Here is a 43201-nt window from a genome sequence, read left to right as displayed (position 1 = left end):
TCGGCGGCCATAGCGTGAGGGAAACGCCCGGTCACATTCCGAACCCGGAAGCTAAGCCTCACAGCGCCGATGGTACTGCAGGGGGGACCCTGTGGGAGAGTAGGACACCGCCGGACTCCTTTTAGTCGAAATGGCCACCCATCGTTGGGTGGCCATTTTGCGTTTACAGCACGAAGAGAACAGGGAGCACCATGCCGGAAGAGGAAGAGCGCCGTCCACGTCGCAACGACGACAGGAACCAGCGCAACGATCGTCCTTCCGGAGGTCGCCCCGTCTACCGCGACGGCGCATCTCGCTCCGGCGACCGCGGCCCGCGTCGTGAGGGTGGCTACAACCGTGACGGTGCCCCGCGTCGCGAAGGTGGCTACAGCCGTGATGGTGGTGCGCCGCGTCGTGAGGGCGGCTACAACCGCGATGGTGGTGCGCCTCGTCGCGAGGGCGGCTACAACAACCGTGACGGTGCTGCCCCCCGCCGTGAAGGCAGCTACAACCGCGATGGTGGTGCGCCTCGTCGCGAAGGCGGCTACAACAACCGTGACGGCGCCCCGCGTCGCGAAGGCGGTTACAACCGCGATGGTGCTCCGCGTCGTGAGGGCGGTTACAACCGCGATGGTGCTCCGCGTCGTGAGGGTGGCTACAACCGTGACGGTGGTGCTCCTCGTCGCGAAGGCGGCTACAACCGTGACGGTGGTGCGCCTCGTCGCGAAGGCGGCTACAACAACCGTGACGGCGCCCCGCGTCGCGAAGGTGGTTACAACCGCGATGGTGCGCCCCGTCGTGAGGGCGGCTACAACCGTGACGGTGGTGCCCCTCGTCGCGAGGGTGGCTATAACCGTAACGGTGGTGCCCCTCGTCGCGAGGGTGGCTACAACCGTGACGGTGGTGCCCCTCGTCGTGAGGGCGGCTACAACCGTGACGGTGGTGCGCCCCGTCGTGAGGGTGGCTACAACCGTGACGGTGGTGCCCCTCGCCGCGAGGGTGGTTACAACCGCGACGGTGGTGCGCCCCGTCGCGAGGGTGGCTACAACCGGGACAGCGCTCCGCGTCGCGAAGGCGGCTACAACCGTGACTCCGGTCCTCGTCGCGAGGGCGGCTACAACCGTGACTCCGCTCCGCGTCGCGAGGGCGGGTTCGAGCGTGAGCGGGGGAGTGACCGGTCGCGGCCCTTCCCGCAGCGCGGCGGGGCTGGGCGGGAGCGTCCGGCCAACGCGGCGAACGAGCGTCCGCGCTTCGACGAGCCCCGCGTCCCGGACGAGGTCACCGCGCGCGACCTGCACCCGTCCGCGCGCAACGAGCTGAAGACGCTGAGCAAAGAGAACGCCGAGTTCGTCGCTCGTCACCTGGCGATGGCCTCCCGGCTGATCGACGAGGACCCCGCTCTGGCGCACGAGCATGCGCTGGCGGCGTCGCGTCGTGCCGGCCGGATCGCGATCGTCCGCGAGACCCTCGGCATCACCGCCTATGCGACCGGCGACTTCGCCTTGGCGCTGCGCGAGCTGCGTACCTACCGCCGGATCTCCGGCAAGGATGACCAGATCGCCCTCATGGTCGACAGCGAGCGCGGTATCGGGCGCCCCGACCGCGCCCTCGAGACCGGTCGGGCGGTGGACCGATCAGCTCTGACCACGCCCGTGCGAGTCGCCCTGGCTATCGCGATGTCGGGTGCCCGGCTCGACCAGGGAGACCTCGAGCTGGCGCTCGGAGAGCTCGAGATCCCGGAGCTGGACCCGGACCGCGCATTCGAGTGGAGCCCCGCGCTGTTCGCCGCGCGCGCCGCCGTCCTGGAGGACCTCGGGCGTACGGACGAAGCCGAGTTCTGGGCGCGTCGTGCCGAGGTCGCCGCCGAGGCTCTCGGTGTCGACGAGGCCGGCGACGAAGAGCTCTACGTGGAGGACGGCCTCATCGAGGACGGGTTCTCCGACGACGAGTTCTCCGACGTTGATGTCGCTTCTGTCGAGGACGAGGACGCGACCGAAGCCGACGACGCGACCGAAGCCGAGGACGCGACCGAAGCCGACGACGCGGCCGAAGCTCCCGACACGACCGAGGCCCCCGAGCCCGCGGAGCCGTCCATCGAGGACGAGGTGCGCGAGCTGCTCGGCGAGGACGACGAAACGGACGACGACGAGACGGAGGACGACTCGCCCTCCGCGTCCGAGAAGCCGGAGGCGTAGTGGGGCTCTTCACAGCGAAGGCGCGGAAGCGGCCGGCGGGTCGCACGCCGCTCGAAGGCGTTGACACCGTCCTCGCCGACCTCGACGGCGTGGTCTATGCCGGTCCCGGCGCTCTGCCGCATGCGGTGGAGAGCCTGAACGCGGCGGCGCACGCGGTGCGTCTCGGCTACATCACGAACAACGCCTCGCGCACCGACGCCTCGGTGGCCGCGCACCTCACGAGTCTCGGGCTCGACGTGGCTCCGCAGGACGTCGTCACGAGCCCGCAGGCGGCGATGCGTCTGCTGTCCGGGATCGTGCCGGCGCCGGCGACGATCCTCGTGGTGGGCGGCGACGGCCTCGTCGACGAGGTGCAGAAGGCCGGGTACACGGTCACGCGCAGCGCCGAGGACGCGCCGCAGGCCGTGGTCCAGGGCTTCGCGCCCGAGGTCGCCTGGACCGACCTCGCCGAAGCGGCGTTCGCCCTCAAGGTCCCCGAGGACGAGGGCGGCATCCCGTGGATCGCCACGAACACCGACTGGACGATCCCGCGCGAGCGGGGCGTCGCCCCGGGGAACGGCACTCTCGTGTCCGCCGTGCACACCGCGATCGGTCGGCTGGCGACGGTGGCGGGCAAGCCGGAGACCCCGATCTTCGAGGAGGCGCTCGCCCGTTTCGGCGCGGCGAAAGCGCTCTTCATCGGTGACCGCCTCGACACCGACATCATGGGTGCCAGCCGTGCGGGCATCGAGTCCGCCCTGGTGCTGACCGGTATCGACCGTCCCAAGCACGTCCTCGCCGCGCCCGAAGGATCGCGCCCGACCTATATCCTCGGCGACCTGCGCGGTCTGCACGAGCCGTACCCCGAGCCCACCGTGACCGACGGCGTGTTCGACGTGAACGGTGCCGCCGTCCGCGTCCGGGGCGCAGACGTCGAGATCGTCGCCGAGTCCGGCGACCAGCTCGACCTGCTCCGTGCGGGCGCCGCCGCGATCTGGGCGTCCGGGACGCCGGTGTTCGTCCTCCGGGTTCCGGAACGGCTGTACGCGGACCCGTTCCACCGCCCCTGAGCCACGCGTGGCGCCGCCGCCCGTCGGCGGTGCCGCGTACAGTGGAAGCGTGAGCGATGAGACGACGACCAGCGCGCCGACGGACGGCCTGTGGAGTCGTCTGCGCCTGATCGAAGGGCAGCCGCTCGCCGCACGCGCGGACGCGTACTCGGCCCTGCACGACGATCTCTCGCGACGACTCGAGAGCGGATCCCGGCACGACCTGCGGGAGACCCCGGGACCACGATGACGCGACTCGACGCCGCCCTCGCCGCCCGAGGACTCGCCCGTTCGCGCACGCATGCCGCCACCCTCATCGCCGACGGCCTCGTGAGCGTCGACGGCCGTCCGGTCGTGAAGGCCTCGACCGCGGTCAGCGACGACAACACCATCACGGTCGCCGGCGCCGACCACTACGTCAGCCGCGCGGCGCACAAGCTCGTCGCCGGGCTCGACGGCTTCGGCATCCCGGTGCAGGGACGCCTCGCGCTCGACATGGGGGCCTCGACCGGCGGTTTCACGCAGGTGCTGCGGGAACGCGGCGCGCGCCGTGTCCTCGCCGTGGATGTCGGCCACGGTCAGCTCGCCCCCGCGGTCGCCGCCGACCCCGGCGTCATCGCCGTCGAGGGCTTCAACGTGCGGCACATGACGCGTGACAGCCTCACCGCAGCGACGGGGGAGTCCACGTCGCCCGACCTGGTGGTGGGCGACCTCTCCTTCATCTCGCTCGAGCTCGTGCTGCCCGCGGTGGTCGCCGTGGCCGCGCCGGGCGCCGACGTGCTGCTGCTGGTCAAGCCGCAGTTCGAGGTCGGGAGGACCGCGGTGCGCGGCGGCCTCGTCACCGACCCCGCCACCCGGGCCGATGCCGTCGCCCGCGTGGTGTGGAGCGCGTGGGACGCCGGGATGGGGATGGCGGGGCTCGTCTCCTCCCCGATCCTCGGGACCCACGGCAATGCGGAGTATCTCGTGCACCTCGTGCCGGGCGGCGGCAGCAATCCGACAGAATGGATGGACACCATCAACCGGCTGGCAGGGGGACGATGAACGAGCGCAGGATCCTGGTCGTCGCCCACGCGGGTCGCGTCGACACCGTCGCGGCCGCCCGTCGGGTGATCGACGCCCTCCGCGGTGCGGGGGTCCGTCCCGTCCTGGCAGCCGACGACCATGCCGAGCTCGCCGCAGTCGATGCGTTCTTCGCGGACGTCGAGGTGCTGGACGCCTCCGGACCGGTGACGCTCGAGCTCGCGATCGTCCTCGGGGGCGATGGCACGATCCTCCGCGCGGCAGAGCTCGTCCGTGACAGCGGCGCTCCGGTGCTCGGCATCAACATGGGTCACGTCGGCTTCCTCGCGGAGATCGACCGGGACGACATGGACGACGCGATGCGCCGCGTCATCGCCCGCGACTACGAGGTCGAGGAGCGCCTGGCACTGTCGGTGCGCGTGAAGGACGCCTCGGGCGACGTCGTCTTCGAGACCTGGGCCCTGAACGAGGCGACCGTCGAGAAGGCGAGCCGCGAGCGCATGATCGAGGTGGTGCTCGAGATCGACGGGCGCCCGCTGTCGAGCTTCGGCTGCGACGGCATGGTCATCTCCACCCCGACCGGCTCGACCGCCTACAACTTCTCCGCCGGCGGCCCGGTCATCTGGCCGACGGTCGAGGCCATCGCGGTGGTCCCGCTGTCGGCGCACGCGCTCTTCGCGAAGCCGCTCGTGGTGAGCCCCGAGGCGGCCGTGGCGATCGAGATGCTGGAGCGGACGGATGGCTCCGGCATCCTCTGGTGCGACGGCCGTCGTTCCCACGACCTTCCGCCGGGAGCCCGCGTCGTGGTGCGTCGCTCGTCGCGCCCGGTCCGCCTCGCGCGTCTGCACCCCACGGCGTTCACGAACCGTCTCGTGCGGAAGTTCCAGCTGCCCGTCGAAGGATGGCGCGGACAGGAGCGGAGGAGCGACGCATGATCGAGGAGATGCGCATGCAGGGGCTCGGCGTGATCGCCGACGCCGTCCTGCCGCTCGGGCCCGGCTTCACGGCCATCACCGGAGAGACGGGCGCGGGTAAGACCATGGTCGTCACCGGGCTCGGGCTGCTCCTCGGCCAGCGCGCCGACTCGGGCGCCGTGCGCAAGGGAGCCGCGCAGGCCTCGGTGGCCGGGGTGTGGATCGTGCCCGAGAAGGGCGAGGTCGCCGACATCGTGGCCGAGGCCGGGGGAGAGCTGGAGCCGGCCGGTGCCGGCACCGCTGAGCTCTATGTCTCGCGCACCCTCAGTGCCGAGGGCCGCAGTCGCGCGAGCGTCGGTGGGCGGGCCGCGCCGGCAGGGGTGCTGTCCTCGCTCGCGGACGAGCTCATCGTCGTGCACGGACAGTCCGAGCAGCTGCGGCTGCGCTCGGCCGCCGCGCAGCGCGACGCCCTCGACCGCTTCGGCGGCGAACCGATCGCCCGGGCGCTGGAGGAGTACCAGGCCGCGTTCGAGCGCTGGCGAACGCTCGACGCCGAGATCATCGACATCACCGCGAACCGTGACCGGCGTGCCGAGGAGGCCGCCCGGCTGCGGGAGGACCTCGCCCTGATCGAGGCGACCGCCCCCGAGGAGGGCGAGGACGAGGAGCTGACGGCTCGTGCCGAGCGCCTCGCGAACGCGGAGGAACTCCGCGTCGCCGCCGCCCTGGCCCACGGAGCCCTCTCGAACGAGGAGGGCGAGCCCGATGCCTCGGCGCTGGTCGCGGAAGCGCGCCGAGCGATCGAGCGCGTGTCCGACCCGAAGCTCGCGGAAGTCGCGGAGACCCTGGCCGACATCGGCTACCGCATTGCCGACGCCGCCGGTGTGCTCTCCGGCTTCCTCGCCGACCTCGACGAGTCCGGTCCGCACGAGCTGGCCGCCGTCGAGGAGCGCCGGGCCGCGCTCGGCGTCCTCATCCGTCAGCACGGCTCGCTGGCCGAGGCCCTGGCGCTGTGGCAGACCGGATCCGCGCGGCTGGCCGAACTCGACGACGACGGAGAGCGCCTGGAACGCCTCACCGCTGAGCGCGACGCGGCCAGGACGGAACTCGACGCCCGGGCCGACGCTCTCACCGCGGCCCGGAGCGAGGCAGCCGGCCGACTCGGCGAGGCCGTGACCGCCGAGCTGCACGCGCTGGCGATGCCGGACGCGCGCCTGGAGGTCTCTGTGGCCCCGGGGGCCGAGAGCACCCACGGCCGCGACGACGTCGCCATCCTGCTCGCCCCGCATCCCGGCGCCGAACCCCGCTCGGTCGCCAAGGGCGCCTCCGGCGGCGAGCTGTCGCGGGTGATGCTCGCGATCGAGGTCGTCATCGCGGCGACCGATCCCGTGCCCACCTTCGTGTTCGACGAGGTCGACGCGGGCATCGGCGGCGCGGCGGCGATCGAGGTGGGTCGGCGACTCGCCCGACTCGCCGAGAAGTCGCAGGTGATCGCCGTCACCCATCTCGCGCAGGTCGCCGCCTTCGCGAACAACCATCTCACCGTCGTGAAATCGCACGACGGCGCCGTCACCGCGTCCAGCGTGCGGCGGCTCGACGGGGAGGAGCGCGAGGCCGAGATGGCCCGTCTGCTCTCCGGACTCGCGGATTCCGATGCCGCACTCACCCACGCCCGCGAGCTTCTCAGCCTCGGCGTCTGAATGAACTGTTAGGATAGAAGCCCGTGATGAACTCTTCTTCTGCGGGGCCCAAGAACGACACGACCAAGCACATCTTCGTGACTGGTGGTGTCGTTTCGTCTTTGGGCAAGGGGCTCACCGCGGCCAGCCTGGGCAACCTCCTGACCGCTCGCGGACTCCGCGTGGTCATGCAGAAGCTCGACCCGTATCTGAACGTCGATCCGGGCACCATGAACCCGTTCCAGCACGGCGAGGTGTTCGTCACCGACGACGGTGCGGAGACCGACCTCGACATCGGCCACTACGAGCGCTTCCTCGACATCAACCTGTCCGAGGCGGCCAACGTCACGACCGGTCAGATCTACTCGCAGGTGATCGCCCGCGAGCGTCGCGGCGAGTATCTCGGCGACACCGTGCAGGTCATCCCGCACATCACCGACGAGATCAAGCGCCGCATGCGGCTGCAGGCCACCGAGGACCCGCGTCCCGACGTGATCATCACCGAGGTCGGCGGCACCGTCGGCGACATCGAGTCGCAGCCGTTCCTCGAGTCGGCCCGCCAGCTGCGTCACGAGCTCGGCCGCGACAGCGTGTTCTTCGTGCACGTCTCGCTCGTGCCGTTCATGGGCGCGTCCGGCGAGCAGAAGACCAAGCCGACCCAGCACTCGGTCGCCGCGCTCCGTCAGGTCGGCATCCAGCCCGACGCCCTCGTGCTCCGCAGCGACCGCCCGGTGAGCGCGAGCAACCGCAACAAGATCGCTCTGATGTGCGACGTCGACGTCGAAGGCGTCATCAACACCGTCGACCTGCCGAGCATCTACGACATCCCGTCGACCCTCAACGAGCAGGGCCTCGACTCCTACATCGTGCGCCGCCTCGGCCTCGACCAGAAGGCGGACGACGTCGACTGGACGCGCTGGAACAAGGTGCTGCACGCGGTGCACAACCCGAAGCACGAGGTCACGATCGGCCTCGTCGGCAAGTACATCGACCTTCCGGACGCCTACCTGTCCGTGACGGAGGCCCTCAAGGCGGGCGGCTTCGCGCAGGAGACCAAGGTCAACATCCGCTGGATCCCGTCCGACCTCTGCGAGACGCCGGAGGGCGCGCAGGAGCAGCTGGCCGAGCTGGACGGCATCTGCGTCCCCGGAGGCTTCGGCATCCGCGGCATCGAGGGCAAGCTGGGTGCGCTGAAGTTCGCCCGCGAGCAGGGCATCCCGACCCTCGGCCTCTGCCTCGGTCTGCAGTGCATGGTCATCGAGTACGCCCGCGACGTGGCCGGGATCGCCGGAGCCTCGTCCAGCGAGTTCGACCCGGACACCGCGGAGCCCGTCATCGCGACCATGGCCGAGCAGATCGAGATCCTCGACGGCGGCGACCTGGGCGGCACCATGCGCCTCGGCCTCTACCAGGCGGCCCTCGCGGAGGGCTCGCTGGCGCGCGAGGTCTACGGCGCCGCCGAGGTGTCCGAGCGTCACCGTCACCGCTACGAGGTCAACAACGCCTACCGCGATCGCCTGTCCGAGGCCGGTCTGGTGTTCTCGGGCCTCAACCCGGAACTCGACCTCGTCGAGTACGTCGAGCTGCCGCGCGACGTGCACCCGTATTACATCGCCACCCAGGCGCACCCGGAGCTGCGCTCGCGTCCGACCGACCCGCACCCGCTGTTCCGCGGGCTCGTCGGCGCGGCCATCGCCCGCCACCGCGCGAGCGAGCTGTTCGACGTGCCCGTCGATGAGTGAGTCGGAGGCGACGGCCGTCGCGGAGCCGCTGCGCGACGAGCCCTTCGAGCCGGAGGTCGTGAGCAGCGACCTCGTCTACGAGGGGCGCGTCTGGGACGTGCGCTCCGACCGGGTCCGCTACGGCGAGGGCGAGATCGTGCGACAGTACGTCGCCCACCCCGGGGCCGTCGCGATCCTCGCGCTGGACGACGAGGGACGGGTGCTGCTCATCCAGCAATACCGTCACCCGATCCGCCACCGCGACTGGGAGCTGCCGGCCGGCCTCCTCGATATCGCGGGGGAGGAGCCGTTGGCGGCCGCCCGACGCGAGCTCGCGGAGGAGGCCGACCTCGTCGCCGCGCACTGGGAGCCCCTGGTGTCGTCGTGGACCACGCCGGGAGGCAACGACGAGCTCATCCAGGTGTTCCTCGCGACGGGGCTCACCGCCGCCGCGGCCGCGCACGCCCGCGAAGACGAGGAGGCGGACATCCGCCTCGCCTGGCTTCCCCTCGAGGAGGCGATCGCCGGAGTCCTGGCGGGACGCCTGCGCAACGGCATCCTCGCGCTCGGCGTGCTGGCGACCGCGCAGAGGCTGCGCGACCGGAGCTGAGCATGCAGCTCGATCGCGCCCTCGACGCGTATCTGCGTCACGTCACGATCGAGCGCGGGCTCAGCGCGCACACGGTCGGCGCCTACCGGCGGGACCTCGAGGGCTACCGGGACTGGCTCACGGCGGAGGGGATCGACGACACGGCGGACATCACGCCCGCCGTCATCGACCGCTTCGTCGCCGACCGCGCCTCGGCGGAGCCGCCCCCGGCCGCGACGAGTCTGGCGCGCCTGCAGTCCTCGGTGCGCGGCTGGCACCGGTTCCTCGCCCGTGAGGGCATCGAGGCGGACGATCCGACCGGACGGCTCCGCCCGCCGAAGACCCCGCGGCGGCTGCCGAAAGCCCTCACGATCGACCAGGTGGAGCGGCTGCTCGCCGCGCCGTCGGCCGAGGAGCCGCTCGGTATCCGCGACCGGGCGCTGCTGGAGCTCCTCTACGCCACGGGCGCCCGGGTGTCGGAGGCGGTCGGGCTCGACGTCGACGACATGGCGCACGGCGAGGTGCTGCGCCTGCGGGGCAAGGGCTCGAAGGAGCGCATCGTCCCGGTGGGGTCGTACGCCCGTGCCGCCGTCGACGCCTACCTCACCCGGGTCCGCCCGGAGCTCGCCGCGAAGGGCCGCGCATCGGCCCGGCTCTTCCTCGGCGCACGCGGTGCCCCGCTCTCGCGACAGAGCGCCTGGCTGGTGATCCGTTCCGCCGCGGAGCGCGCACAGCTCACGACCGAGGTCTCCCCGCACACGCTGCGCCACTCGTTCGCGACGCACCTCCTGCAGGGCGGTGCCGACGTGCGGGTGGTGCAGGAGCTGCTGGGGCACTCCTCGGTCGCGACGACGCAGATCTACACGCATGTGTCGGTGGATGCTCTCCGTGACATCTACGCGACCTCTCATCCCCGGGCGCGCTGACCGCGCAGGCCGCGGCCGGTACCGGGACCGCCGCGCGCCGAGCCGGCTGGGGAACGCTGGGCGGCTACAATCGAGCAAGCACGAAGGAGCAGGAGAACCGGTGGCTGAGAAAGTGGCGAAGTCCAGGGCGAAGGCGCAGAAGGCCGACGACACCCCCATGGGACCCACCGGCCGTCCGTACCAGGGCTTCCCGATCCCGGCGCCTCTGAAGTCTCACGGCCCGGCCCGCATCATCGCGCTCTGCAACCAGAAGGGCGGCGTCGGCAAGACGACCACCTCCATCAACCTCGCCGCCGCGCTCGCGGAGTACGGCCGCAAGGTGCTCGCCGTGGACTTCGACCCGCAGGGCGCGCTGTCCGCCGGTCTCGGCATTCAGACGCACGACGTCCCGACGGTCTACGACCTCCTGCTCGACACGAAGCGCGACGCGCACGACGCGATCGTGCACTCGAACGTGCCCGGTCTCGACGTCCTTCCCGCGAACATCGACCTCTCCGCCGCGGAGGTGCACCTCGTCAACGAGGTCGCCCGCGAGACGATCCTCGCCCGCGTGCTGCGCCAGGTGGCGGGGGAGTACGACGTCATCCTCATCGACTGCCAGCCGTCGCTCGGTCTGCTGACCGTGAACGCGCTGACGGCGGCGCACGGCGTCATCATCCCGCTCGAGTGCGAGTTCTTCGCGCTCCGCGGTGTCGCGCTCCTCATCGAGACCATCGACAAGGTCCGCGACCGGCTCAACCCCTCCATCGAGATGGACGGCCTGCTGGCGACGATGTACGACCCGCGCACGCTGCACTCGCGCGAGGTGCTGGAGCGCGTCGTGGAGGCGTTCGGCGACGACGTGCTGGAGACCGTCATCGGCCGCACCGTGAAGTTCCCGGACGCGTCGGTCTCGGGGGTCCCGATCACCGAGTTCGCTCCGGAGCACGCGGCCGCACAGGCATACCTGCGGCTGGCCAGGGAGCTGGTCGCCCGTGGCGCCGTCGCCTGACGAGCTCGGTACCGCTGAGGTCCCGGCACCCGCCGAGGCGATCGACACCGCGGAGCCGTCCTCCGCCGACGATGCCGCTGGGTTCCGCGTCTCGCTGTCCAACTTCGACGGCCCCTTCGACCTCCTGCTGAACCTCATCTCGAAGCACGAGATGGACATCACCGAGGTGTCGCTGAGCGCCGTCACCAACGAGTTCATCGCGTACCTCGCCGACCTGGAGGACGAGGAGGAGCTCGACCAGGCGTCGGAGTTCCTCGTCGTCGCCGCGACCCTGCTCGACATGAAGGTGGCGGGCCTGCTGCCGCAGGGCGAGCTCGTCGACGCCGAGGCCGTCGCCCTGCTCGAAGCGCGCGACCTGCTCTTCGCCCGTCTCCTGCAGTACCGCGCGTTCAAAGAGGTCTCCGCATGGTTCTCGCGGTGCCTGCAGCGGGAGGACCGCCGTCATGTGCGTGCGGTACCGCTGGAGGAGAAGCACCGGAAGCAGACACCAGAGCTCGTCTGGTCGCTCACGCCCGACGACTTCGCGGCGCTGGCGCTGCTGGCCTTCGCGCCGAAGGAGATCCCGCACGTCGGACTCGACCACTTGCATGCGCCCTTGGTCAGCATCCGCGAGCAGGCCGCGATCGTCGTCACGCTGCTGCGCGGCACCGAGTCGCTGAGCTTCCGCGAGCTGGTCGCGGGCGTCTCGGAGCCGGGTATCGTCGTGGCCCGCTTCATCTCGGTGTTGGAGCTGTACCGCCACGCGGCGCTCTCCTTCGAACAACTGGAACCGCTCGGGGAGCTCACCCTCCGCTGGGCCGCCGACTCCTGGTCGGACGAGACACTCGCGACCCTGGGGGCCGACTATGACCGATGACGTGACTGCGGCAGAGACCGGCCTCCCCGACGAGCCCGACGCCGCGACGGGTTCCGAGCTGCCGCTCAGCGAGCGTGTGGAGGCGATCCTCTTCATCGTCGACGAGCCGATCGGCCTGGTGGCCCTCGCCGCCGCGGTCGGCGCGCCGGTGCCCGCCGTCCGGCAGACGGTCGAGTCGCTGGTCGAGGACTACGACGGTCGAGGCGCGGGTCCGCGGCGCGGCTTCGAGCTGCGGGAGGTCGGCGGTGGATGGCGGCTCTACGTCCGCGAGGACCTCGATCCGGTCGTGGCGGAGTTCGTCGGCGGTCAGGCGCCGGCCCGGCTCTCCCAGGCGGCGCTGGAGACGCTCGCGGTGATCGCGTACAAGCAGCCGGTGACCCGGAGCCAGGTGGCCTCGATCCGCGCGGTCAACGTCGACTCCGTGGTCCGCACCCTCCTCGCGCGGGGGCTGATCACCGAACTGTTCGCCGATTCCGAGACCGGCGCGATCAACTACGGCACAACCGATGCGCTCCTCCAGCATCTCGGCATCAACTCTCTGGATGAGCTTCCGCCGATCTCGCCGCTCCTCGACGACGGCGCCGACGGCTTCGACGAAGGGACGGTCCGATGACCACCGACGCCCACGATTCCAGCGCCCCCGAGGGCGTGCGACTGCAGAAGGTGCTCGCCGCGGCTGGTGTCGCCTCCCGTCGGGTCGTCGAGCAGTACATCGTCGAGGGACGCATCCGGGTGAACGGCCAGGTGGTCACCGAGCTCGGCCGCCGCATCGACCCGGAGCGGGACCTCGTGGACGTGGACGGCACCGCGGTGCAGCTCGACGTGTCCAAGCGGTACGTGATGCTGAACAAGCCGACGGGTGTGGTCAGCAGCATGCGCGACGAGAGCGGACGCCCCGATCTCCGACGCTTCACGAAGGACTACGAGGAGCGGCTGTACAACGTCGGGCGTCTGGACGCCGAGACCAGCGGACTGCTGCTGCTCACCAACGACGGCGAGCTCGCGCACGTCCTCGCGCATCCCTCCTTCGGCGTCACCAAGGTCTACATCGCGAAGGTCGAGGGGAGCGTGACGGCGCAGACTATCTCGAAGCTCACGAAGGGCATCGAGCTGGAGGACGGCCCCATCGCCGCCGACAAGGCTCGGCTGCTGGACACGTCGCGCGGCTCGAGCCTCGTGGAGCTCACGCTGCACTCCGGCCGCAACCGGATCGTGCGCCGGATGATGGCCGCGGTCGGCCATCCGGTCACGGAACTCGTGCGGCGGCAGTTCGGTCCGTTGCACCTGGGAACCCTCCCGGCGGGCCGGACGCGGGAACTGAGTAAAATCGAACTCGGCGCGCTGCTGACTCTCGCGCGCCGGGAATCCGGTGTCGCCGAGGCGCCAGGCGAGCAGGAGAGCGAATGACCCAGACGACGAGTGCGCCCGCGGCGCGGAAGAGCGGTGCCGTGGCGCCGCGTCTGTCCGGCACCGTGCGCATCGTCGGCGCCGGGCTGCTCGGTGCCAGCGTCGGCCATGCCCTGCGTGCGAAGGGCATCGACGTCGTCCTCACCGACGCGTCCCCTGCGCAGCTGCGCCTCGCCGTCGACTACGGCGCCGGACGCCTTCCGCAGGATGACGACGCCCCGGTGCTCGTCGTCGTGGCCGTGCCGCCGGACGTGACCGCCGACGTGATCCAGGCCGAGCTCGAGCGGTACCCCGACGCCGTCGTGACCGATGTCGCGAGCGTGAAGCTCGAGCCGTTCCGCACACTCCGGGAGCGGGGCGTGAACCTCGCCCGCTACATCGGCTCGCACCCGCTCGCCGGTCGGGAGCGCGGCGGGGCGATCTCGGCGAGAGCCGATCTCTTCATCGGCCGGCCGTGGGTCGTGTGCCGCGACGAGGACACCACCGCGCGCGACCTCGCGCTGGTCGAGGCGCTGGCCCTCGACGTCGGCGCGATGCCGCTGGAGATGACTCCGGAGGAGCACGACCGCTCCGTCGCCCTCACCTCGCACGTGCCGCAGGTCGTCGCGAGCCTCCTCGCCGGTCGTCTGGCCGGGGCCGAGGAGGGCGCTCTCCGCCTGGCCGGGCAGGGCGTGCGAGACACGACGCGCATCGCCGCGTCCGCTCCGGAACTGTGGGTGCAGATCCTCGGGGCCAACGCCGGTCCCGTCGTCGAGATCCTCGACGCGCTCGCGACCGACCTGAGCGAGGTCGCCGACGCGCTGCGCGCTCCCGGGGCCCCGGGTGCCCGACGCGTGCTCGCCGAGACCATCCGCCAGGGCAACGACGGCGTCGAGCGCCTTCCCGGCAAGCACGGGCAGAACCGACGCTTCGAGACACTGGTCGTCATGGTCGACGACACCGCCGGTCAGCTGGGTCGCCTGTTCGGCGAGCTCGGCGAGCTGGGCGTCAACGTCGAGGACCTGCGACTGGAGCACTCTCCGGGCGCGCAGTTCGGCCTCGCCGAGATCAGTGTCGACCCCGCGGCGCTGCACGGCGCGATCACCGGGCTCCAGGAACGCGGCTGGCGCATCGCAGGGAACACCAATGACTGACACCTCCACCATCTCCGCCACGAAGTTCATCGCCATCGACGGGCCCGCCGGGTCCGGGAAGTCGAGCGTCTCCAAGGCGATCGCGCGTCGCGAGGGCTTCGGCTACCTCGACACCGGGTCGGCCTACCGGGCTCTCGCCTGGCATGTGCTCGATCGCGGTGCAGACACCGACGACGCTGAGGCCGTGCGCGCCGCGGCCGCCGACTTCCCCGTCCGCCTCGGGCTCGATCCGGACGACCGCACGGTGCGCGTCGGCGACGTCGACGTGACGGACGCGATCCGCGAACCCCGCGTGTCCGGTGCCGTGAGCGGCGTGGCCCGCGTGCCGGAGGTGCGCGCCCAGGTCAACGAGCTCTTCCGGGCGCTGGTCGCCGAGGCGCCGTACCCGGCCGTCGTCGTCGAAGGACGCGACATCACGACCGTCGTGGCACCGGATGCCCCCGTGCGCATCCTGCTGACCGCGGCACCGGAGGTGCGGGCCGCCCGTCGCGCGGGCGAACTCGCGGGCGAGAACGCCGCCGCCGTGGCGGATGCCCTGCACAAGCGCGACGCCTCCGACAGTGCGGTCGTCGACTTCCTCAACGCCGCGGAGGGCGTGGAGGTCGTCGACTCGACCGCACTCGATTTCCCCCAGACCATCGACGCCGTCCTCTCGGTGATCGAACGACTCCGAGGAGCAGACCGTGGCTGACGACGAATATGAAGGCGGTCCCGATCAGCTCGCCGAGAAGCTCGAGCAGATCGATGACCAGCTCGCCGAGCAGCGCGCGGAGACCCTGCGCGCCGGGCTCGCCGACTACGAACTCGACGACGAGGACGCCGCGCTCCTCGCCGGCGTGGCGCTGGGCGAGGACGGCATCGAGTTCCTGCCTGCGCTCCCCGTGGTGGCGATCGTCGGGCGGCCGAACGTGGGCAAGTCCGCGCTCGTGAACCGGATCCTCGGCCGTCGCGAGGCGGTCGTGGAGGACACCCCCGGCGTCACCCGCGACCGCGTCACGTACAAGGCCGAGTGGAACGACCGCCGCTTCACGGTCGTCGACACCGGCGGCTGGGAGCCCGACGCCCGCGGCATCGACCGTTCGGTCGCGGCGCAGGCCGAGGTCGCGATCGACCTCTCCGATGTCGTGCTGTTCGTCGTGGACGCCATGGTGGGCGCCACCTCGACCGACGAGCACGTCGTGAAGCTGCTGCGCAAGAGCGGCAAGCCGGTCTTCCTCGTCGCCAACAAGATCGACGACGCGCGTCAGGAGCCGGAAGCGGCCGCCCTGTGGAACCTCGGTCTCGGGGAGCCGCACCCGGTCTCCGCGATCCACGGTCGTGGTGTCGCCGACCTCCTCGACGCCGTGCTGACGAAGCTGCCGGAGATCTCCGCGGTGGCGAAGCAGGAGATCGGCGGCCCGCGCCGCGTCGCGATCCTCGGACGCCCGAACGTCGGCAAGTCCTCGCTGCTGAACAAGGCCGCGGGGGAGGAGCGTGTGGTCGTCAACGATCTCGCCGGCACGACGCGCGACCCCGTGGACGAGGTCGTGGAGCTCGGCGGCAAGATGTGGCGCCTCGTCGACACGGCCGGTATCCGTCGCCGCGTGCACATGGCGCAGGGCGCCGACTTCTATGCGTCGCTGCGCACGTCTGCCGCGCTGGAGAAGGCCGAGGTCGCCATCGTCGTCCTCGACGTGTCGGAGTCGATCAGCGAGCAGGACGTGCGGATCATCGACCTCGTGCTCGAGTCCGGTCGCGCGCTCGTCCTGGCGTTCAACAAGTGGGATCGCCTCAACGACGACGACCTGGAGAACGCCGACCGCCGCCGCTACCTGGAGCGCGAGATCGAGCAGGACCTCGCCCATGTGGCCTGGGCCCCGCGGGTCAACATCTCGGCGAAGACGGGTCGTCACCTCGACAAGCTCGTCCCCGCGCTCGAGATGGCGCTGGAGAACTGGGACCGCCGCATCCCGACCGGGAAGTTCAACGCGTTCCTCGCCGAGCTCGTCGCCGAGCACCCGCACCCGGTGCGCGGCGGGAAGCAGCCGCGCATCCTCTTCGGGACGCAGGCCTCGACCCGTCCGCCGACGTTCGTGCTGTTCACGACCGGTTTCCTCGACCCGGGCTACCGCCGGTTCATCCAGCGCCGCCTGCGCGAGCTCTACCCGTTCGAGGGCACGCCGATCGTCATCAACATGCGCGTGCGGGAGCGCCGACAGCGCTGACTCGTTGCCGCGCATGTCGCGGCGGTGGCGCCGGAGCCCCGATGCTGTGAAAAGCTGAGGGGGTGACTGTCGTACCTCCCGCCGCCGGTGAACCGCGTCGCCCCGAGGGGCCGCGCGATCCCGGCGATGCCTGGGTGGTCGCGGACACCGGTGAGCGGTACTGGGGGCGCTTCGGTGCGGCCGGTCTCCTCGCCGTCGATCCGGAGCGCGGCATCCTGCTGCAGCACCGCGTGGCGTGGAGCCACTTCGGCGGCACCTGGGGCCTGCCCGGCGGCGCGCTGCACGAGGGCGAGGCGGCCATCGTGGGCGCCGTGCGCGAGGCGCAGGAGGAGGCGGGAGTGCCGGATGGTGCGGTGCGGCCGCGCTTCACGAGCGTGCTCGACCTCGGCATCTGGTCGTACACCACCGTCGTCGCCGATGTCCGGACGCCGTTCGACCCGGTGATCAGCGACCCCGAGAGCGTCGCGTTGTCGTGGGTGCCCGTCGAGGACGTGGACGGGCTGCCCCTGCACCCCGGCTTCGGTGCGGCGTGGCCGATGCTGCGGGCTCAGCTCTCGGCGCACCCGGTGGTCGTGGTCGACACCGCCAATGTCGTGGGCTCGGTGCCGGACGGCTGGTGGAAGGATCGCGCCGGAGCCGCCGCACGACTGCGCGATCGTCTGACCGGGCTGGCCGTGCCCGCGGACGACCTCGGCCTCGCGGGGGACGCCTGGTTCCCGGAGGTCTCGCTCGTCGTGGAAGGTCGCGCGCGGGACATCGCGGAGGCCGCTGCGGGGGGATCGCCGGCAGATGCGGCTGCCGCAGAAGCCGGAGTCGCGAGCTCGGCCCTGGACGTCGTGCGCGCGGAGGGCGCCGGTGACGACGCGATCGTGGCCGAGGTCGCACGCCGAGTCGCGAGCGCGTCGCCGGTTCTCGCGGTGACCAGTGACCGCGAGCTGCAGTCCCGCGTCGAGGCCGCCGGGGCGCAGGTGCGCTCGAGTGGCTGGCTCCTTCGTCTGCTCGACGCCTAGAGCGAGACGCGGGCGCCACGCTCCGCGGATCCCGGTACTCGTACAGTGGCGTGGCGTGGTCTGACTTCGCGCGGCACGGCGTGGTCTGACGTCGCGCGGTACGGCGTGGTCTGGCCTGGCGCGGATCGACGTGGCCTGCGCCACTGCGCTCGAAGGACCCGTCATCGTGATGGCGGCGCGCTTCAGGCGAAGGCGACCCGACGTGGGGCGCGATCGGCGTGGACCGCGCCGAGGGGACTTCGCCATTCGAGGACCCCACCGGGTCGCTGTCGCACTGTCCAGCGCTGAGGCTCCGGGATATCGGGGTGTTTCAGCACATGGTGTCCGCGGCAGAGATGCGCGAGGTTGTCGACGCGGGTCGGGCCGCCCTTCGCGTGATCCCAGGTGTGGTCGATGTCGCAGCGGTGTACCGGCTGGCGGCATCCGGGGAACCGGCAGTGCTGATCGCGAGCCCGAAGCAAACGGCGCATGCTCTCGGTCGGGCTGTAGGCGTCCGTTTCGATGACCTGCCCGTGCGGATCGAGGAACAACCGCGTCCAGCCCCCGTCGCGACCGGCCAGAGCCCGCGCGATGTCCGGGTGCAGAGCGCCGTGTCCGTCCAGTTCGGCCGGACGGTCGTCGAGCCCCGCGAGGGTCGTCGCCGCCACGGTCACCTGCAGGCGGCCGCGCACCCCGATGAGACCGTCGCCCTCGACGGCGCTCGGATCGGCGGTGAGGAGCAGATCGGTCAGAAGGTCGGCCTGCACCTGGCTCCAGGTGCGGGTGTCTGCGGGGAGCGATTCCGCCTCGGGATCGAGGGCGAAGGTGTCGCCGTCGACGCTGGAGATCTTTGTGTCCGACCGAGTCTCGCCGCACGGGCGATCCGTCGCGAAGCGGTCGGCGGTCAGCACTTCGTGGTGCGCAGGTGCCAGACGCGGCGTCGCTTCATCCGACCCCGATGCCGCATCGCGCGCAGTTTCCGCATCACGCGCAGTCCCCGCATCACGCGCGGGACCCGCATCGCGGGCCTGGATCACCGTGCGGGTGAGCTGGCTCAACCGGTCGGCGATCGCCACCGCCGCCCATTCCGGGAGTATGGCCGTCAGGACCGCGAGGCCGTCGTCGACCGATCGCACCGTGACGCAGCGCTCGTCTGCGGCGCGGCGGTGTCGCTCCGTGATCGTCTCGCCGACGAGCGCGGAGGCGACGCGGCGGGCATGCCCCCGCGTGCGCGCCGCGGTCTCGGCTTCGGCGACGACGAGCACCGCCGTCTCGAACAGTGCCATCGTCTCTGGCGCGACGACACGGTTGCGGATGGCCTCGGCCACCACGGCGCTCGCCCGTGCGACCTCGCGGACGTGTGCGGAGCTCAGAGCCCCCGTGTGGAAGGCCTCTCGCACGCGGGGGAGTGCGGTACTCAGGGCGAGAGCGTCGGCGAACGCGAACTCCATGGTGCCGGTGGATAGATGCGCCGCTGTCGCGAACTCGGCGACCATCGAGCGGTGGATGGCATCACGGTGGTGCGGGGCCGCGGCCACGTCTTCGTCATGGAAAGCGATCTGCGCCACCAGCAGCTCCGCAGCCTCTGCCTCCAGCGCTGCGATGCGTCGACGGGTCGCCGTCCAGGCGTCTCGCACGCGCCTCCGCTCCTCCAGGTCGAGGGGTGCGGTCGGCTGGTTAGTCATACCTCGATTTTAGAACGTATGTTCGAATCGAGGAAGGGTTCAGTCGTGTTGTATATCGCCTCGTCCGCGGAGGCGGTCGATGTCTCGACGCTCCCGCTTCGTCGGTCGTCCGGCGCCGCGGTCCCGGACGCCGAGGGCTGCCTGCGGCTCGCGTTCCGGCGTCCTGTCCTCGTAGGCGAGGGCGGCCAGCGGTGCGCCGACGCGCTTGGCGAGGATCTGGCGCACGATCAGGATCCGATCGAAGCCCGCGATGCGGATGCGGAGCTCATCGCCCACGCGGATCGCCTGTGCAGCCTTCGCCTTGTCGCCGTTGACGCGCACATGCCCCGCACGGCATGCGGTGGTCGCCGCCGACCGGGTCTTGTAGACGCGCACCGCCCAGAGCCAGCTATCCACCCGCGCACTGTCGACCATCAGGCGGCCCTCCGCTGCAGGGAGACGAGGGCGCCGGCGATGATCAGCCCCTGGCCGAGTGTGTACGTGAGCATCACGGCGGGGCTGCTCCAGGCCGGGAGCGCGTCGGGCAGGAAGAGTCGGAAAGCGAGGATCGTGTCGCTCGCCAGGAAGAACGCGCCGCCCGTCGCGACCAGCGGATGGCATCGTGCGGCGAACGCGGCGGTGCCCGCGAGGAGCAGGCCATACAGGGCGACGCCGACGAGGAGAGGGCCCGTGTGCGGGCCGAGGACGAGGATCATCGCGAGCCACCAGACGGCGTAGATCGCGGTCCACCACGGCGGGCGGCGGCGCGCGAGGTGGCGGGCGAAGAGGACGATGTAGGCGATGTGCGCGAGGCCGAAGAAGGCGAGCATGAGCGGAAGCTCGGGTGCTGCGGGGAAAAGCGCGCCCGCGCCGTCACCCAGCCAGGAGAAGAGCAGGGCGACGAGGAGCAGAGCCACCGTCACGGGTGGGCGGATCCGTCGCGCCGCCACCAGGACCGGTACCGCGAGCAGCGGCATGAGCAGCAGCTTCGTCGGACCCGCGAGATCGTGGCCGAGCGCCAGAAGCACGACGTGCAGGGCGGAGACCGCGGCGTAGGGGACGAACGCACACACGATCGCGGAAGGGAGGGTGCGGCGCTGCATCCCTCCATCGTATGACCGGAGGGGCATGTCGTCCCGAAGGCGGTCGATCGAACCGGTCCGCCTCAGGACTCGACGGTGACCGTCGCGACGGCACCCTCGGCGTCGAGGTGGACGGCGGGCCAGTAGCCCTCCGGGAAGTGCTCGCCGCAGGAGTCCGTGAAGTGAAGGACGACGGTGCCGTCGCCGGAGGCTTCGATGGTCTCGAGATCCAGGTCGTCCGCCGCCTCGTCGAGCTCGGTGGGGTCTGGGTTTCCGGTGCTGAACGTCGTGACCACGGCGTCCGAGGCGACGCGGCGGAGGCCCGGGAGGGCGGCGACGACCGTACGCAGACGGGGGAGCAGCGGAGCGACCTCGTCCGGCGACGCGCCCTCGACCATCAACTCGTAGGTGCGGCCGTCGACCTCGACGCTGCCGACGAACCAGTCGTGGGTGAGGGCGGAGCCGTCGTCGAGCTCGGAGGTCGCCCGGTGGAGCGGTCCGAGGTCGGGATCATCGACAGAGGAGTTCGCGGCACTCATGCCTTCACGCTATCGCTCTCGTTCGGTGCGATTTCCAGGGCGACGAGCACGCGCCCCGGCTTCATCACCGCCTTCTCCGTGAAACCCGCGCGGAGGAACGTCCCGAGTGTGCCGTGGTACAGATCGTTCGCGCGCTGCTTCTCGCCGCGGGTGTCGACGGGATACCCCTCGACGACGCGGGCGCCGGACTCCCGCGCAAAGGCGATCGCGGCGTCGAGCAGCTCCGCGTTGAGCCCGGTGCCCCGATGGTCCCTGCGGACGACGAAGCAGGTGACGGCCCACACGGACTCGTCGTCGAACGGCTCGGTGCTCGACGCGGCGATCATTCGGGTGCGGGGGATCCGGGCCTGACGGGTGCGCGGGCCGATGCGGATCCAGCCCGCGGCCTCGCCGTCGACGTACGAGACCAGCCCGGGAGGGGGACCCTCGTCGATCTCGGCGCGGAACATCTCCGTGCGCTGAGGTGTGGTCGTCTGATTCCAGTCCTTGTTCGGCAGCACCGGCCAGATGCACTGGCAGCTCGCCCCATCGCCCCCGCCGGTGAGTGCGTGCTGCACGTCATCCCAGCGGGCGGTCGTCGCCAGCGCGGTCGTGATCGTCGACATGCAGGCGACCGTACAAGCAGCTTCCGACACCCCGCAACGCCTCGGTTCGCGAGAGGGCCTCCGGTGCGGCTAAGATAGGGGAGTTGCCTGCGCGAGAGTGCAGAACAACGGGCTGTGGCGCAGCTTGGTAGCGCACTTGACTGGGGGTTAAGTGGGTTTACCCCGCTCTGGTCGGCCCGAACAACTGAAAATCCATGCCACGGGCTGTGGCGCAGCTTGGTAGCGCACCTGACTGGGGGTCAGGGGGTCGCAGGTTCAAATCCTGTCAGCCCGACGTAAAAGCCCAGGTGAGAGTAGGTTTCTCGCCTGGGCTTCATCATGTCCGGGGGTCGTTCTCTGTGGTCCCCCTCTGGTCCCCCGGCGCTCTCGCCGGTGGTCGCCTGTGGACGAACTGATCGCCCAGAACCCGCGTCCTGTGGATAAGGGGACCAAAAGGGGACCAGAACGCTTCCGGGAGCACTCCCGCGGGCGTCGGAGCGCATCACAGGCCCCTGGTCGCGGGGCTGCTGCGCCGGGCGTTCTTGCGTTGTCCGGCGGTGGAGAGGAAGGCGTTGGCCTGCTCGGCGGCGGAGGCTAGGTGGCGGTCGTCGGGGTGGAGATAGCCGCGCGTGGTCTCCATCGAGGCGTGCCCGAGGATGTCTTGCAGTACGTGCAGCGGGATGCCCGCGTCGGCCATCCAGGTTGCCCCGGTGTGGCGTAGGCCGTGCCGGGTGAGGTCGGGCAGTCCGAGCTTCGCGACGATGCCGTCCCAGTTGGTGGCGTCGCGGACGGTCGCGGTGGTGAGATAGCCGCCCTTCGGGCCGACCAGCAACGAGTCCTCGGGCTCCTTCCCGTCGGTGAGGCGTTCGAGCACTGGCCGGAGTGGTTCGAGGATCGGCACGCGGCGTTCTTTGCGGCTCTTGGTCGGTTTTGTAACCAGGCCGCCTTTGCCGGGGAAAACCTGCCGGCGGATCACGACGAGGTTCTTGCCGTAGTCCACGTCCCCGACCTGCAACCCGGAGACCTCCGAGGACCGTGCGGCGAGTAGCGCGGCGAGCATCACGAAGTCGCTGTAGGACTGATGCACCTTGCCGCACGCCCTGGCGAGGCGGTTGAGGGTCTTCATGTCCGGGATTGCGTGCGCCCGTGGGGAGGTGTGTTCGGCGGACTGGCCGCGGAAGGCGTTGCGGTTCAGGCTCCGCTTGGCGCGGTTCTTCGCAGGATTGATCTGGATCAGCCCGTCCCGCACGGCCTCATCGAGCACCCGCACGAGCGGGGCGATGGTGTTCTTGATGGTCGACGCGCCGTGACGCTGCTCCCACTCATCAATGGTGCGGTCGATGATCCCGGCGGTGATCTGGGTGACCGGCAGGTGCCCGAGCGCGGGCAGCACGCGCAGTTTCAGCCCGTACCCGTAGGTCTCGCCGGTGGAGGTCGGGTCCAGGCCCCGCGCCCACCGGTCGCCGATGGAGGTGACGAACTCCAGCAGCGTCATGGACACGTCCATGCCCTTGGTCGATGAGTTGCGGAGCTGGTCGAAGAACGCGTGCGCGGCCGCTTCGTCTCGCACGATTTCCGAGCGGATGACACGCCGCTTGGTGGTCGGGTCGGTCCACCGGGCTCGGGCGCGGATGCCGTAGGAGCGGCGCTCCATGTCTGTGGAGACCTTCACGCCGATCGGCGGGACCGGCTTGGGCTCGGCGGTCGGCTGCGGTTCAGCTCTGCGGGGCACGGTCGTGTTCCAGCTCGCTCAGCCAGCGGTCCACGGCGTCGAGCCGGTACCGGGCGATCCCGCCAAGCCGCAGGAACGGCGGCCCCGTGCCGGCCGAGCGCCACCGCGACAGGGTGGACTCCGAGACCTTCAAGTACGCGGCGACCTCACGGCTGTCCAGCAGGGGCGAGACGAGTGCCTCGGTCTTGTCGCTCACGACACTTCTCCGGTGTCCGGGTCGAGGTCGCGGTAGAACGCTTCCTCTGCCTCGCGGCGGGCCTGGACGTCGGCCATGACGAACTCCACGAACTCGGCGTCGCGGTCGGTGATCGGGATGTCCTCGATCGGGTCGCCGGGTTCCTCGCCGGGCCAGACAGTCTGCCGGGTGGGACGGTCGTGGTCGAGCCGGGTGCCGCAGGCGGCGACCCATTCGCGGAGCCGCTGGCGGGCGTCGGCGAAGTCGCGGTGCCAGCCGAGCGGTGCGCTGCCGTTCTGGTCCGGGTCGTAGGCGCAGAGCCAGTGAAGGTGCAGCGCGCTCAGCTCCCACAGCAGCTCCGGGTGCATGTGCCAGGCGGGCGGGATCACGGAGGCGGGGAGCCCGTAGGTGTGGCGTAGCCAGTCCACCCAGCGGTTGAGCTCCAACCACTCGGCCTCGGCGTCCTCGGCACTCAGCAGGTTCCAGTTGATCGGGTGCGGCGGCTCGGCGATCAGCGGCTCGTCGTAGCCGTCGTCGTCCATCTGGTCCACATCCGAGTCGGGAACATCGTTCGTCGTGGCGTCGCCACCGGGTTCGTCGGACATGCTGGGCTCCTGTCTGCTCTCCGGCGCCGGTTCGTGCCGGGCCGTTGTGGCGGGCAGGTGCTCCGTGCCGCGACCGGCGTTCAGGTGCCGGAACGACGGAGCAGGGCTTCGATCTCGGCACGGTCGGCGGCGAGCTGGCCGGCGTCGGGACGCTTGGGCCAGGGGTGCAGGTCGGTGACGATCGGGGCCGCGGAGCGCAGCAGCACGATCCCGGTCCCGAACGGGAGCCGGCGGATGCGGTCGGGCGGGAAGATCGGCACCCGGCGCACGGACCGCTGGTTGGAGCGGGTGCCGTGGTCGCCCAGCGTCACGGAGTCGGTGTATTCGTCGCGTTCGCCGACCAAGGCGCTCAGGTCTTGCAGGTCCCGGCTGTTGGAAGCCCCGCCGAGGATGACCTTGACGATCGAGGCGTCCCAGATCGCGTTCGCCTGGTGCTCGTTTCACTTGTCCCGCGCCTGCGCGAGCGATTGGAGCACCGGCATGGTCGTGATCCCCGACCCGCCGCCTTCGGCCATCAGCGTCGGCAGCGACGGCAACGGCGAGAGGTTGGCTATCTCATCCAAGGCCAGCAGCATCGGCGGATCGAGCCGGGCACCGGCCGACCGTGCGGCCAGGCGGCGGGCGGTCTCGATGAGGTCTTCCACGAGCGCGGCGACCAGCGCGGCGCTGGCTCCCGCACCGGACCCGGTTGCCAGCAGGAACAACGTGCCGCGGTCGCGGATGAACGCTTCGGGATCGAAGCCCTCACCGGGGCCGGGCGATACGGCGTCGAGCACGCGCGGGTCCGCGAGGGAGCCGAGAGCCAAGGAGACGCCCTGCCAGATCGAGTCGCGGGTGCGGGGGTCGGAGTCGATCATCGCTTCCAGAGACTCGGCCCACCCGGTCGCAGCCTGCGTGGAGCCGGTCAGGATCGCCACCGCGTCAGCGGCCGCGGTCGGATCGAGAGTCCACCTGAACAGCTCGGCGGGCGGCCGATGGTCGATCGCTGCCGCGTGCAGCAGGGCTTGGAGCGCGGCCCGTGTCTTGCCCTCCCAGAAGCCTCCGCCGTCGACGCCGCCTGCGGACAGGCCGGTGCCGGCGGCGAGCCCGGTGGCGCGGATCATCGCCGTCTGCGGCGACTCGCAGCCCCGGATCGGTGACCAGCGCAGACCGGCGGGCAGACCCTCGGCCAAGTGTTGCGGGTCGAAGATCGCGACGGGGCCGATCCTGCGACGGGCGCGCATGGTCGCGGTGAGGTTGTCCGGCCTGGTCGAGGTGACGACGACGGCGCCGGGCGCGTCGAGGATCGCCGGGATCACCAGATGCAGGCCCTTCCCGGAGCGGGGCGGCCCGATCACCATGATCGAGTCCTCGACCGACGCCCACACGCCGGTGCCCTTGGAGGTGCCGAGCCGGTAGCCCACGTCCGCCGGCTTCGGGTCAGCCAGGCCGGGGCGCAGGTTTCCCGCGCGGCGCAGCAGCGCCTTCTCAGACGCAGCGGCGGCGACTTCGTGCCGTGTGGCGATCCCGGCCATGCGGCGCGGGTCGGTCTCGATCCGGTGGGTGTGGCGGCGCAACCGCAGCCACGCCCATAGCCCGCCGGTCACGAGGCCGGCGAGCAGCAGCCCGGCGACGATCCAGTAGACGACCGGGTTCAGGCCGTCCGCGTCGAGCGCCGCGCCGGGATCACCAGGGCGGAACAGCACACCGACCCCGGAAGCGGGATCGCCGGCCGGCTGGGGCGTGCCGGTCAGGAACGCGGCCACCGATCCCGCGGCGCGCAGGATCAGCGCGACGCCGAACAGGACGACCAGCCCGATCATCGCGGCGTTGGTCAGCTCGTCCCCGAACGAGCCGGTCTGCCGGCCCTGCTCGTTCACGGCACTCGCCGGATGATCGTGGTGCCGGAGACCCGGCCGAACAGGATGACCTCGATGACCTCGCCGGTCCGGTCGGCGCCGTTCCCGGCTGGGTCGATGAGGGCGCGCGCGGTGCCGGAGTGGGCGGCGTCGGTGTGCCCGGTGACGACTGCGACCGCCACGTCCTCGCCCGGAACGAACCCCTTGCCCTCGACGGTGTGAAACACCGGCCCGGCCTGCGCCGCCGGTTCCGGTTCGGGCTCGGGGCGGGAACGCCGGCGGCGGGCGGCGACGATGTCGGTGAACGTCGTGCCGTCCGCTTCGCGGACCTCGACCCTCGCCGGTGTCGTCCGGTCGTTCGTGGCGCGGTCGATGATCTGCCCGAACGAGGAGCGCCGCCACGGCGGCGCGAAAGGGTCAGGGTCCAACCGTTTCCCGTCGACGGTGACGGTCACGGTGCCGTCCTCGCGCACATCGAGCACGACGAGCGGAATGGACACCGGGACGGGCTCAGGCTCGGGCTTCCTCATAGCGTCGAGGTGAGCCAACGCCGCCATGAGAGCATGCGTGGCGCTCCTGGGCGTCCGCGCGCACGTACGAGCCGTGCAGGTCGAACCTCTGCCGCGTACGGAGGAATGTCGGACGTCTCTGGCAGGCTCTTCGTATGAGTGATGAAACTTGGGACGGCCGCCGGGCGGTCAGTGCGAGTTCGGGTGATAACACGGTTTCGCGTGCGCGGCAACCGGATGGTTGACGCGCACACTGGGGAGACATCATTCCGTGTCCGCGACGACGGCAGAGTGGTGGATGCCAGTTCCGGCGAGACACGGTTTCGCGTGCGCGATGACGGCCGTGTGGTCGATGTCAACACGGGTGAGACGGTCTACAGACTCAGAGGTTGAGTCACTTAGCCCTGGTTTGGCCATCGTTGCTCAAGGTTGCCGCGATGGCCCCTTGGCCGCGTTTATGGTTCGTGCTTGGGCATCGATATCCGGGCCAGTGAAGAGTCGGTGGAACGCCTCGTCGAGCACTCTGGCTCCGTCCAGCACCTCCATAGTGGTTAAGTCCGAGTCCTCGTGGGTTCCGACGTTTCCGAGCCATTTGACGGCGAAGAAGAGATCGGCCACCGCTGGACGGTCTGGGTCAGTATCACGCCACTCTTTGATACGTTCGTGCGCGTTCCGAAATTGCCCAGATGGTCGAGTTGCAGAGATTCCTTCTGAAGTCAAGAACCGTTCCACCGTGGCACGCAGCGCAGTTGCGGCCACACCAGGATCAGCGAAAAGCACGCGAGAAGCGCGCAGCACACCCTCTCTTACTTCGTCGGGTGCCTATCTCGGGATCGGCATTATCAGCATCGGCGGATGCAGGTGCGTCACAGTGTAGTACGAGGAATAGGCGATGCCTTGGTACTCGAAATCATCGCGGTTCGACCTGTGGGAGTAGTCCACGCGATAGTCGCCGTGCCGTGCACAGCCTGTCGACACTCGGGATTCTCGCACTGACCGCGGACGACAAACGTGCCGGAAATCCACTCCGGCTCGAACGCAGGGTGGTTGCGCGCGGAAGCTGAATCGTGTCCTTCATCCTCGGTGGGCGCTGAGAATCCGATGTATCCGGTCTGGCACTTGGGGCACGCAGGCCGCGGCCACGGCTGTCCGTCCTCAATCGGGCGAGCGAGCTCGGAAAGTGCGGGGTCCACAGCCATGCTTCCAGCGTAAGCGGGACGCTATGCGGACAGGCGTAGAACGGGAATCGATCGCGGGCGACGGCTCTAGCCTTTTGTCTCTATTCCCGCGTCTTCGTGAGTTGCTTCCATGTGATTCAGGTGCGTCCTGCCCGCTGTATCAACGAAGCCACGCCGGATCAAGATTCCTGACAAACCATCACGATTCCTGACGATTCGGGCGTATTCTTGATGCATGGTCAGGATTGCTGAAGTAGCGGGCTGATGAGCCTCGCTGTCGTTCGGAGTATCGGGACCGCTCGCGGGTGGCGGTCCGAGGAAGATGCTGCGGACTTTGAGCAGGAGATCATCGACCAGTACGCGCTCGCGATGGCCGCAGCTGGGCTCAGCGACGCTTACATCTCGCACTCACGAACAGCGATCTTCGAGCTCCGTTCGCACGTGAATATCCCGCTGTGGCAGGTCAAGCCCGCCGACGCGGACGCGTTTCTTGCCGGGCTTCGCCGAGCGGGTCTTGCGGCTTCGACGCGTGCGGGCAAAGCGGGCGTGATCGCCCAGTTCTTCGACTTTGCGATCAGTCGGTATCAGGCCGACATCAACGCGCTTACCGGGTGGGTGATCGAGCAGCCCATCGATGAGTACAACCGGCAATCGGGTTCGTCGCTCGGCAAAGTCCGCGTCCCGCCCTCGGACGCGGAGGTCGACCGACTCTTCGGCGGCTGGGCGGCTTCGTTGCAGGATGAGCGGCGATTTCTCCCGGCGGCGCGGAACTACTTCGCGGCGTCGTTGTGGCGGCGAGTCGGGCTGCGGATCACGGAGAGCACGAAACTCGATCTTCGCGACTGGCGGCCCGATCTCGGCACGCTCGGGAAACTGCATGTCCGATTTGGGAAAGGCTCGCGCGGGCGCGGCTCGAAGCAGCGCCTGGTTCCCGCGATCAACGGTGCCGACAAGCTCATGGATTGGTGGCTCGGCGACGTGCGGCACAGGTTCGGCCCGGATTGGGATGACCCGGATGCGCCGCTGATCCCGTCGGAACGGTTCGATCATGAGCTCGGCCGCACGGGGAGGGCCAGCGACGATGTGCTCCGGCGCGGGCTGGTGCGTGCGACCGAGCGGTTTCTGCCTGCGTGGTCGGGTGATCTGACTCCGCACGTGCTGCGGCACTATTGCGCGTCGTCGCTGTATCTGGCGGGTATGGACTTGAAAGCCCTCCAAGAACTGCTCGGGCATCAGTGGCTGTCGACGACGACGCAGTACATCCACGTCTCGAGCCAGCACATCGAGGATGCGTGGGCGCACGCGAACAAGAGCGTTGAGGAACGATTCGAAGGGATGGCGTGACTGATGAAGTGGAACCTGAGAGTCCAGGCCGCTGAGCGCGGCATCTGGAAGTCTGCGGAGTTGCGGCGCATGCTCGCCGCCGCTGGGTTGGAGATGAGCCAGGGCAAGATGTCGGGGCTGTGGACGGGCACTCCGACGACGATCCGCCTCGATGATCTCGACGTGATCTGCCACGTCCTGGACTGCCAGCCGACAGACCTCCTCGTGCCCGAACCGGAAAAGGTCAGCGCGCGCACGCGACGGCTCGAGCAGCACAGCGAGGCCAACGGTTCGACACCGCGAGTGACGCCACGGTTGGGCGCGAAGGATGACCGGCCCGCCCCGCCGCTATGAGTCCGGCACGCGGTCCGAACGGGCCGCTGAGCCCGCCGCTGCCCTGCACGGGGTGCGGCGTGAAACCGGCCGCGTGGCTCCAGCCTCGCGTCGACTACTGCTACGACTGCATCCCCGGCGGCCCCTTCGCTCCGCCGCTATGCCGCAGATGCGGATCGAGCGAGTACTACAGCCAAGGATTGTGCGCGCATTGCCATCCGGGAAGTCCCGGCTTCATAGGGTCCTGTCGTGATTGCCTGGCCTGGGGCGTCTACCGGAATCGCAACTGGCGGTGCCCGAAGTGCCGCTGGTGGTTCAAGCACTACCCGCAAGGCGAATGCGTCTCGTGCCATCGCGACGTCACCATCGGTGAGCAGGGCTACTGCCGCCTCTGCCTGGAGACCGCCCGGATGCTGCAAGTACTCGGCGAACCGCTCGACCTCGACGCACCGCGAAAGTTCGGGGCGCAACTGTTCTTCGCCGTGATGAACGATCCCCGCAGGCCTGCCGAGAAGCACCGGCCGATGGCGATGAGCCTGCGCGAAGCGATCCGGCTCGTCGCCGCGCCGCCGCCGGTCGCCGAGAGCACCCAGCCGGTGCTGTTCGATCTGGATCCCGACCCGGAACGGGTGCGGCAGCGCTCGAACGAGATCCGGCGGCGCGACATCACCTCCCGCACCGATCACTTCCTGTACGCCCGCGCCGCCGAGTATGCGTGGAGCAAACGGCAGACGAACCAGGTGCGGCGCACGTTGAAGATTCTCCAGCTCGTGTTCCCCGGCGCGAATCTGCACTTCCGTGCTTCCGACATTCTCGCGATGCGCCGCTACGACGATGACGGCAACATCCGCTCCACGATCGAAGTCCTGGGCGACGCCGACCTCCTCATCGACGACCGAGTGCCGACGTTCGAGCAGCTCTTCGACCGTAAGACCAGGCATCTGCCCGAGCCGATGCGCTCCCAGCTCGAACTCTGGCGCGACATCATGGCCGACGGATCGAAGACCACGCCGCGCCGTCAACCCCGCGACACGATGACCGTGAAAGGGCAGATGTACGGCATCCTCCCCGCGATCACCCGCTGGGTCGAGGAAGGCCGCACCAGCCTGACCGGGATCAGCACTGAAGACATCCTCGACGCGCTCCCGGATGATCCGAGCCGCCAGCACACGATGATGCTCGGCTTCCGCACCCTGTTCACGATCCTGCGCGGCCGCAAGATCGTCTTCGCCGACCCGACGAAACCGATTCCGCTGCGCGGCCCCAAACGCACGATCCCGCTCCCGATGGAGAAGTCCGCGATCCGTGACGCGCTCACCAGCCCTGACCCCGCAATCGCTCTGGCCGTCGCCCTCGTCGCTTTCCACGCCCTCACCACACAACAGGTGCAGCACGTCCAGCTCACCGATATCATCGACGGCAGACTCCGCATGCCCGACGGCCGTACGATCCCGCTCGCCGAACCCGTGCGGGTGCGCCTGGCCGCCTGGCTCGACCATCGCGCCACGCGTTGGCCCGAGACGAAGAACCCGTACCTGCTCGTCACGATCCAGACCGCGCCGCGCCTGTCGCCACCGGGCCGGAACTTCCCCTGGAAGAAGGCCGGAGTCACCGCTCAGGCGCTGCGCACTGACCGCATCCTCTACGAGGTCGAACAGACCGGCGGCGATGTGCGACGCATCTGCGACCTGTTCGGCATCGGCATCGACACCGCCCTCCGCTATGCGCATCCCGCCCGAGTCGACCGTCCTGTAGATGACGGCGGCGACTCCGCCGGGTGAACACTCGGCGAACAACCTCCCGAACGCACCTACCCGACTTGCCGCTTGGTTCGATGAATGTCAATATAGAGACATGTCGATGCAACAGGTGGTGATCGTCGGGTCTGGTCCGGCGGGGTATACGGCCGCGGTCTACGCGGCCAGGGCGGGACTTTCTCCCGTCGTGGTCGCTGGCTCGGTGACCGCCGGCGGTTCGCTCATGACGACCACCGAGGTCGAGAACTTCCCGGGCTTCACCGACGGGGTGCAGGGCCCGGACCTGATGGACGCGATGCGTGCGCAGGCCGAGCGCTTCGGGGCGCGTATCGTCTACGACGACGCGACCCGGCTCGACCTCGCAGGCGAGGTCAAGACGATCGAGACCGGCTCGGGCGAAACGTTCGAGGCGCGTAGCGTGATCCTCACCACCGGTTCCGCTTACCGCAAGCTCGGCCTCGCCGAGGAAGCTCGGCTCTCCGGTCACGGCCTGTCATGGTGCGCGACCTGCGACGGCTTCTTCTTCCGCGAGAAGGAGATCGCCGTCGTCGGCGGCGGGGACTCCGCGATGGAAGAGGCACTGTTCCTCACGCGCTTCGCGTCGAAGGTCACGATCGTGCACCGGCGTGATGACTTCCGGGCGTCGAAGATCATGGCCGAGCGGGTGCGCGCCGATCCGAAGATCGAGGTCGCCTGGAACAGTGAAGTCGCCGAGCTCGTCGGTGAGAACGCCGTCGAAGCGCTCCGCCTGCGCGACACCGTCACCGGTGACGAGCGTGCCCTTCCGATCTCTGGCGTGTTCGTTGCGATCGGGCACGACCCGCGCTCGGAGCTGCTGACCGGGCAGGTCGATCTCGACGACGACGGCTACGTGCTCGTCGACCATCCGTCGACCGCGACGAACCTGCCTGGCGTGTTCGCCGCGGGTGATCTCGTCGACCGCCGTTACCGGCAGGCGATCACGGCATCGGGCACGGGCTGTGCCGCGGCCCTTGACGCGCAGCATTTCCTCGCCGGCCTGCCTGCCGACGAGACCGAGACCGAACTTCTGGAGGTGTCCGCATGAGCGCGACCATCACCGTCACCGATGCCACGTTCGAGGCCGAGGTGCTGCAGTCCGACATCCCCGTCGTGGTCGACATCTGGGCGACCTGGTGCGGGCCGTGCAAGGCGATCGCACCGATCCTCGACGATCTCGCCGGCGAGTACGACGGCCGCGTGAAGATCGTGAAGCTCGACGCGGATGCCAACCCGCAGACCGCGATGGCTGCTGATGTCACGTCGATCCCGACTCTCGGGTTCTACCGGGGCGGTGAGCGCGTCGACGTGCTCATCGGCGCACACCCGAAGCCGATCATCGCGGGCAAGATTGACGAGCTGATCGTATGAGCACCGCAACCCAGACCCGCGCGATGCCGGCGAAGCTGTCCACCCTTGACCGGTGGCTGCCGCTGTGGATCGGGCTCGCCATGGTCGCGGGCCTCCTCCTCGGCCGCTTCATCCCCGCACTGTCCGACCTGCTCGCGCATATGGAGGTCGGTGGTATCTCGGTGCCGATCGGTCTCGGACTGCTGGTGATGATGTATCCGGTGCTGGCGAAGGTCCGCTACGACAAGGTCGCCGCTGTCACGGGAGACAAAAAGCTCCTCGTCTCATCGCTGATCCTGAACTGGATCGCAGGGCCTGCCGTGATGTTCGCCCTCGCGTGGCTCTTCCTGCCCGATCTGCCCGAGTACCGCACCGGTCTCATCATCGTGGGGCTCGCGCGTTGCATCGCGATGGTGGTGATCTGGAACGACCTCGCTTGCGGCGACCGTGAAGCGACCGCGGTGCTGGTGTTCATCAACTCCGTGTTCCAGGTCGTCGCGTTCTCGCTGCTCGGCTGGTTCTACCTCACCGTGCTGCCGGGCTGGCTCGGCCTCGACTCCCAAGGCCTGGATGTCTCGATCGGGCAGATCGCGATCAACGTGCTCGTATTCCTTGGCGTCCCGCTCGCGGCTGGGTTCCTCACTCGCTTCTTCGGTGAGAAGGCGAAGGGCCGCGACTGGTACGAGGCGAAGTTCATCCCCTTTATCGGCCCGTTCGCGCTCTACGGCCTCCTGTTCACGATCGTGCTGCTATTCGCGCTGCAGGGTGAGGCGATCACGTCGCAGCCGTGGGACGTCGCCCGGATCGCGCTGCCGCTGTTGGCGTACTTCGCGATCATGTGGTTCGCAGGCCTCCTGCTCGGGAAGGGCATCGGCCTCAACTACGCCCGCTCGACGACCCTCGCGTTCACGGCGGCAGGCAACAACTTCGAGCTCGCCATCGCCGTCGCGATCGGCACCTTCGGCGCGACCAGCGGCCAGGCCCTCGCAGGCGTCGTCGGCCCGCTCATCGAGGTGCCCGTGCTCGTGGGTCTGGTCTATGTCTCGCTCTGGGCCGCCCGCACGTGGTTCCACACCGACCCGTATGCGGTTCCCGCCGTCACCAAATCGAGGGCATCATGACCACCACCGAGCTCTGCACGCCGACCCCGACGCACGTCATCGGCGAAGACGCCGCCGATGCTGTCGCTTCAACGCTCAAGGCGCTGGCCGATCCGTTCCGGCTGCGGATGCTGTCGGCGATCGCGACGGACCCGCGCGGCGAGGCCTGCGTGTGCGACCTCGCCGAGCTCGCCGACGTCTCCCAGCCCACCGTCTCGCATCACTTGAAGAAGCTCAAGGACACCGGGCTGCTGGCCTCCGAGCGGCGCGGCACCTGGGTGTACTACAGCATCCTGCCGGCGCGGAAGCAGGCCGTGACCGCGCTGCTGGACGCGTTCGCGCCCGCCGCGATCGCCGACGCGCAGGCCGAGCAGGAAGACCGCGCGACGGCACTGGCCGCCCTCGACGCGAAGGTCGAGCACCTCGCCGCCGAGCTCGCCGACGAGATGACGCACCTGAACCGCAACCTCGTCGTCACGATCGTGCGCGAGTCGTTCGCGGGTCTCGTCCGCTCGGCGAAGCTCACCCAGCATATGATCCCGCTCACCGAACGTTTCGCCCGTCAGCGTCTCGCCGACCTCACACGGGATCGCGAAACGGGGATGCCGCAGGTGCTGTTCGTGTGCGTCGCAAACGCGGGCCGTTCTCAGCTCGCCGCCGCCCTCGTCAATCAGCTCTCCGGCGGTGCGGTTGTTGCCCGGTCGGCCGGGTCGACGCCAGCGGCCGAGGTGCACCCGCACGTGCGCTCGATCCTCGCCGACATCGAAGGCGAGCAGGACGCCGCGGCCGCGTTCCCGAAGCCGCTCACCGACGACGCCGTCCGCGCCGCGGACGTCGTGGTCACGATGGGCTGCGGGGACGTGTGCCCGATCATCCCCGGCGTCCGCTACGAAGATTGGGCTGTCGGTGACCCCGCCCTCGCCTCCGAAGACGGCGTTGCGGCGATCGCCGCTGACATCGAGGCCCGCGTCCGTGGCCTGCTCGCCGAGCTGTGCGTTCCCGTCGACGGTGACGGCGCATGACAAGCGAGACGCGACGTGCGCCGGTGCGCGGGTCGGCGTGGGAAGTGTTCCGGGTGTTCCTGCGCCTCGGGGTGACCTCGTTCGGCGGGCCGATCGCGCACCTGGGCTACTTCCGCACCGAGATCGTGGAACGCCGACGCTGGATGGACGACCGCGCCTACGCCGACCTGGTCGCGCTGTGCCAGTTCCTTCCCGGCCCGGCCTCGAGCCAGGTCGGGTTCGGCATCGGCCTGCACCGCGCCGGATACCGGGGCGCGCTGGCCGCATTCATCGCCTTCACGCTCCCGTCCGCGGCCCTCATGCTCGCCTTCGCCTCCGGCGCCGCCCTGTTCACCGGCACCATCGGGGAAGGCATCCTCGCCGGGCTGAAGATCGTGGCGGTCGCGATCGTCGCGCAGGCCGTCCTCGGCATGGCGAAGACACTCACCCCGGACCGGCAGCGCGCCGCGATCGCAGCCGTCGCAGCCCTCGCCGCGCTGCTGCTGGCCGGATCGCTCGGCCAAATCATGGCGATCGTCCTCGGCGGGATCGCCGGATACTTCGTCTGCCGCGCACCCGCCGCGAACACGGCGACAGCGGTGCGGTTCCCGGTGACCCGGGCCGCGGGGATCGCCGCGCTCACCCTGTTCGTCGCAATCCTGGCCGGGATGCCGATCCTCGCCGCCGTCACCGGCAACGACAGCGTCGCCCTGTTCGATGCGTTCGCGCGGGCCGGAGCGCTCGTATTCGGCGGCGGGCACGTCGTGCTCCCGCTCCTGCAATCCGGCGTCGTCGATCCCGGCTGGGTCACGAACGCGGACTTCCTCGCCGGATACGGTGCAGCCCAGGCCGTGCCTGGCCCGCTGTTCACCCTCGCCGCTTTCCTCGGCGGCGCCGCTGACGTCGGCCCGGGCGGGGCGGCGGGGGCGGGCATCGCGCTGGCCGGGATCTTCCTGCCCGGCTTCCTCCTCCTCATCGGCGTGCTGCCGTTCTGGAACCGCCTGCAGCACCACGAGCGGGTTCAGGCCATCATGCGGGGCGCGAACGCGGCCGTCGTCGGCATCCTCGCCGCCGCCCTCTACACACCCGTGTTCACCACCGCGATCCTCACCCCGCCCGCCTTCGCACTCGCGCTGGTCTGCTTCGTGCTGCTCGTCGCGTGGAAGCTCCCGCCCTGGATCGTCGTGATCATCGGAGCCGCAGGCGGCATCCTCGCCACCACCCTCACCTGACCGACCCGATCGGAAACGAGAACCCTCATGTCTACTCCCACCGTCCTGTTCGTCTGCGTCCACAACGCCGGCCGTTCCCAGATGGCCGCAGGCTACCTCCGCCACCTCGCGGGCGACCGCATCGAGGTCCGTTCGGCAGGCTCGATCCCCGCGGACCAAATCAATCCCGTCGCCGTCGAGGCGATGCTCGAAGAGGGCATCGACATCCGCGGCGAGGCCCCGAAGATCCTCACCACCGACGCCGTGCAGGACTCCGATGTCGTCATCACGATGGGCTGCGGCGACGCCTGCCCGTTCTTCCCCGGCAAGCGCTACGAGGATTGGAAGCTCGATGACCCCGCGGGCCAGGGCATCGACGCTGTCCGTCCGATCCGCGACGACATCAAACGCCGCATCCAGGAACTCATCGCCTCCCTCGAGCCCGCGAGCACCGAGGCGGCCAGCGCATGAGCGCGTCGGTGCTGTTCGTCTGCAAGAAGAACGGCGGCAAATCGCAGATAGCCGCCGCGCTCATGCGGCAGCACGCCGGCGACGCCATCACCGTCTATTCGGCCGGTACTGCGCCGGGCGATACGCTTAGTGCCCTCGCCGAGGAAGCGATCGTCGAGGTCGGTGCGTCGATGGAGGGCGAGTATCCGAAGCCCATCGATCCCGAGATCCTCCGCAGCGTGGATCGGGTCATCGTGCTCGGCGACGAGGCGAAGGTCGCCCCGGTCGACGGCATGGCCGGAACGATCGAGACCTGGACCTTCGAAGACCAGGCTGCATCCGACGTCGGCGGCGGCGACCGCACGCGGGCGATCCGGGATCAGATCGCCGAACGCGTCCTGCGCCTCGCCAGCGAGCTCAGCGCCGCGATGTCGTAACTCTGAACGGGAGGGCAGGAGTAGTCGCTGGCCCTCCCGTCCAGCGCGGCGGACGGCCGATGAGCCTTGCATGAGCCGAGCACGCAGTCGGGTCAGTGTGAGGGCAGGTTCCCGCTCAATCGTGCGTGGAAGGTTCCGCTCGCCTCGTTCAAGCCGATGATCTCGACCTCGATGTCGTGTTCGCGGTACTTCTGCTCGATTCCATCGAGCGCTGCGACGGTCGAGGCGTCCCACACGTGCGACTTCGACATGTCGATCACGACACGCTTCGGGTCGTCGGCGTACTCGAACTGGGTGGTCAGGTCGTTCGAGGACGCGAAGAACAGCTCGCCATCGACCTCATAGTGCGCCGTGTCTTCGTTAGCGCTGAAGGTGCGGGTGACGGTGGTGAAGTGGGCGACGCGGCGCACGAACAGGATCGCGGCGACGAACACGCCGATGATGACCCCGACGGAGAGGTTGTGGGTGATGAGCACCGGGATGACGGTGACGAGCATCACGATCGTCTCGCTCTTGGGCATCCGCTTCAGCGTGGAGGGTGCGATGGAGTGCCAGTCGAAGGTGAGGAACGCGACCATGAACATGATCGCCACCAGTGCCCCGATGGGGATCAGGTTCATTATCGGGCCGAGGAACCACACCAGGATCAGGAGGAACACGCCGGCGGCGAACGTGGAGACGCGGGTGCGGGCGCCGGAGGCGCGCACGTTGATCATGGTCTGCCCGATCATCGCGCAGCCACCCATGCCACCGAAGAGGCCAGAGAGGATGTTCGCGCCGCCTTGCCCCATCGCCTCGCGGGTCTTGTTCGAGTGCGTGTCGGTGATGTCGTCCACGAGCTTCGCGGTCATCAGTGACTCCATGAGCCCCACCGCGGCCATGCCGAGGGCATACGGGGCAATGATTTGCAGTGTCTCGAAGGTGAGCGGTACATCGGGGAAGAACGGCATCGGCGGGCCGCCGGGCAGTTCGCCGAGACCGCCGACGGTCTTCACATCGAGGTTCAGCAGCCACACCGCGAGGGTCATCACGATCACGACCACCAGAGGCGCGGGCACAGCCTTCGTGAGCTTCGGGAAGAGCCATAGGATCAGGATGCTGACGATGATCATCGGGTACATCAGCCAGGACGCGCCGGTGAAATGCTCCAATTGGGCGACAGCGATGAGGATCGCGAGGGCGTTGACGAACCCGACCATCACGCTGCGCGGGATGAACCGCATGAGCTTGCCGACACCGAGCAGGCCGAGAACGATCTGGAAGATGCCGCCGAGGATCACGGTCGCGATGAGGTAGTCGAGGCCGTACTCGTCGGCGACCGGCCGGATGACGAGCGCGATCGCTGCGGTCGCCGCGGTAATCATCGCGGGCCGCCCACCGAGGAACGCGATCGAGATTGCCATCACGATCGAGGAGAACAAGCCCACCTCGGCCGGCACGCCTGCGGCGATCGCGAACGCGATGGCCTCCGGGATGAGCGCGAGGCCGACCACCATACCCGCGAGGACTTCCTTCGTCAACAGCTTCGGCGAACGGAACACATCCATCACGGTCGGCCGAGGCCAGTAGCGTTCCTTGTCGCGTGCGGGCGCGCTCATTCTGCCTCCCAGAGAGGTGCGGGAAAATAGGGTGACGGCGGTCGAGGTCGGAGCCCGCCAAACCCAACTCTACCGTTACGTGAGGGTTGGGTGCCAAATCGAGGCAGAGGAGTACCCGATGGCAGGAACGATCCATATCGGCGAGGTCGCTGAGCGCACCAGCCTGTCGCTGCGCACCCTCCGCCACTACGACGAGATCGGGCTCGTCTCCCCGAGCGACCGCACCAGTGGCGGGTTCCGCCTCTACACCGACGCCGACGTCGAGCGGCTCCTCCTGATCCGCCGGATGAAGCCGCTCGGGTTCTCCCTCGACCAGATGGGCGAAGTCCTCGCCGCTGCTGACGCACTGGCGGATGATCCGTCAGACAGCGCCGCGCGCGCAGCGCTGGATACGTTCGTGACCGACGCAGAGGAGCGTCGCGAGAAACTCGCGAAACAACTGGACGCCGCCGACGAACTCATCGCGCGCCTCCGCGACGTATAAGCCTGCGGCAGATGCACGCCCGGCCCAAGTGTTCACCGGTGGGGTTGCATGTTCGCGGAACATGCAACCCCACACCTCAGAAACCATGGCCTGAACCCGCTTCTTCCGGCGATTTAGTCTTCAGGAATCGTGAACTTGCGGGTTTCGCCGGTCATGCGGGCGGTGGTGTCGAACGCGGCGAGCTCGGCGGGGTGGAGTTGGTGCTGCACGACGAAGGCCCGGTCCTTGATCCGCCAGAGCCCTTGCCCGGTGCCGAGTCCGGGCAGCAGGCGGCGTTCGGTGCCGGTCAGCCCGAGCGCGACGGCGGTGGGGCCGAGCTGATCGGTCTCCTGCCGGTAGACGATCCTCGTCTCCGCGTTTGCCAGCAGGCTGTTCGCCAGCGCCCGGTTCGCCGATCCGGCATCGCCGACGTTCTCCAAGTCGGTGAGCTTGTGGAACACCAAGAGATTGGCCAGCCCGTAGTGCCGGGCGAGACGCCAGTGGGCGTCCATCCTGCGCAGGAGCGCCGGGTGGGACATGAGCCTCCATGCCTCGTCGTAGACGACCCATCTGCGGCCCCCGTTGGGGTCGAGCAGGGCGGCTTCCATCCATGCCGACGAGCAGGTCATCAGCACCGAAATCAACGTGCTGTTCTCGGTGACGCGCGAAAGATCGAGGCTGACCATCGGCAGCGACGGGTCGAACCTGACGGTGCTCGGCCCGTCGAACAGGCCGGCCAGGTCCCCGGCCACCAGGCGGCGCAGCGCGTGGCCGACCTGGCGGCCGTCCTCGGTGAGCCGGCCGTCCGGGTCGTCGGCAGGGTCGGGGCGCAGCAGCCGGTCGACCACCATCGGCAGGATCGGCACGTCCGCGTCGCGGACCGCGCCGGCCAGGGCGGTGTCGATCGCGGTGTGCTCCAACGGCGCCAACCGCCGATCCAGCACCGTCTCCGTCAAGGCTCCGAGCAGATCGCGGCGTCGCGCGGCGAGGGTGGTGGCCCACTCCTGGTCGGACAGGCCGCCGGGCCGGTAGCCCTCATCCAAGGGGTTGAGCCTGTTGCCCATCCCGTGCCCGAGGATGATCGCTTTCCCGCCGACTGCTTCGGCGACGCCGGAGTGCTCGCCTTTGGGGTCGCCGGGGACATAGACGCGGTACCCGAAGGGCAGACTGCGGGTGTAGAGGCTCTTGGCGAGCGACGATTTCCCGGAGCCGACGATCCCCGCCAAGATCAGGTTCGGCGCGGTGATGATGCCCCTGCGGTACAACTCCCACGGGTCGTACACGAACGAGGAGCCGCTGTAGAGGTCTTGGCCGATGAAGATTCCCGCGGCTCCGAGCCCGGCTTCGGCCAGGAACGGGTACTGCCCGGCGAGCACGGCGCTGGTGTCCTGATGCCGGGCCACCCGGAAGCGGCCCGGTGTCCTCAGCGCGGCCGGGCCGGGCTCGCCGGCGGCGGGCAGGTAGACCGTGGCACGGCGTTCAGCCCGTTCGGCGGCGGCCTTGGCCTGGGCCGCTTCCTTCTCGACGTGACGCTGCTCGGCGACGAGGCGGGCGGCGGCTTGCCGCCGCTGCTTGCGCAGCCGGCGCCGCTCCGAGGCGGGAGTGACGAGGACAGCGGTGTGCAGCTTCTCGCCCCGGCTCACAACGACCGCCCCCGCGCCCCGGAGACCCAACCGCCGGCGGGACGGTCGAACCATGACGAGTCCGGCGCCGGGCGAGGCTGCTGTGGCATGTCCGGCTTGGGCTGCGGCGGGCCCTCGATGCCGAGCGGTGCCAGCGCGTCCGCGTTCTGGCGAGCGGCCTCCGCGACCCATCCGGGAAACAGGCACTCATGCTCGGGCCTGCTGCCGGGGTTGTCGATGGCGTACTGGCGGGCGTCGCCGGCCGCTGCCAGGAAGGCGGCGAGGTCGCGCATCGCGCGGTCCGGGGCGACCGGCGCTCCGGCGCCGGTGAACAGGTCCCGGCCGACGAGCGTCTGCCCGGTCGCGGTGTCCTCGATGCGGTAGGCATATCGCTGGTGCTCGCCCAGCGGCGAGTCCGGCCAGACGGTCAAGGTGAGCGTCCCGACGTGCCGGGACATCGAAGCGGTGGGGTCTGCGCTGTTCATGGCGGGCAGGTGCGCGCCGGCACGTCTCCGTGGTGGCTATGTCAGAGCGACAGCCCGCGGGCCTGCTTGACGGCGGCGACGCCGGGATGCTCGAACCAGCCCCCGTCACGGACGGCGCTACGCCGCCCGGCCGTCTCTCGCTCACGGCCTGTCGTCGGGCGGCGGGCCGGGACGTGCGCCCCTGCTTCTTTGTCGATGGCGTCCTCGGCACGGATCAGGTGCCGCCGGTACAGGGCGACGTGCCCGGCCATCGGGTTGTAGGTCATCGCGTAGTCGCCGGTCTCGGCCTGCCGGTCCCCGGGATAGACCGGGGCGGTGTCGTGAACGTCGCCGTTCTCCAAGGCGGCGTTCGTGGTCTCCTCGCCGTAGTCCCACGCCGACAGATGCTCGATCCCCGCCTCGACCCCGTGGGCGTCGATGAGGTCGATCACCCGGTCGGCTTCCTCGCCTTGGAGGAACACGACGCCAACCCACCGCTCCACCATCCGGTCCTGCGGGTTCCACACGATCCGGCCCGAGTGGGTCATGGCCGCGCTCAGGCGGTCGTCGGCCTGGTCGATGAGCGTGCCGGCCTGGTGCAGCTCATCCGCTGCGGCCAGCGCCTCGGCCGCACCGCCGCTGTACTCGCGGGACTCGTCGGTGACGTGATGCTGCCGGCTCAGATGGGCGGCGGCGAGCTGGTCGAGCACCTGCCGCAGCGATCGCAGCCCGCCCAACAGCTCACCGATCACCACGTAGGTCTCGGACGGGTCCTCGAAGCTACGGCTGGCGTGAGCCAGACCGCGCAACGCCTCGTAGGCATCGCTGGCATCGCTGGTCGGGTTCGTGTATGTCGGCATCACGGGCCTCCTTCAACGAGGGTGGGATGCCTGCCAGGTGAGCGCGCCGGTCACACCGTGCGGCACAGCGGCAGCGCGGCCGCCGTGAACGCGACGGCTTGCTGGCCGACGAGCCTTCGGGTCTCGCAGGAGGCTTGGATCGAGGCTTGTTCGATCGCGGCGACTGCGGCTTCCAGCTCGTCGACGCTGGGGGCGGAGACGGAGATGAGCCCGGAGACCCGTAGAATCCCGTGGCCGGCGGTCAGGTCGGCTTCCTGCTGGAGAACGTCTTGGTATTCGGCGGTCTGCGCGGCGTCCTCGATCTGCCCGATTCGGGCGCGCTGGGCCGCATCGGAGATGTGTTCGACCTTCTTCTTGCGGATGTCGCGGGCCGCCTGGTCCGAGCGCATCGGGGTGTAGATCAGCGACACCGCCCGTTGGATGCCGGTGGAGAGCAGCACCGGCGCGAGGAACCCCGGATAGACGAGGCTGCGGGGCCACTCCGAGACCCACAGCACGGTGTGCCAGGCGGAGTCGGTGCGCAGGTTGCCCCAGGTCTCGGTGACCGCGACCGGGCCGGCGGCGGCGAGCTCCTGCCCGAGCCGGCCGTGGCGCTCCAAGGTGGCGGCCACGGCCGGGTCATACGCCGAGCGGAGGATGACCGCGACCTGACCGGGGCCGAGCCACCCCGAAGGGGTCAAGTCCGCCGAACGCAGCGCGGCGACCAGCGTCGCCATCTCCTGCCGGAGCACCGCGGCGGCGCCGCGGATGCCGCCGCCGGCGGTCCTGATCTGCCGGGAGGCGACCTTCATGTCCAGGGAGAGGCTGACCGTGGTGGCGTGCCGTTCCCCGGCGGGGCCGGCCCGCTCGATCAGTTCGCGGTAGGTGGTCGCGGCCCAGGAGCCGTCGTCGGTGCCGTGCTCGGCCCACCACTCGGCCAGCCCGCTACCGGAGTCGGGCAGGGTTCGTTCGAGCACTTGCAGGGTCGCGATCCGCCCGGACCGGCAGACCGTGGCGAGCACTCGCCCCCAGGAGGTGACGCGGCGCTCTTGCTCGCCGGGGTCGAGCAGGATGAATGCCGGATGGGTCACTTCCGTCACGACCGTCAAGGTTGCCTGGCGGGGGTCGTGGATCATGCACGCCCCGGTCTCGGGGTCCAGGTGCTCCCGAAGCCGGGCCATGTCACCGGGCAGCGCGAGACTTCCGGCAGGGCGGGGCTTGACGATCCGCCGCCGGTAGAGCAGTTGCCCGCCGGTGGAGCGCCACAGCCACCAGAGCGCGACAGGGAGCCATTCGACCATCGGCCTCCCAGCGATGGGCACCCAGGTCAGCACGACCGCGAGCAGCCAGACCGGGGCGGTGTAGACCAGCAGCATCCCGGCGCCGCCGTAGAACGCGGCCAGCAGCGCCAGGCCGCCGATGCCGAGGGTGATGAGCTGCGCGACCGAGAGGCCGAGCAGCACCCCTCGGCGGGTGAGTCGGCTGAACTTCATCGGCGTCAGCTCGCTACCGGGTGTCTTCTGGTCCGTGGTGGGCATGGGTGGTCACTCCTTGCCCCACGGCGATGCCGTGGGGTTGGACGGCTCCGTGGGCGTCCTCGGCTGCGGCGTGGACGGCGGGGGCGTCTGCGACGGCGGCGGGGTGCCGCCGTTCTGCCCGCCTGCGGCGTCGGCGGCGGTCTCGGCCTGACCAGAC

General features: G+C 69.8%; 43 protein-coding genes, 1 tRNA gene, 1 rRNA gene and 1 pseudogene. 30 read left to right on the top strand and 16 right to left on the bottom strand.

Going from position 1 to position 43201, the window contains the following annotated elements; translation table 11 throughout:
- The 18 genes from rrf to D8M34_RS14295 all read left to right on the top strand — a co-directional run bounded on the left by rrf (position 1) and on the right by D8M34_RS14295 (position 17655).
- Positions 1-116, top strand: a 5S ribosomal RNA gene (rrf, locus tag D8M34_RS14380).
- Positions 117-191: 75 nt separating this feature from the next.
- A complete protein-coding gene (locus D8M34_RS19570; protein ID WP_238695668.1) occupies positions 192-2174 on the top strand; it encodes a primosomal protein in 1983 nt (660 codons plus the stop codon).
- Positions 2174-3223 carry an HAD-IIA family hydrolase gene (locus D8M34_RS14370; protein ID WP_062633875.1) on the top strand — a complete coding sequence of 350 codons (1050 nt, stop codon included), beginning with the start codon at positions 2174-2176 and terminating at the stop codon, positions 3221-3223. Before D8M34_RS19570 ends, D8M34_RS14370 begins: the two co-directional genes overlap by 1 nt.
- A 49-nt stretch (positions 3224-3272) precedes the next feature.
- Positions 3273-3452: a hypothetical protein gene (locus tag D8M34_RS14365; protein ID WP_126894327.1), complete on the top strand. Its 180-nt coding sequence runs from the start codon at positions 3273-3275 to the stop codon at positions 3450-3452.
- Positions 3449-4246: a TlyA family RNA methyltransferase gene (locus D8M34_RS14360; protein WP_126894326.1), complete on the top strand. Its 798-nt coding sequence runs from the start codon at positions 3449-3451 to the stop codon at positions 4244-4246. Before D8M34_RS14365 ends, D8M34_RS14360 begins: the two co-directional genes overlap by 4 nt.
- Entirely contained in the window at positions 4243-5160 is a 918-nt protein-coding gene (locus tag D8M34_RS14355) for an NAD kinase (protein ID WP_126894325.1), read from the top strand. The genes D8M34_RS14360 and D8M34_RS14355 overlap by 4 nt, the downstream gene beginning before the upstream one ends.
- Complete coding sequence (gene recN / locus D8M34_RS14350; RefSeq protein ID WP_126894324.1) at positions 5157-6839, top strand: DNA repair protein RecN; 1683 nt, start codon at positions 5157-5159, stop codon at positions 6837-6839. The genes D8M34_RS14355 and recN overlap by 4 nt, the downstream gene beginning before the upstream one ends.
- Before the next feature lie 26 nt (positions 6840-6865).
- Positions 6866-8560, top strand: coding sequence for a CTP synthase (locus tag D8M34_RS14345; RefSeq protein WP_029989884.1), 1695 nt, complete (start codon positions 6866-6868; stop codon positions 8558-8560).
- The gene (locus D8M34_RS14340; RefSeq protein WP_126894323.1) at positions 8553-9149 is read left to right on the top strand and encodes an NUDIX domain-containing protein; all 597 of its coding nucleotides are present in this window, start codon (positions 8553-8555) and stop codon (positions 9147-9149) included. Before D8M34_RS14345 ends, D8M34_RS14340 begins: the two co-directional genes overlap by 8 nt.
- Positions 9150-9151: 2 nt before the next feature.
- On the top strand, positions 9152-10054 hold the full coding sequence (gene xerD / locus D8M34_RS14335) for a site-specific tyrosine recombinase XerD (RefSeq protein ID WP_126894322.1): 903 nt from the start codon (positions 9152-9154) through the stop codon (positions 10052-10054).
- Positions 10055-10211: 157 nt separating this feature from the next.
- On the top strand, positions 10212-11045 hold the full coding sequence (locus D8M34_RS14330; protein WP_164498181.1) for a ParA family protein: 834 nt from the start codon (positions 10212-10214) through the stop codon (positions 11043-11045).
- Positions 11029-11901, top strand: a complete 873-nt coding sequence (locus D8M34_RS14325) for a segregation and condensation protein A (protein ID WP_025105144.1) — start codon at positions 11029-11031, stop codon at positions 11899-11901. Before D8M34_RS14330 ends, D8M34_RS14325 begins: the two co-directional genes overlap by 17 nt.
- Positions 11891-12514, top strand: a complete 624-nt coding sequence (gene scpB, locus D8M34_RS14320; RefSeq protein ID WP_025105143.1) for an SMC-Scp complex subunit ScpB — start codon at positions 11891-11893, stop codon at positions 12512-12514. The genes D8M34_RS14325 and scpB overlap by 11 nt, the downstream gene beginning before the upstream one ends.
- Positions 12511-13308 (top strand): pseudouridine synthase, encoded by a 798-nt coding sequence (locus D8M34_RS14315; RefSeq protein WP_025105142.1) that lies wholly within the window; start codon positions 12511-12513, stop codon positions 13306-13308. Before scpB ends, D8M34_RS14315 begins: the two co-directional genes overlap by 4 nt.
- Positions 13305-14441 (top strand): prephenate dehydrogenase, encoded by a 1137-nt coding sequence (locus D8M34_RS14310; RefSeq protein WP_025105141.1) that lies wholly within the window; start codon positions 13305-13307, stop codon positions 14439-14441. Before D8M34_RS14315 ends, D8M34_RS14310 begins: the two co-directional genes overlap by 4 nt.
- Positions 14434-15132 (top strand): (d)CMP kinase, encoded by a 699-nt coding sequence (cmk, locus tag D8M34_RS14305; RefSeq protein ID WP_025105140.1) that lies wholly within the window; start codon positions 14434-14436, stop codon positions 15130-15132. The genes D8M34_RS14310 and cmk overlap by 8 nt, the downstream gene beginning before the upstream one ends.
- Positions 15125-16645 (top strand): ribosome biogenesis GTPase Der, encoded by a 1521-nt coding sequence (gene der, locus D8M34_RS14300; protein ID WP_025105139.1) that lies wholly within the window; start codon positions 15125-15127, stop codon positions 16643-16645. The genes cmk and der overlap by 8 nt, the downstream gene beginning before the upstream one ends.
- Positions 16646-16707: 62 nt before the next feature.
- Positions 16708-17655 (top strand): NUDIX domain-containing protein, encoded by a 948-nt coding sequence (locus D8M34_RS14295; RefSeq protein ID WP_126894321.1) that lies wholly within the window; start codon positions 16708-16710, stop codon positions 17653-17655.
- A 182-nt stretch (positions 17656-17837) separates the two neighbouring features.
- Here the strand turns inward: D8M34_RS14295 and D8M34_RS14290 are convergent, their stop codons facing one another.
- The 5 genes from D8M34_RS14290 to D8M34_RS14270 form a co-directional block, all read right to left on the bottom strand.
- Entirely contained in the window at positions 17838-19319 is a 1482-nt protein-coding gene (locus tag D8M34_RS14290; RefSeq protein WP_126894320.1) for an HNH endonuclease signature motif containing protein, read from the bottom strand.
- Positions 19320-19358: 39 nt separating this feature from the next.
- Entirely contained in the window at positions 19359-19733 is a 375-nt protein-coding gene (locus tag D8M34_RS14285) for an RNA-binding S4 domain-containing protein (protein WP_126894319.1), read from the bottom strand.
- On the bottom strand, positions 19733-20401 hold the full coding sequence (locus D8M34_RS14280) for a lysoplasmalogenase family protein (protein ID WP_126894318.1): 669 nt from the start codon (positions 20399-20401) through the stop codon (positions 19733-19735). Before D8M34_RS14280 ends, D8M34_RS14285 begins: the two co-directional genes overlap by 1 nt.
- A 62-nt stretch (positions 20402-20463) precedes the next feature.
- Entirely contained in the window at positions 20464-20919 is a 456-nt protein-coding gene (locus D8M34_RS14275) for a hypothetical protein (RefSeq protein WP_126894317.1), read from the bottom strand.
- Positions 20916-21524 (bottom strand): GNAT family N-acetyltransferase, encoded by a 609-nt coding sequence (locus D8M34_RS14270; RefSeq protein ID WP_126894316.1) that lies wholly within the window; start codon positions 21522-21524, stop codon positions 20916-20918. The genes D8M34_RS14275 and D8M34_RS14270 overlap by 4 nt, the downstream gene beginning before the upstream one ends.
- Before the next feature lie 200 nt (positions 21525-21724).
- Between D8M34_RS14270 and D8M34_RS14265 the strand changes: the two genes are divergently transcribed.
- Positions 21725-21798, top strand: a tRNA-Pro gene (locus D8M34_RS14265).
- A gap of 207 nt (positions 21799-22005) precedes the next feature.
- Here D8M34_RS14265 and D8M34_RS14260 read toward each other — a convergent pair.
- From D8M34_RS14260 to D8M34_RS14235, 6 genes and pseudogenes are all read right to left on the bottom strand, one after another.
- Positions 22006-23235: a tyrosine-type recombinase/integrase gene (locus tag D8M34_RS14260; protein WP_026529682.1), complete on the bottom strand. Its 1230-nt coding sequence runs from the start codon at positions 23233-23235 to the stop codon at positions 22006-22008.
- Complete coding sequence (locus D8M34_RS14255) at positions 23219-23431, bottom strand: helix-turn-helix transcriptional regulator (RefSeq protein ID WP_026529681.1); 213 nt, start codon at positions 23429-23431, stop codon at positions 23219-23221. Before D8M34_RS14255 ends, D8M34_RS14260 begins: the two co-directional genes overlap by 17 nt.
- Positions 23428-24015 carry a hypothetical protein gene (locus D8M34_RS14250; RefSeq protein WP_026529680.1) on the bottom strand — a complete coding sequence of 196 codons (588 nt, stop codon included), beginning with the start codon at positions 24013-24015 and terminating at the stop codon, positions 23428-23430. The genes D8M34_RS14255 and D8M34_RS14250 overlap by 4 nt, the downstream gene beginning before the upstream one ends.
- An 80-nt stretch (positions 24016-24095) precedes the next feature.
- A pseudogene (locus tag D8M34_RS14245) lies at positions 24096-25817 on the bottom strand (type IV secretory system conjugative DNA transfer family protein).
- Positions 25818-25870: 53 nt separating this feature from the next.
- A complete protein-coding gene (locus D8M34_RS14240; protein ID WP_028851319.1) occupies positions 25871-26383 on the bottom strand; it encodes a hypothetical protein in 513 nt (170 codons plus the stop codon).
- Between the two features lie 402 nt (positions 26384-26785).
- Positions 26786-27142, bottom strand: coding sequence for a DUF4145 domain-containing protein (locus tag D8M34_RS14235; protein ID WP_257996728.1), 357 nt, complete (start codon positions 27140-27142; stop codon positions 26786-26788).
- A 662-nt stretch (positions 27143-27804) separates the two neighbouring features.
- On the opposite strand from D8M34_RS14235, the gene D8M34_RS14230 reads away from it, so the two are divergent.
- From D8M34_RS14230 to D8M34_RS14185, 10 genes are all read left to right on the top strand, one after another.
- On the top strand, positions 27805-28884 hold the full coding sequence (locus D8M34_RS14230; RefSeq protein WP_102209907.1) for a tyrosine-type recombinase/integrase: 1080 nt from the start codon (positions 27805-27807) through the stop codon (positions 28882-28884).
- 3 nt (positions 28885-28887) lie between these two features.
- Positions 28888-29217 (top strand): helix-turn-helix domain-containing protein, encoded by a 330-nt coding sequence (locus tag D8M34_RS14225; RefSeq protein ID WP_054683702.1) that lies wholly within the window; start codon positions 28888-28890, stop codon positions 29215-29217.
- 59 nt (positions 29218-29276) lie between these two features.
- Complete coding sequence (locus D8M34_RS14220) at positions 29277-30977, top strand: hypothetical protein (protein ID WP_126894315.1); 1701 nt, start codon at positions 29277-29279, stop codon at positions 30975-30977.
- A gap of 73 nt (positions 30978-31050) precedes the next feature.
- Entirely contained in the window at positions 31051-32019 is a 969-nt protein-coding gene (gene trxB / locus D8M34_RS14215) for a thioredoxin-disulfide reductase (protein ID WP_054683697.1), read from the top strand.
- The gene (gene trxA / locus D8M34_RS14210) at positions 32016-32342 is read left to right on the top strand and encodes a thioredoxin (RefSeq protein ID WP_054683694.1); all 327 of its coding nucleotides are present in this window, start codon (positions 32016-32018) and stop codon (positions 32340-32342) included. Before trxB ends, trxA begins: the two co-directional genes overlap by 4 nt.
- Positions 32339-33442, top strand: a complete 1104-nt coding sequence (gene arsB / locus D8M34_RS14205; protein ID WP_082406260.1) for an ACR3 family arsenite efflux transporter — start codon at positions 32339-32341, stop codon at positions 33440-33442. The genes trxA and arsB overlap by 4 nt, the downstream gene beginning before the upstream one ends.
- Complete coding sequence (locus D8M34_RS14200) at positions 33439-34443, top strand: metalloregulator ArsR/SmtB family transcription factor (protein ID WP_054683691.1); 1005 nt, start codon at positions 33439-33441, stop codon at positions 34441-34443. Before arsB ends, D8M34_RS14200 begins: the two co-directional genes overlap by 4 nt.
- Positions 34440-35654, top strand: a complete 1215-nt coding sequence (gene chrA / locus D8M34_RS14195; RefSeq protein ID WP_054683686.1) for a chromate efflux transporter — start codon at positions 34440-34442, stop codon at positions 35652-35654. Before D8M34_RS14200 ends, chrA begins: the two co-directional genes overlap by 4 nt.
- Positions 35655-35681: 27 nt before the next feature.
- Positions 35682-36104 carry an arsenate reductase ArsC gene (locus D8M34_RS14190; RefSeq protein ID WP_054683684.1) on the top strand — a complete coding sequence of 141 codons (423 nt, stop codon included), beginning with the start codon at positions 35682-35684 and terminating at the stop codon, positions 36102-36104.
- On the top strand, positions 36101-36520 hold the full coding sequence (locus tag D8M34_RS14185; protein WP_126894314.1) for an arsenate-mycothiol transferase ArsC: 420 nt from the start codon (positions 36101-36103) through the stop codon (positions 36518-36520). Before D8M34_RS14190 ends, D8M34_RS14185 begins: the two co-directional genes overlap by 4 nt.
- A gap of 92 nt (positions 36521-36612) precedes the next feature.
- Here D8M34_RS14185 and D8M34_RS14180 read toward each other — a convergent pair whose 3' ends face one another.
- Positions 36613-38118, bottom strand: coding sequence for a SulP family inorganic anion transporter (locus D8M34_RS14180; RefSeq protein WP_026937616.1), 1506 nt, complete (start codon positions 38116-38118; stop codon positions 36613-36615).
- Positions 38119-38236: 118 nt separating this feature from the next.
- Between D8M34_RS14180 and D8M34_RS14175 the strand changes: the two genes are divergently transcribed.
- The gene (locus D8M34_RS14175; RefSeq protein ID WP_054687050.1) at positions 38237-38602 is read left to right on the top strand and encodes a helix-turn-helix domain-containing protein; all 366 of its coding nucleotides are present in this window, start codon (positions 38237-38239) and stop codon (positions 38600-38602) included.
- Positions 38603-38715: 113 nt separating this feature from the next.
- Here D8M34_RS14175 and D8M34_RS14170 read toward each other — a convergent pair whose 3' ends face one another.
- Genes D8M34_RS14170 through D8M34_RS14155 form a run of 4 tightly spaced genes read right to left on the bottom strand, consistent with a single transcriptional unit; the run spans position 38716 to position 43044 of the window.
- Complete coding sequence (locus D8M34_RS14170; RefSeq protein ID WP_102209905.1) at positions 38716-40224, bottom strand: ATP-binding protein; 1509 nt, start codon at positions 40222-40224, stop codon at positions 38716-38718.
- The gene (locus tag D8M34_RS14165) at positions 40221-40688 is read right to left on the bottom strand and encodes a hypothetical protein (protein WP_102209904.1); all 468 of its coding nucleotides are present in this window, start codon (positions 40686-40688) and stop codon (positions 40221-40223) included. The genes D8M34_RS14170 and D8M34_RS14165 overlap by 4 nt, the downstream gene beginning before the upstream one ends.
- Positions 40689-40729: 41 nt before the next feature.
- Positions 40730-41527, bottom strand: coding sequence for a hypothetical protein (locus D8M34_RS14160; RefSeq protein WP_036542075.1), 798 nt, complete (start codon positions 41525-41527; stop codon positions 40730-40732).
- A 50-nt stretch (positions 41528-41577) separates the two neighbouring features.
- Positions 41578-43044: an SCO6880 family protein gene (locus D8M34_RS14155; RefSeq protein WP_026529670.1), complete on the bottom strand. Its 1467-nt coding sequence runs from the start codon at positions 43042-43044 to the stop codon at positions 41578-41580.
- Positions 43045-43201: the final 157 nt, after the last annotated feature.

Source organism: Microbacterium sp. HSID17254, assembly GCF_003989315.1.
Lineage (GTDB): Bacteria > Actinomycetota > Actinomycetes > Actinomycetales > Microbacteriaceae > Microbacterium.
This window is presented reverse-complemented; position numbering and strand designations above follow the sequence as displayed.

Bases quoted from the DNA above. Each gene is read 5' to 3' on its own strand.
- D8M34_RS14355 (WP_126894325.1), top strand. From the start codon at position 4,243: ATGAACGAGCGCAGGATCCTGGTCGTCGCCCACGCGGGTCGCGTCGAC.
- D8M34_RS14360 (WP_126894326.1), top strand. From the start codon at position 3,449: ATGACGCGACTCGACGCCGCCCTCGCCGCCCGAGGACTCGCCCGTTCG.
- D8M34_RS14345 (WP_029989884.1), top strand. From the start codon at position 6,866: ATGAACTCTTCTTCTGCGGGGCCCAAGAACGACACGACCAAGCACATC.
- D8M34_RS14160 (WP_036542075.1), bottom strand. From the start codon at position 41,527: ATGCCGACATACACGAACCCGACCAGCGATGCCAGCGATGCCTACGAG.
- D8M34_RS14230 (WP_102209907.1), top strand. From the start codon at position 27,805: ATGAGCCTCGCTGTCGTTCGGAGTATCGGGACCGCTCGCGGGTGGCGG.
- xerD (WP_126894322.1), top strand. From the start codon at position 9,152: ATGCAGCTCGATCGCGCCCTCGACGCGTATCTGCGTCACGTCACGATC.
- D8M34_RS14200 (WP_054683691.1), top strand. From the start codon at position 33,439: ATGACCACCACCGAGCTCTGCACGCCGACCCCGACGCACGTCATCGGC.
- D8M34_RS14270 (WP_126894316.1), bottom strand. From the start codon at position 21,524: ATGTCGACGATCACGACCGCGCTGGCGACGACCGCCCGCTGGGATGAC.
- D8M34_RS14155 (WP_026529670.1), bottom strand. From the start codon at position 43,044: ATGCCCACCACGGACCAGAAGACACCCGGTAGCGAGCTGACGCCGATG.
- D8M34_RS14290 (WP_126894320.1), bottom strand. From the start codon at position 19,319: ATGACTAACCAGCCGACCGCACCCCTCGACCTGGAGGAGCGGAGGCGC.
- D8M34_RS14285 (WP_126894319.1), bottom strand. From the start codon at position 19,733: ATGGTCGACAGTGCGCGGGTGGATAGCTGGCTCTGGGCGGTGCGCGTC.
- D8M34_RS14240 (WP_028851319.1), bottom strand. From the start codon at position 26,383: ATGAGGAAGCCCGAGCCTGAGCCCGTCCCGGTGTCCATTCCGCTCGTC.
- D8M34_RS14280 (WP_126894318.1), bottom strand. From the start codon at position 20,401: ATGCAGCGCCGCACCCTCCCTTCCGCGATCGTGTGTGCGTTCGTCCCC.
- trxA (WP_054683694.1), top strand. From the start codon at position 32,016: ATGAGCGCGACCATCACCGTCACCGATGCCACGTTCGAGGCCGAGGTG.
- D8M34_RS14310 (WP_025105141.1), top strand. From the start codon at position 13,305: ATGACCCAGACGACGAGTGCGCCCGCGGCGCGGAAGAGCGGTGCCGTG.
- recN (WP_126894324.1), top strand. From the start codon at position 5,157: ATGATCGAGGAGATGCGCATGCAGGGGCTCGGCGTGATCGCCGACGCC.
- D8M34_RS14180 (WP_026937616.1), bottom strand. From the start codon at position 38,118: ATGAGCGCGCCCGCACGCGACAAGGAACGCTACTGGCCTCGGCCGACC.
- D8M34_RS14175 (WP_054687050.1), top strand. From the start codon at position 38,237: ATGGCAGGAACGATCCATATCGGCGAGGTCGCTGAGCGCACCAGCCTG.
- D8M34_RS19570 (WP_238695668.1), top strand. From the start codon at position 192: ATGCCGGAAGAGGAAGAGCGCCGTCCACGTCGCAACGACGACAGGAAC.
- D8M34_RS14330 (WP_164498181.1), top strand. From the start codon at position 10,212: ATGGGACCCACCGGCCGTCCGTACCAGGGCTTCCCGATCCCGGCGCCT.
- scpB (WP_025105143.1), top strand. From the start codon at position 11,891: ATGACCGATGACGTGACTGCGGCAGAGACCGGCCTCCCCGACGAGCCC.
- D8M34_RS14165 (WP_102209904.1), bottom strand. From the start codon at position 40,688: ATGAACAGCGCAGACCCCACCGCTTCGATGTCCCGGCACGTCGGGACG.
- D8M34_RS14340 (WP_126894323.1), top strand. From the start codon at position 8,553: ATGAGTGAGTCGGAGGCGACGGCCGTCGCGGAGCCGCTGCGCGACGAG.
- D8M34_RS14225 (WP_054683702.1), top strand. From the start codon at position 28,888: ATGAAGTGGAACCTGAGAGTCCAGGCCGCTGAGCGCGGCATCTGGAAG.
- arsB (WP_082406260.1), top strand. From the start codon at position 32,339: ATGAGCACCGCAACCCAGACCCGCGCGATGCCGGCGAAGCTGTCCACC.
- D8M34_RS14250 (WP_026529680.1), bottom strand. From the start codon at position 24,015: ATGTCCGACGAACCCGGTGGCGACGCCACGACGAACGATGTTCCCGAC.
- D8M34_RS14315 (WP_025105142.1), top strand. From the start codon at position 12,511: ATGACCACCGACGCCCACGATTCCAGCGCCCCCGAGGGCGTGCGACTG.
- chrA (WP_054683686.1), top strand. From the start codon at position 34,440: ATGACAAGCGAGACGCGACGTGCGCCGGTGCGCGGGTCGGCGTGGGAA.
- D8M34_RS14275 (WP_126894317.1), bottom strand. From the start codon at position 20,919: ATGAGTGCCGCGAACTCCTCTGTCGATGATCCCGACCTCGGACCGCTC.
- D8M34_RS14190 (WP_054683684.1), top strand. From the start codon at position 35,682: ATGTCTACTCCCACCGTCCTGTTCGTCTGCGTCCACAACGCCGGCCGT.
- cmk (WP_025105140.1), top strand. From the start codon at position 14,434: ATGACTGACACCTCCACCATCTCCGCCACGAAGTTCATCGCCATCGAC.
- trxB (WP_054683697.1), top strand. From the start codon at position 31,051: ATGTCGATGCAACAGGTGGTGATCGTCGGGTCTGGTCCGGCGGGGTAT.
- D8M34_RS14185 (WP_126894314.1), top strand. From the start codon at position 36,101: ATGAGCGCGTCGGTGCTGTTCGTCTGCAAGAAGAACGGCGGCAAATCG.